45 protein-coding genes (2 of these 45 cut by a window edge) are annotated in these 57,671 nt (G+C 48.1%); 24 read left to right on the plus strand and 21 right to left on the minus strand.

The window, feature by feature from the left end:
- The 4 genes in view from licA to licTE are tightly spaced (at most 57 nt apart) and all read left to right on the plus strand, a layout consistent with a single transcriptional unit that may run on beyond the window.
- Positions 1-2,772, plus strand: the final stretch of a protein-coding gene (gene licA, locus MKZ04_RS19105) for a lichenysin non-ribosomal peptide synthetase LicA (RefSeq protein ID WP_341046729.1). 7,989 nt of this gene lie to the left of the window's left edge; 2,772 of the gene's 10,761 nt are visible here — the last part of the coding sequence; its start codon lies beyond the left edge, outside the window; its stop codon occupies positions 2,770-2,772.
- A 19-nt stretch (positions 2,773-2,791) separates the two neighbouring features.
- Positions 2,792-13,552, plus strand: coding sequence for a lichenysin non-ribosomal peptide synthetase LicB (gene licB / locus MKZ04_RS19110; RefSeq protein ID WP_341046730.1), 10,761 nt, complete (start codon positions 2,792-2,794; stop codon positions 13,550-13,552).
- Positions 13,553-13,609: 57 nt separating this feature from the next.
- The gene (licC, locus tag MKZ04_RS19115; protein WP_341046731.1) at positions 13,610-17,464 is read left to right on the plus strand and encodes a lichenysin non-ribosomal peptide synthetase LicC; all 3,855 of its coding nucleotides are present in this window, start codon (positions 13,610-13,612) and stop codon (positions 17,462-17,464) included.
- Entirely contained in the window at positions 17,461-18,228 is a 768-nt protein-coding gene (gene licTE / locus MKZ04_RS19120) for a lichenysin biosynthesis thioesterase LicTE (protein WP_341046732.1), read from the plus strand. The genes licC and licTE overlap by 4 nt, the downstream gene beginning before the upstream one ends.
- Before the next feature lie 20 nt (positions 18,229-18,248).
- On the opposite strand, the gene MKZ04_RS19125 is transcribed toward licTE, so the two are convergent.
- On the minus strand, positions 18,249-19,160 hold the full coding sequence (locus tag MKZ04_RS19125) for a DMT family transporter (protein ID WP_341046734.1): 912 nt from the start codon (positions 19,158-19,160) through the stop codon (positions 18,249-18,251).
- Between the two features lie 135 nt (positions 19,161-19,295).
- On the opposite strand from MKZ04_RS19125, the gene MKZ04_RS19130 reads away from it, so the two are divergent.
- Positions 19,296-20,645, plus strand: coding sequence for an aminotransferase-like domain-containing protein (locus MKZ04_RS19130; protein ID WP_020450110.1), 1,350 nt, complete (start codon positions 19,296-19,298; stop codon positions 20,643-20,645).
- An 11-nt stretch (positions 20,646-20,656) separates the two neighbouring features.
- Here MKZ04_RS19130 and MKZ04_RS19135 read toward each other — a convergent pair whose 3' ends face one another.
- A complete protein-coding gene (locus MKZ04_RS19135) occupies positions 20,657-21,337 on the minus strand; it encodes a 4'-phosphopantetheinyl transferase family protein (protein ID WP_341047184.1) in 681 nt (226 codons plus the stop codon).
- A 70-nt stretch (positions 21,338-21,407) separates the two neighbouring features.
- On the opposite strand from MKZ04_RS19135, the gene MKZ04_RS19140 reads away from it, so the two are divergent.
- Together MKZ04_RS19140 and MKZ04_RS19145 are read left to right on the plus strand one after the other, a co-directional pair.
- Positions 21,408-22,223 carry an alpha/beta hydrolase gene (locus MKZ04_RS19140; RefSeq protein ID WP_020450112.1) on the plus strand — a complete coding sequence of 272 codons (816 nt, stop codon included), beginning with the start codon at positions 21,408-21,410 and terminating at the stop codon, positions 22,221-22,223.
- A gap of 40 nt (positions 22,224-22,263) precedes the next feature.
- On the plus strand, positions 22,264-23,130 hold the full coding sequence (locus tag MKZ04_RS19145; RefSeq protein WP_341046735.1) for an AraC family transcriptional regulator: 867 nt from the start codon (positions 22,264-22,266) through the stop codon (positions 23,128-23,130).
- A gap of 27 nt (positions 23,131-23,157) precedes the next feature.
- Here MKZ04_RS19145 and MKZ04_RS19150 read toward each other — a convergent pair whose 3' ends face one another.
- Positions 23,158-23,820 carry a YczE/YyaS/YitT family protein gene (locus MKZ04_RS19150; protein ID WP_020450114.1) on the minus strand — a complete coding sequence of 221 codons (663 nt, stop codon included), beginning with the start codon at positions 23,818-23,820 and terminating at the stop codon, positions 23,158-23,160.
- 365 nt (positions 23,821-24,185) lie between these two features.
- Between MKZ04_RS19150 and MKZ04_RS19155 the strand changes: the two genes are divergently transcribed.
- Positions 24,186-24,374: a hypothetical protein gene (locus MKZ04_RS19155; RefSeq protein ID WP_230368328.1), complete on the plus strand. Its 189-nt coding sequence runs from the start codon at positions 24,186-24,188 to the stop codon at positions 24,372-24,374.
- Positions 24,375-24,382: 8 nt separating this feature from the next.
- Here the strand turns inward: MKZ04_RS19155 and MKZ04_RS19160 are convergent, their stop codons facing one another.
- Entirely contained in the window at positions 24,383-24,631 is a 249-nt protein-coding gene (locus tag MKZ04_RS19160) for a hypothetical protein (protein ID WP_020450117.1), read from the minus strand.
- Between the two features lie 237 nt (positions 24,632-24,868).
- Between MKZ04_RS19160 and MKZ04_RS19165 the strand changes: the two genes are divergently transcribed.
- Both MKZ04_RS19165 and MKZ04_RS19170 read left to right on the plus strand, forming a co-directional pair.
- Positions 24,869-26,530: a pyridoxal phosphate-dependent decarboxylase family protein gene (locus MKZ04_RS19165; RefSeq protein ID WP_020450118.1), complete on the plus strand. Its 1,662-nt coding sequence runs from the start codon at positions 24,869-24,871 to the stop codon at positions 26,528-26,530.
- A 14-nt stretch (positions 26,531-26,544) separates the two neighbouring features.
- Entirely contained in the window at positions 26,545-28,269 is a 1,725-nt protein-coding gene (locus tag MKZ04_RS19170) for a methyl-accepting chemotaxis protein (protein WP_020450119.1), read from the plus strand.
- 39 nt (positions 28,270-28,308) lie between these two features.
- On the opposite strand, the gene MKZ04_RS19175 is transcribed toward MKZ04_RS19170, so the two are convergent.
- From MKZ04_RS19175 to MKZ04_RS19190, 4 genes are all read right to left on the minus strand, one after another.
- Positions 28,309-29,052, minus strand: a complete 744-nt coding sequence (locus tag MKZ04_RS19175; protein WP_003178866.1) for an amino acid ABC transporter ATP-binding protein — start codon at positions 29,050-29,052, stop codon at positions 28,309-28,311.
- A gap of 15 nt (positions 29,053-29,067) precedes the next feature.
- Positions 29,068-29,772 carry an amino acid ABC transporter permease gene (locus tag MKZ04_RS19180; RefSeq protein ID WP_341046739.1) on the minus strand — a complete coding sequence of 235 codons (705 nt, stop codon included), beginning with the start codon at positions 29,770-29,772 and terminating at the stop codon, positions 29,068-29,070.
- The gene (tcyA, locus tag MKZ04_RS19185; protein ID WP_020450122.1) at positions 29,759-30,565 is read right to left on the minus strand and encodes a cystine ABC transporter substrate-binding lipoprotein TcyA; all 807 of its coding nucleotides are present in this window, start codon (positions 30,563-30,565) and stop codon (positions 29,759-29,761) included. Before tcyA ends, MKZ04_RS19180 begins: the two co-directional genes overlap by 14 nt.
- Positions 30,566-30,680: 115 nt before the next feature.
- Positions 30,681-32,093 (minus strand): sigma-54 interaction domain-containing protein, encoded by a 1,413-nt coding sequence (locus MKZ04_RS19190; protein ID WP_023855659.1) that lies wholly within the window; start codon positions 32,091-32,093, stop codon positions 30,681-30,683.
- Between the two features lie 243 nt (positions 32,094-32,336).
- On the opposite strand from MKZ04_RS19190, the gene MKZ04_RS19195 reads away from it, so the two are divergent.
- The 3 genes from MKZ04_RS19195 (at position 32,337) to rocF (ending at position 36,042) form a co-directional block, all read left to right on the plus strand.
- Complete coding sequence (locus MKZ04_RS19195; RefSeq protein ID WP_020450124.1) at positions 32,337-33,539, plus strand: ornithine--oxo-acid transaminase; 1,203 nt, start codon at positions 32,337-32,339, stop codon at positions 33,537-33,539.
- Positions 33,540-33,752: 213 nt separating this feature from the next.
- Positions 33,753-35,156: an amino acid permease gene (locus MKZ04_RS19200; RefSeq protein WP_341047185.1), complete on the plus strand. Its 1,404-nt coding sequence runs from the start codon at positions 33,753-33,755 to the stop codon at positions 35,154-35,156.
- On the plus strand, positions 35,149-36,042 hold the full coding sequence (gene rocF, locus MKZ04_RS19205; RefSeq protein ID WP_020450126.1) for an arginase: 894 nt from the start codon (positions 35,149-35,151) through the stop codon (positions 36,040-36,042). Before MKZ04_RS19200 ends, rocF begins: the two co-directional genes overlap by 8 nt.
- Before the next feature lie 48 nt (positions 36,043-36,090).
- Here rocF and MKZ04_RS19210 read toward each other — a convergent pair whose 3' ends face one another.
- Positions 36,091-36,963 carry a LysR family transcriptional regulator gene (locus tag MKZ04_RS19210; RefSeq protein ID WP_026580522.1) on the minus strand — a complete coding sequence of 291 codons (873 nt, stop codon included), beginning with the start codon at positions 36,961-36,963 and terminating at the stop codon, positions 36,091-36,093.
- A gap of 121 nt (positions 36,964-37,084) precedes the next feature.
- Between MKZ04_RS19210 and MKZ04_RS19215 the strand changes: the two genes are divergently transcribed.
- From MKZ04_RS19215 to MKZ04_RS19230, 4 genes are read left to right on the plus strand one after another with little or no spacing between them, the layout of a single operon-like run.
- A complete protein-coding gene (locus tag MKZ04_RS19215; protein WP_020450128.1) occupies positions 37,085-37,654 on the plus strand; it encodes a non-oxidative hydroxyarylic acid decarboxylases subunit B in 570 nt (189 codons plus the stop codon).
- Positions 37,655-37,667: 13 nt separating this feature from the next.
- Positions 37,668-39,089 carry a non-oxidative hydroxyarylic acid decarboxylases subunit C gene (locus MKZ04_RS19220; RefSeq protein ID WP_023855656.1) on the plus strand — a complete coding sequence of 474 codons (1,422 nt, stop codon included), beginning with the start codon at positions 37,668-37,670 and terminating at the stop codon, positions 39,087-39,089.
- Between the two features lie 19 nt (positions 39,090-39,108).
- Complete coding sequence (locus tag MKZ04_RS19225) at positions 39,109-39,336, plus strand: non-oxidative hydroxyarylic acid decarboxylases subunit D (protein ID WP_020450130.1); 228 nt, start codon at positions 39,109-39,111, stop codon at positions 39,334-39,336.
- A 15-nt stretch (positions 39,337-39,351) separates the two neighbouring features.
- Complete coding sequence (locus tag MKZ04_RS19230) at positions 39,352-39,807, plus strand: pyridoxamine 5'-phosphate oxidase family protein (protein ID WP_065643682.1); 456 nt, start codon at positions 39,352-39,354, stop codon at positions 39,805-39,807.
- A gap of 34 nt (positions 39,808-39,841) precedes the next feature.
- On the opposite strand, the gene MKZ04_RS19235 is transcribed toward MKZ04_RS19230, so the two are convergent.
- The 10 genes from MKZ04_RS19235 to MKZ04_RS19280 all read right to left on the minus strand — a co-directional run bounded on the left by MKZ04_RS19235 (position 39,842) and on the right by MKZ04_RS19280 (position 45,643).
- On the minus strand, positions 39,842-40,288 hold the full coding sequence (locus MKZ04_RS19235; RefSeq protein WP_020450132.1) for a hypothetical protein: 447 nt from the start codon (positions 40,286-40,288) through the stop codon (positions 39,842-39,844).
- Between the two features lie 25 nt (positions 40,289-40,313).
- Positions 40,314-40,655, minus strand: a complete 342-nt coding sequence (locus tag MKZ04_RS19240; RefSeq protein ID WP_020450133.1) for a hypothetical protein — start codon at positions 40,653-40,655, stop codon at positions 40,314-40,316.
- 57 nt (positions 40,656-40,712) lie between these two features.
- Positions 40,713-41,159, minus strand: a complete 447-nt coding sequence (locus MKZ04_RS19245; protein ID WP_229129448.1) for a hypothetical protein — start codon at positions 41,157-41,159, stop codon at positions 40,713-40,715.
- A gap of 20 nt (positions 41,160-41,179) precedes the next feature.
- Positions 41,180-41,860: a hypothetical protein gene (locus MKZ04_RS19250; protein WP_020450135.1), complete on the minus strand. Its 681-nt coding sequence runs from the start codon at positions 41,858-41,860 to the stop codon at positions 41,180-41,182.
- A 17-nt stretch (positions 41,861-41,877) separates the two neighbouring features.
- Positions 41,878-42,135 (minus strand): hypothetical protein, encoded by a 258-nt coding sequence (locus tag MKZ04_RS19255; RefSeq protein WP_035337241.1) that lies wholly within the window; start codon positions 42,133-42,135, stop codon positions 41,878-41,880.
- Between the two features lie 395 nt (positions 42,136-42,530).
- A complete protein-coding gene (locus MKZ04_RS19260; RefSeq protein WP_035337240.1) occupies positions 42,531-42,803 on the minus strand; it encodes a DUF4176 domain-containing protein in 273 nt (90 codons plus the stop codon).
- Positions 42,804-42,821: 18 nt separating this feature from the next.
- Positions 42,822-43,496, minus strand: coding sequence for a hypothetical protein (locus tag MKZ04_RS19265; RefSeq protein ID WP_035337238.1), 675 nt, complete (start codon positions 43,494-43,496; stop codon positions 42,822-42,824).
- A gap of 23 nt (positions 43,497-43,519) precedes the next feature.
- Positions 43,520-44,950, minus strand: a complete 1,431-nt coding sequence (locus MKZ04_RS19270) for a T7SS effector LXG polymorphic toxin (RefSeq protein WP_242653410.1) — start codon at positions 44,948-44,950, stop codon at positions 43,520-43,522.
- Between the two features lie 17 nt (positions 44,951-44,967).
- A complete protein-coding gene (locus MKZ04_RS19275) occupies positions 44,968-45,246 on the minus strand; it encodes a YwqI/YxiC family protein (RefSeq protein WP_020450144.1) in 279 nt (92 codons plus the stop codon).
- A gap of 13 nt (positions 45,247-45,259) precedes the next feature.
- Entirely contained in the window at positions 45,260-45,643 is a 384-nt protein-coding gene (locus tag MKZ04_RS19280; RefSeq protein WP_003178893.1) for a YwqH-like family protein, read from the minus strand.
- A 508-nt stretch (positions 45,644-46,151) separates the two neighbouring features.
- On the opposite strand from MKZ04_RS19280, the gene MKZ04_RS19285 reads away from it, so the two are divergent.
- The 6 genes from MKZ04_RS19285 to mmsB all read left to right on the plus strand — a co-directional run bounded on the left by MKZ04_RS19285 (position 46,152) and on the right by mmsB (position 54,057).
- Positions 46,152-47,141 carry a substrate-binding domain-containing protein gene (locus tag MKZ04_RS19285; RefSeq protein WP_341046745.1) on the plus strand — a complete coding sequence of 330 codons (990 nt, stop codon included), beginning with the start codon at positions 46,152-46,154 and terminating at the stop codon, positions 47,139-47,141.
- On the plus strand, positions 47,134-48,897 hold the full coding sequence (locus MKZ04_RS19290) for a cache domain-containing sensor histidine kinase (protein WP_306739113.1): 1,764 nt from the start codon (positions 47,134-47,136) through the stop codon (positions 48,895-48,897). The genes MKZ04_RS19285 and MKZ04_RS19290 overlap by 8 nt, the downstream gene beginning before the upstream one ends.
- The gene (locus MKZ04_RS19295) at positions 48,890-50,092 is read left to right on the plus strand and encodes a response regulator transcription factor (RefSeq protein WP_143261184.1); all 1,203 of its coding nucleotides are present in this window, start codon (positions 48,890-48,892) and stop codon (positions 50,090-50,092) included. Before MKZ04_RS19290 ends, MKZ04_RS19295 begins: the two co-directional genes overlap by 8 nt.
- Before the next feature lie 126 nt (positions 50,093-50,218).
- Positions 50,219-51,298, plus strand: a complete 1,080-nt coding sequence (gene chvE, locus MKZ04_RS19300; RefSeq protein ID WP_025809534.1) for a multiple monosaccharide ABC transporter substrate-binding protein — start codon at positions 50,219-50,221, stop codon at positions 51,296-51,298.
- A 4-nt stretch (positions 51,299-51,302) separates the two neighbouring features.
- Positions 51,303-52,871: a multiple monosaccharide ABC transporter ATP-binding protein gene (gene mmsA / locus MKZ04_RS19305; RefSeq protein WP_326250754.1), complete on the plus strand. Its 1,569-nt coding sequence runs from the start codon at positions 51,303-51,305 to the stop codon at positions 52,869-52,871.
- Positions 52,846-54,057, plus strand: coding sequence for a multiple monosaccharide ABC transporter permease (gene mmsB, locus MKZ04_RS19310; RefSeq protein WP_020450150.1), 1,212 nt, complete (start codon positions 52,846-52,848; stop codon positions 54,055-54,057). Before mmsA ends, mmsB begins: the two co-directional genes overlap by 26 nt.
- Positions 54,058-54,104: 47 nt before the next feature.
- Here the strand turns inward: mmsB and MKZ04_RS19315 are convergent, their stop codons facing one another.
- Both MKZ04_RS19315 and MKZ04_RS19320 read right to left on the minus strand, forming a co-directional pair.
- Positions 54,105-55,373, minus strand: coding sequence for an MFS transporter (locus tag MKZ04_RS19315; RefSeq protein ID WP_341046748.1), 1,269 nt, complete (start codon positions 55,371-55,373; stop codon positions 54,105-54,107).
- Positions 55,374-55,388: 15 nt separating this feature from the next.
- Positions 55,389-56,306, minus strand: coding sequence for a bifunctional helix-turn-helix transcriptional regulator/GNAT family N-acetyltransferase (locus MKZ04_RS19320; protein ID WP_075213073.1), 918 nt, complete (start codon positions 56,304-56,306; stop codon positions 55,389-55,391).
- Positions 56,307-56,578: 272 nt separating this feature from the next.
- Here MKZ04_RS19320 and MKZ04_RS19325 point away from each other — a divergent pair, with 272 nt between their 5' ends.
- Positions 56,579-57,671: the 5' portion of a beta-galactosidase gene (locus tag MKZ04_RS19325; protein ID WP_341046749.1), read on the plus strand. It continues 980 nt past the right edge of the window; 1,093 of the gene's 2,073 nt are visible here — the first part of the coding sequence; its start codon is at positions 56,579-56,581; the stop codon falls past the right edge of the window.

Here is a 57,671-nt window from a genome sequence, read left to right on the forward strand (position 1 = left end):
ATCGATTTAAATGGAGAAGGCTCCATTCTGGACGGCGAGCTTTATCCAGAGGATGACATGAATCCAAACGCGCAAGCTCAGTCTGACAACCTGGCCTACTTGATCTACACATCGGGCACGACCGGCCAGCCGAAAGGCGTCATGGTCGAACATCGGTCGCTCGTGAATTTGTGTTATTGGCATAATGACGCCTTTAAGGTCACCGAACAGGACAAAAGCGCGAAATATGCCGGCTTCGGCTTTGACGCTTCCGTTTGGGAGATGTTCCCGTATTGGATCGCCGGAGCGGAGCTTCACATCATTGATGAAGCGATCCGGATGGATATTACGCGCTTAAATCAATACTTTGAAGAGAACAAAATAACGATCACGTTCCTGCCGACACAGTTGTGCGAACAGTTCATGGAGCTGGATAACCAGTCGCTCCGCGTGCTGCTTACGGGCGGAGACAAGCTGAAACGGATCGCAAAACGCTCCTACACGCTCGTCAACAACTATGGACCGACGGAAAACACGGTCGTCGCGACGAGCACGGCGATTGATCCTGATGAAGGAATGCTTTCAATCGGAAAGCCGATCGCCAATACGCGGGCGTATGTGCTAGGACAAAACAACGAAGTCCAGCCCGTCGGTGTCGCGGGTGAGCTGTGCATCGCCGGCCGCGGGCTTGCGCGCGGCTATCTGAACAAGCCAGAGGAAACGGCGAAGCGTTTTACGGAAGACCCGTTTGTGCCGGGCGAGCGCATGTACCGGACGGGGGACGCGGTCAAATGGCTGGAAGACGGACGGCTTGAGTACATCGGCCGAATCGACCAGCAGGTGAAAATCCGCGGCTTCCGGATCGAACTTTCTGAAATCGAAGTCCAGCTCGCGCGGCTCTCCGAAGTGCAGGAAGCCGTCGTCACCGACATCGAAGACGCCTACGGCAATAAAGCGCTGTGCAGCTATGTCGTTGCGAATGAACAGCTTGATACAGAAAGTCTCGCCTGGAAGCTGGCACAGACGCTCCCGGACTATATGGTACCGTCATTCTGGGTGCAGCTTGATGAGCTTCCGGTTACGGCGAACGGAAAAGTCGACCGAAGGGCGCTGCCTCAGCCTGACGTCGAAGCGCAGACAGCCGAATACAAAGCGCCGCCTACAGAAACGGAACAGCTGTTGGCGGACATTTGGCAGGAGGTTCTCGGTATAGACCGAATCGGGATCACAGACAATTTCTTCGCGCTCGGCGGGGACTCGATCAAAGGAATTCAAATGGCAAGCCGGCTTCAGCAGCACGGATGGAAGCTGGAGATGAAGGACTTGTTTCAGCACCCGACGATCGGAGAGCTGAGTGCTTATGTTCAAGCGGCTGACGATCAGCCGATCGATCAGAACCCTGTCGAAGGCGAAGTCACATTGACGCCGATTCAGCGCTGGTTCTTCGAACGCAAATTTACGAACGAGCATCACTGGAATCAGTCGGTCATGCTTCACGCTTTAACGGGATTCGACCCGGAAACGGCAGGCAAGGCTTTAAGCAAGCTGATCGAACATCATGACGCACTTCGCATGGTTTATCAACGAAATGGAGACGGGATTGTTCAGTACAACAGAGGGCTGGAAGAAACAGCGGTTCGCCCTGAAGTCATCCGCTTCAATGAATCGGGCGCTGAACTTGAAGCTGCCGTGTTGAAGGCATCAAACCGGATTCAAAGCAGTATCGATTTAACCGAAGGCCCGCTTTTGAAAGCGGCGATCTTTAAAACGGATCAAGGCGATCATCTTCTCATAGTTATTCATCATCTCGTTGTGGACGGAATCTCATGGAGAATCCTCCTTGAGGATTTCGCCGCCGGGTACGCCCAGGCTGAAAAAGGGGAGCCGATTATTCTTCAAGACAAGACGCACTCTTTTGCTGAATATGCGGCTCGCCTGGAAGAATATGCAGGGTCAAAAGCTTTCGCAAAAGAAATCGGCTATTGGCAGGAAATCGAACAGGCGGAGACGGCAGCGCTCCCGAAAGACGATGAAGCAGAGGACAAGCGGATGCGCCATACGAAAACGGCTGAGTTTTCCCTCTCAAAAGAAGAAACGGAACAGTTGATGACAAAAGTTCATGAAGCATATAACACGGAAATGAACGACATTTTGCTTACGGCGTTGGGCTTGGCGCTGAAAGAGTGGACGGGGCAGGAAGACTTTATCATCTGCTTAGAGGGACACGGCCGGGAGGACATCATAGACGGCTTGAATATTTCCCGGACGGTCGGCTGGTTTACAAGCCAGTTCCCGGCGCTGATTCAAATGCGCCATTCAGGGGATATCGGCTATCAAATCAAACAGATCAAAGAAGAATTGCGCCACATTCCGAATAAAGGAATCGGCTATGGCATTTATCGTTATTTGACCGAAGAAGGCAAAAAGGCGAAGCCGATCAAGCATGATATCAGCTTCAACTATTTGGGCCAGTTTACAGAGATGGCGGATTCGGGTCTGTTCACGAGATCAACTTTGCCATCCGGCGATCCGCTCAGCCCGGAAACGGAAAAACCGAATGCGCTGGACATCGTCGGCTATATCGAAGACGGCATTTTGACAATGTCAATCGCTTATCATTCACTCGAATATAAAGAAAGCACCGTCGCCGCTGTCGCCGCAAGCTTTAAAACTTATTTGCTGCAATTGATCGATCATTGCTTAGAGCGGGATGGGGGCGAACTGACCCCGAGCGATCTTGGAGATGACGAACTCACGCTTGAAGAATTAGATAAATTGATGGAGATTTTCTAACAAAAAAACGAGGTGCCTTATGGGGAAACAAAAGATTCAAAAGGTGTATCCTTTGACACCGATGCAGGAAGGGATGCTGTACCACGCAATGCTTGATCCGGAATCTTCCTCTTACTTCACACAGTTGGAGCTATTCATAGACGGGGAATTTGATTTGGGGATCTTTGAAAAAAGCGTGAATCAGCTCGTGCGTTCATACGATATTCTCAGAACGGTTTTTGTTCACCAGCAATTGCAAAAACCGCGCCAGGTTGTCCTGGCTGAACGGCAGGCAATAGTGGAATTTGAGGATCTTGCGGACTTGGATGAGGAAAGGCAAACAAACCGCATTGACCGGTATAAACAAGAGGTACAGGCTGCCGGTTTTAATTTGGCGAAAGACATGCTGTTTAAAACGGCGGTCTTTCGGCTTGACCGGAATAAGTACCTTCTCGTCTGGAGCAACCATCATATCGTGATGGACGGCTGGAGCATGGGGATATTAATGAAACGCCTTTTTCAAAACTATGAAGCGTTTCGAGCAAACCGGACGGTTCCGCTTGATCAGGGAAAACCGTATGCGGACTATATTAAATGGCTCGGCCGGCAGGATAAGGGTGAAGCGGCATCCTACTGGGAACACCGCCTTTCGGGTTTAGAAAGTCCGAGCGTCATTCCCGGCGGCAAACCGCGGCCGGATTCAGAATCGTACCGGAACGAGGAGTTTACGTTTGTTTGGGACAAGAATATGGTGGATGCCCTTCAACAGGCGGCAAACCGCTATCATGTCACAGCTCCCAACCTTTTTCAGGCGATTTGGGGAGCGGTTCTTGCCAAATATAACAGAACCGATGATGTCGTGTTCGGCACGGTTGTGTCCGGGCGCCCGTCGGAAATTGACGGAATCGAGCATATGGCAGGGCTGTTCATCAACACGATCCCTGTCCGTTTAAAGGTCGATCAAAACGCATCGTTTGCCGAGCTGTTCAAACAAGCACAGCAGCATGCGATTGACGCGGAGCGGTACGACTATCTACCGCTCTATGAGATTCAAAAGCAATCGGCATTGGACGGCCGCTTGATCAGCCACCTTGTCGCGTTTGAGAACTATCCGCTTGATAAGGAGCTTGAAAACGGAACGATTCATGAGAGGCTCGGCTTTTCCATCAAGGCTGCCGGAGCTTTTGAACAAACGAATTACGACTTTAATTTGATCGTTTATCCGGGAGCTGAGTGGACGATCAAATTGAAATACAACGGTGCGGCTTTTGATGCGGCTTTCATTGAGCAGGCCGCCGGGCATTTAACGAGACTTGCAGAAGAGGCGATTGCAAATCCCGAGTCAAAAGCAGCCAGCGCCGCCATGTTATCAAAACAGGAGCAACAAACGCTGCTCGCTTTTAATCAAACAAAATCCGATTATCCAAGAGAAAAGACGATCCCGGAGCTGTTTGAAGAACAGGTTAAAGCGTCTCCTGACAAAACGGCTGTTGCCGCTGACGGAAGAAGCCTGACTTACCGCAGGCTGAATGAGAAAGCCAATCAGCTCGCGAGAAGACTGAAAGCTAAAGGCTTGATGCACGGAAATGCCGCCGCCATTATGATGGAGCGGTCGCTTGAAGCAGCCGTCAGCATGCTGGCGGTGCTGAAAGCAGGCGGCGTGTACGTGCCGATCGATCCCGGATATCCTGAAGAGCGGATTCGCTTTTTGCTCGAAGACAGCGGGTCAAAGATCGTCCTTACAAAAGACAGTACGCAGATTTCGCTGGAAGGGTATGAGGTGCTCGCCGTAAATGCGATGGATGCAGAAAAAGAAGATGCCGCCAACCTTGAACATGTCAACAAGCCCGAAGATCTTGCCTATTACATTTATACATCCGGATCGACGGGCAGGCCGAAGGGCGTTATGGTCGAACACCGCAATATCGTCCGCCTTGTCAAAAATGCGGGCTGCATCCCGCTGAAGAGCGGCGTGAAGATGGCGCAGACAGGGGCTGTCAGCTTTGATGCCAGTACATTTGAAGTATTCGGCGCACTGCTAAACGGAGGAACCCTTTATCCCGTCCCGAAAGAGACGCTCCTTGATGGAAAAAGGTTCAACATGTTTCTGAAGGAAACCGGAATCACAACAATGTGGCTGACTTCGCCTCTTTTCAATCAGCTTGCTCAACAGGATCCGGGAATGTTTGCAACCTTGAACGATCTGATTATCGGCGGAGATGCCCTTGTTCCGGGAATCGTCAACAGAGTCAAACGCGAATCACCGGAACTGTCGCTTTGGAACGGATACGGGCCCACCGAAAATACGACATTTTCGACCTGTTTTTTGATCGATCAAGCATATGAGAGAACGATCCCGATTGGAAAGCCGATCGGAAATTCAACCGCCTATATCGTTGATGAACACGGCTCGCTTCAGCCGATCGGCGTGCCCGGTGAACTGTGTGTCGGCGGAGACGGGGTGGCGCGCGGCTACTTGAATCAGCCTGAGTTGACAGATGAAAAGTTTGTCGGCGATCCTTTTGCCGAAGGGAAGCTGATGTACCGTACGGGCGACTTGGCAAAATGGCTTCCCGACGGGAATATCGAATTCCTCGGCCGAATTGATCATCAAGTGAAGGTTCGCGGCTTCCGGATCGAATTAGGCGAGGTTGAAGCGGCTTTAGCCCGCCTTGAGGGGATTTCAGAAGCGGCCGCTGTCATTCGGGAAAACAACGCCGGAGAAAACGAGATTTGCGCCTATTACACTGCCGTTGGCACGAGGCCGGCCGCGCAGCTGCGGACAGAGCTGTCCCGGTCGCTTCCGGAGTATATGATTCCGGCCCATTTGATCGAACTCGACAGCATGCCGCTGACAGCCAACGGAAAGGTTGACAAACGTCAGCTTCCGGCTCCTATCGCTGAAGAGACTGCTAGATTCGAAGCGCCAAAAAATGAAACGGAGGAAATTCTGGCGGCAATCTGGGAAGAGATTCTCGGCATCAAGCAGCCGGGAATCGATGACAACTTCTTTTCCATCGGCGGACACTCGCTGAAGGCGATGATGCTGACTGCCAAAATACAAGAGCAGCTCCAAAAAGAGGTGCCGATCAAAGTATTATTTGAAAAACCGACGATCAGAGAGCTGGCCGAATTTCTTCAAGGAGAAACAAAAGAAGAAACCGCTTCGATTACGCCGGCTCCATCCCGTCCGAATTACCCGGTTTCGTCCGCCCAACGGCGCATGTACATCCTCAATCAGCTCGAAGAAGCAAGCACGAGCTACAATGTGCCGGCGGTTCTGCTTTTGGAAGGCGAATTAGATAAGGAGCGTTTGGAAGCCTCGTTTCGGGCTTTGATCGGCCGCCATGAAACATTGCGGACATCGTTCGAATTAATCGATGGAGAAATCGTTCAAAGCATCCATCAAGACGCGGTTTTTCACCTGACGGAATCAGTGGCGGAAGAAGCGGAAGCCGAAGCGGCGATCAGAGAATTTATCCGGCCGTTTGAGCTGAATAAGGCGCCGCTCGTCAGGGCGGAGCTCGTGAAGCTTGAAGAAAAACGCCATCTGCTGATGATCGATATGCACCATATTATTACGGACGGAAGCTCCACCGGCATACTGATTCGCGACCTGGCCGGCTTCTACCACGGAGAAGAGGCGCCTGCCCCTAAGCTACACTATAAAGATTTCGCTGTGTGGCAAAACGGACCGGAGCATCAGGAGAAATTGAAAGAACAAGAACAGTATTGGCTTGACGTTTTTAAAGGCGAGCTGCCTGTTCTCGATCTGCCGTACGATTTTCCACGGCCGTCAAAACGCAGCTTTGAAGGTGACCGTGTCGTCTTCGGAATCGATCAAAAACTGACGGCAGACATTCAAAAGCTGCTTTCTGAAGCTGATGCGACACTTTATATGTTCCTGTTGGCTGCATTTAATATCCTGCTTTCCAAGTATGCGTCACAGGATGATTTGATCGTCGGATCGCCCGTGGCAGGCAGAACCCATCCGGATTTGCACAACATTCCGGGCATGTTTGTCAATACGCTGGCGCTCCGCAATCGTCCTGAAGGAGAAAAAACGTTTAAGCAGTTTTTGCAGGAAGTCAAAGAGACAAGTCTTCAAGGCTTTGCCAAGCAGGATTATCCGCTTGAAGAACTGATTGAAAAACTGCCATTGCCGCGGGATACAAGCCGAAATCCGCTGTTCAGCGTCTTTTTCAACATGCAGAACATGGAGGTCCCGACGCTGAAACTCGGAGATTTGCAGATTTCGTCTTACTCGGTGCGTCACCGCACGGCGAAGTTCGATCTGTCGCTTGAGGCTGTGGAGCATGATGGCGAAATCGGTTTGAGTTTTGACTATGCCGTATCCTTATTTAAAGAAGAAACGATTAGGCGCTGGAGCGGTCACTTCTTAAATGTGATTAAAAAAATCTGCGAAAACCCCGGCATTAAGCTCAGGGACATCGAACTGCTTTCAGTCAAAGAGCGCGCACTTCTGCTCGAAGAAGCGAGGCGCAGCCAGGCGGAGCGCCTTGAGGAGCGGCCGTTTCATGTACAGTTTGAAGAAAAGGCGGACGAAATGCCTGATCAGCCGGCCGTTGTCTGCGGGGAAACGATCCTCACATACCGCGTGCTCGACGAAAAAGCAAATCAGATCGCAAATGTGCTGCGCAGTGAAGGCGTCGGAAAAGACGATGTTGTCGGCATTATGCTGAATCGTTCTGCAGAGGTCGCCGCAGCGATTCTAGGTGTAATGAAATCAGGAGGCGCTTTTTTGCCGATTGATCCGGAAATGCCGACGAGCAGGGTGCAATATATGCTGGAAGACAGCGGAGTCCGCTGGCTCTTAACAGAACCTTCCCATCAAGCGGATCTCGCGGATTGGTATACCGGGAGACTGATAGATGTCAGAAAAGACACGCTGATGGCAAGTAATAAACGGCCGCATCCAACTACGGACGGAGCGAGTTTGGCGTACATCATCTACACATCCGGAACGACTGGCCGGCCGAAAGGTGTTCAGCTCGAACACCGGAATCTGGCAAACTATGTTTCCTGGTTTATCAGTGAGGCGCACCTGTCAGCTTCGGATAAAACGATGCTTTTGTCTTCCTATGCGTTCGATCTCGGATACACGAGCTTTTTCCCGGTGCTGCTTGCCGGAGGAGAGCTGCATATCGTCCCGAAAAAAACGTATACAGAACCGGAGGCATTTACTCATTATATCGGTGAACAAGGGATCACATATATGAAGCTGACGCCGTCGCTTTTCCATACGGTCGTTCAGCCGCAAAGCTTCGCTTTGGCAAAGGGGCTTCAGTCATTGAGACTGATTGTACTAGGGGGAGAAAAAATCAATCCGAAAGATGTGGAGCGGTTCCATTCCCGCTATCCGGACACCAGATTCATCAATCATTACGGTCCGACGGAAACGACGATCGGAGCAATCGCTAAACCGCTCGAGCCGGACATGATCGGACAATTCGCCGAGCGTCCGACGATTGGACGGCCGATTTCGGGCGCCGGAGCACTGGTATTAGACGCCTCCCACCGGCTTGTTCCCGCCGGAGCAGCAGGCGAGCTGTATATAACGGGAAGCGGGCTTGCAAGAGGATATGTGAACAACCGGGAACTCACGGCTGCGAAGTTTGTCGAAAATCCTTACACGCCGGGCACATTCATGTACCGAACAGGGGATCTCGTCCGCCGTCTTCCGAATGGAGAGATTGAATTTTTGGGGCGGACGGATGATCAGGTGAAAATCCGCGGCTACAGAATCGAATTGAAAGAAATCGAAGAAGCCTTTAACGGGCTTGATGATATAGAGCGGGCTATCGTTCTTTCCTTTACGACTGACTCGGGGTTAGACGAATTGTGCGCTTATATTCAAGCGAAACGACAGCTGCCGGTTTCCGAACTGAGAGAGCGTCTTTCCGAGCGGCTGCCGTCGTACATGATCCCGTCATACTTCGTAACGGTGGATAAAATGCCGCTTTCGGCAAACGGAAAAGTGGACCGCCGCGCGCTCCCGGAGCCGCAAGGCCTAAACGGACGAAGCGATTCGTATAGAGCGCCGTCAACCGAAATTGAAAAAGCCCTCTGCGGCATTTGGGAAGAGGTGCTTGGCGTTCAGAAGGTCGGACTTGACGACAATTTCTTCGATCTTGGCGGACATTCATTAAAAGGAATGATGCTGATAGCGGAAATCCAATCCAGGCTCGGAAAAAAAGTACCGTTAAAAACGTTGTTCGATTTTCCGACCGCCGGCTTGCTCGCCCGCAGTATTGAAGTATCCGAAGGACAGTCACAACAAAGCGCGATTCAGCCTGCCGAAAAACGCGACTGGTATCCGGTTTCATCCGCTCAGCAACGGATGTATGCCCTCCACCATTTTGAAAAGAACGGAACGGGCTACAACATGCCGTCTGTTCTCATGATGGAAGGCGTGCTTGATACGGATCGTTTAAGACGGGCGTTCGCCGACTTGGTGAACCGCCATGAATCATTGCGAACCGCATTTATTGAAATCGATGGCCGTACCGTTCAAATTGTGCATGAAAAAGCGGACATTGACTTAAAGGTTATTCATATTCGTGAAGAGGACGCAGAAGCGGAAATCAACCGCTTTATTAGACCGTTTGATCTCAGCACAGCTCCGCTGATCAGAGCCGAGTTGCTTTCCATCAGCTCTACGCGCCATCTGCTTTTGATTGATACACATCATATTATTGCAGACGGCGTTTCCAGAAGCCTTTTCGTCAAAGAAATCGCTCAGCTTTATAAAGACGCTTCGCTCCCTGAGCCGAAGCTGCACTACAAGGATTATGCGGTTTGGCAGCAAGAACCTGACCAGCAAGAAAACATTCGGAAACAGGAAGATTTCTGGCTCCGTCAGTTTAAGGAAAGCGTTCCGGTACTCAGCCTTCCGCTCGACTTTCCGCGTCCTCCTGTCCAAAGCTTTGCCGGTGACCGGGTTCGCTTTAAAGCATCAAAAGACGCCGCCCTTAAAATGCGCCGTTTGACGGCGGAAACGAACACGACGCTGAATATTGTGATGCTCGCCGTTTTTAACCTGTTTTTAAGCCGTCTATCCGGCCAAAACGATATTGTCGTCGGTACAGCGGCAGCGGGCAGAACGAATGCTGATCTGAAAGACATGCCGGGAATGTTCGTCAATTCGTTGGCGCTGAAAAACCATGTGCCTGATCAAGCATCATTCAGCGAGTTTCTGGAAGAGGTCAAAAACAACAGCCTCGCAGCCCTCGACCATCAGGACTATCCGTTTGAAGAGCTGATCGCCAAGCTTGATTTACCGCGCGATATGAGCCGGAATCCGCTGTTCAATGTCATGCTGACAACGGAAGATCCTGATAAAGAGACGCTCGATTTAGACGGTCTGACAATCGAGCCGTACGAGATTTCACATGCAGCTGCCAAGTTCGACCTGACACTTGGGGCTTATGAAAAAGATCATGAAATTGGTCTTCAGTTCGAATATGCAACAGATTTGTTTCAGAAACAAACGATTGAACGCTGGAGCGGATACTTGCTTAACCTGCTCGAAGCGGTTGCCGAAAACCCGGATGCCCGCCTTTCAGAGCTTTCGCTTCTGGATGAAGCGGAAAAACGGCGGATCGTTCAAAATTGGAATGAGACGAAGCTTGATGTGCCGGAGGACAAAACGGTCCATGAGCTGTTCGAAGCGCAAGCCCTCCGCACGCCTGACCATGGGGCAGCGGTGTACAACGGCGTGAAGTGGACGTACAAAGAGCTGAACGCGCGCGCGAACCGTCTGGCTCGGCTGCTGATCGAAAAAGGGGTCCGCCCTGAACAGCGGATCGGGATCATGGTCAAGCCTTCGCTTGAAATGGCCGCCGGCGTGATCGCGATTTTGAAAGCAGGAGCGGCCTATGTGCCGATCGATCCTAGCTATCCGGCCGAGCGGATCGGATACGTGCTGAAAGACAGCGGCGCAGAGCTGCTTTTGACGCAAACAAACTTAGCCGCACCTGAAGAATTCAGCGGTGAAACACTTCTTCTTGATTCGATGCTGAGCGAAGAAATCACAAAAGACGATGAGGTGAACCCGCAGGCAGGTACACAGTCAGACAACCTGGCCTACTTGATCTACACATCGGGCACGACCGGCCAGCCGAAAGGCGTCATGGTCGAACACCGGTCGCTCGTAAACTTGTGTTATTGGCATAATGACGCCTTTAAGGTCACCGAACAGGACAAAAGCGCGAAATATGCCGGCTTCGGCTTTGATGCTTCCGTCTGGGAAATGTTCCCGTACTGGATCGCCGGAGCGGAGCTTCACATCATCGATGAATCGATCCGGATGGATATTACGCGCTTGAATCAATACTTTAAAGAGAACAAAATAACGATCACGTTCCTGCCGACACAGCTGTGCGAACAGTTCATGGAGCTGGACAACCAGTCGCTGCGCGTGCTGCTTACGGGCGGAGACAAGCTGAAACGGATCGCAAAACGCTCCTACACGCTCGTCAACAACTATGGACCGACGGAAAACACGGTCGTCGCGACGAGCACGGCGATTGATCCTGATGAAGGAATGCTTTCAATCGGAAAGCCGATCGCCAATACGCGGGCGTATGTGCTAGGACAAAACAACGAAGTCCAGCCCGTCGGTGTCGCGGGTGAGCTGTGCATCGCCGGCCGCGGGCTTGCGCGCGGCTATCTGAACAAGCCAGAGGAAACGGCGAAGCGTTTTACGGAAGACCCGTTTGTGCCGGGCGAGCGCATGTACCGGACGGGGGACGCGGTCAAATGGCTGGAAGACGGACGGCTTGAGTACATCGGCCGAATCGACCAGCAGGTGAAAATCCGCGGCTTCCGGATCGAACTTTCTGAAATCGAAGTCCAGCTCGCGCGGCTCTCCGAAGTGCAGGAAGCCGTCGTCACCGACATCGAAGACGCCTACGGCAATAAAGCGCTGTGCAGCTATGTCGTTGCGAATGAACAGCTTGATACAGAAAGTCTCGCCTGGAAGCTGGCACAGACGCTCCCGGACTATATGGTACCGTCATTCTGGGTGCAGCTTGATGAGCTTCCGGTTACGGCGAACGGAAAAGTCGACCGAAGGGCGCTGCCTCAGCCTGACGTCGAAGCGCAGACAGCCGAATACAAAGCGCCGCCTACAGAAACGGAACAGCTGTTGGCGGACATTTGGCAGGAGGTTCTCGGTATAGACCGAATCGGGATCACAGACAATTTCTTCGCGCTCGGCGGGGACTCGATCAAAGGAATTCAAATGGCAAGCCGGCTTCAGCAGCACGGATGGAAGCTGGAGATGAAGGACTTGTTTCAGCACCCGACGATCGGAGAGATCAGTTCGTATATTGAATGGGCCGATGCTAAACCGATCAATCAAGGACCTGTCGAAGGGGAAGTCACATTGACGCCGATTCAGCGCTGGTTCTTTGAACGCAAATTTACGAACGAGCATCACTGGAATCAGTCGGTTATGCTTCACGCGCCTTCAGGGTTTGACCCGGAGCTCGTTGAACAGACATTGGCGACATTGACAGAGCATCATGATGCCTTGCGCATGGTGTATCAAAAGAAAAACGGCCGCCTCATTCAGTATAACCGCGGGCCGGGCGACCGTTCGTTCGCCTTTCGAGTGGTTGACCTTCGATATGTCACTGACATTGAAACGGAAATCGCCGCCCAGGCAAACCGTCTTCAGGCAAGCCTTGATCTCGAAAACGGGCCGCTTGTAAAGGCAGAACAGTATCAGACTGCGGAAGGCGACCATTTGCTGATCGTCATTCACCATTTGGTGATCGACGGCGTGTCATGGCGGATTCTGCTGGAAGACTTTGCATCAGGCTATTCGCAAGCCGCACAGCAGCATGACATTGTCTTCCCCGACAAAACCAATTCGTTTAAAGACTGGGCAAAAGAGCTTGAGGCATATGCACAAAGCGAACGCTTTCTTAAAACGGCCGATTATTGGCGCAGACTTGAACAAGAGCGCATTTGCGAGCTGCCGAAAGATCGGGCTGCCGCAGAAAGAAAAGCGGAAAACACTTCTGCAGTTACGTTTGAATTAAGCGAAGCGGAGACGCGTCTGCTGCTGACGAAAGTGCATGAGCCGTATGGAACGGATATCAACGACATCCTGCTTTCCGCCCTCAGCCTGACAATCAGAGAATGGACGAACGACTCCAATATTTGCATCAATATGGAAGGGCACGGCAGAGAGGAAATCATTCCGGGGATGAATATTTCGAGAACGGCGGGATGGTTTACCGCGCAATATCCGGTTGTTTTAAAAAGCGAAGCAGCGGCAGGATTGCCTGAGACCATTAAAAACGTCAAAGAAACCCTTCGGCGCATTCCTGACAAAGGAATCGGCTACGGCATCCTTCGCTACTTAACAGACCGGAAAAAAGCCGGTGCCGATTTCTCGATCAAGCCTGACATCAGCTTTAACTACCTGGGGCAGATCGACAGGGAGGTGCAGACCGATTTCTTCGGACCTTCTTCTTATGATATGGGCAGACAGGTTTCTGAAAGGTCTGAAGCGCTCTATGCGCTGAGCTTCAGCGGCATCATCAGCAAGGAAAAATTCATCTTGTCATGTTCATTCAATACAGAGGAATATGACAGACAGACCGTACAAGGGCTGATGGACAGATTCAAAGCTTCCCTAACGGCATTGATCGACCATTGTACAGCTAAAGAGGAGCGCGAATTTACACCGAGTGATTTTTCTGCCGGCGATCTTGAGATGGAAGAAATGGGCGACCTGTTTGACGTTCTTGAAGAAAACTTGAAATAAACACCGAGGACTTGCCCGCTTGTTAAGCGGGCGAGCCTATGAAAGGGGGATACGATTTTGAGCCAGTTCAAAAAAGAACATGTCCAGGACATATACTATTTGTCGCCGATGCAGGAAGGGATGCTGTTTCATACGCTGCTGCATCCGGGACAAGGCTTTTATATTGAACAAATCAGCATGCAGGTGAAAGGCTCTTTTCAAAAAGATATATTGGAAAAAAGCATGAATGTCATCATCGGCAGGTATGATATATTCCGAACCGTTTTCGTTCATGAAAAAATGAAACGTCCGGTTCAAGTCGTTTTAAAGGAAAGGTCGTTTCAGGCAGAAGAAATTGATCTATCAGGACTTTCTGAAGCAGAACAAAATGAGAGAATCGAAGATTATAAACGAAAAGATAAAGAAAAAGGGTTTAACCTCTCAAAAGACATTCCGATGAGAACCGCGGTTTTTAAAAAGGGACAGGACCGTTACGAATGGGTGTGGAGCTATCATCATATTCTTCTGGACGGATGGTGCTTCGGGATCGTCGTACAGGAACTGTTTGAAGTGTACAACGCGCTCCGCGAAAACAGGCTATACAGCCTCGGGCCCGTCAAACCTTATAAAGACTATATTAAATGGCTCGAAAGTCAGGACAAACAAAGATCGCTGGCTTACTGGGAACATCATTTAGCCGGATTCGAAGGGCAGACGACATTCAGCGAACAGCGGAAAAAACCGGAGCAAGCCGGCAATCAGCCGGGAGAACTGCTGTTTACACTTCCAAAAGAAGATACAGAAGTGTTCACACAGCTTGCAAAAGCGCATCATACCACGTTGAGCACGGCTCTTCAGGCGGTGTGGTCGGTGCTGCTCAGCCGCTATCAGCGATCCCGCGATCTGATCTTCGGTACAGTTGTGTCAGGCCGCCCCGCTGACATTCAAGGTGTCGAGCACATGGTCGGTTTGTTTATCAATGTCGTCCCGAAACGGGTAACCTTTGGCGCGCAAACGACCTTTACAGAGCTGGTCGCTGAATTGCAGAAGCAGGCGCTTGAAGCTGAGCCGCATCAATATATGCCGCTCTATGATATCCAAAGTCATATAGCAGCGCCGAACTTGATCGACCACATTATCGTTTTTGAAAATTATCCGCTGCAAGAAGCCAACAAACAGCACGAAGAAAAAAATCTCGGCTTCACAATGGATGATATCACCGTTTTCGAAAAATCGAATTATGATCTGAATTTGCTTGCTTCACCGGGTGAAGAAATGCTGCTGAAACTCGCATACAACAGGAATGTCTTCGAACCATCTTTCATTTTGCAGCTAAAAGAACAGCTATTGACAGCTATTCGCGAGATCATCAGAAATCCGGAGCAGCCGCTTGACGACATTTGTGTCGTATCCAAAAAGGAAAAAGAGCGCCTTCTCCATGAATTTAACGGTCAAGTCCAACGGAAGCAAACCGGGCTGACGATCCCGCAACGGTTTGAGCAATGTGCTGAAGCGCTCCCGGAACAGCCCGCGGTATCAGCGGCCGGGCGGACGCTGACATATCGGGAATTGAACGAACAGGCGAACAAGGTCGCGCATCTTTTGCGCAAAAAGAACGTCGGCCGCGGCGAACCTGTCGCTCTTTTGTTCCGCCGTTCGCCGGAAATGGTCATCGCGATACTCGCCGTCTTAAAAGCAGGGGGCGCCTATCTGCCGATTGACCCGGAATATCCTGAAGCGCGAATTCAGTATATGCTGGAGGACAGCGGGGCTGTTTGCATGCTGACACAAGAAGAGCTTGCCGGACATGCGGCGTCGCTTTCTTTTCATCAGAATACGATCTTGATCGACGATCCGGCGGTGTCTGCAGAAAGCGGGCGAAACCTTGAAATTGCCGCCGAACCGGACGACCTTGCTTATATCATGTATACGTCAGGCACAACGGGAAAACCGAAAGGCAATCTGACGACCCATGCCAATATTACAAGAGTTGTAAAAGAGACAAACTACATCAGCCTTTCCGAGAAAGACACCTTGCTGTCCCTTTCAAACTATGCGTTTGACGGCTTCACATTTGATGTGTACGGCGCGCTTTTAAACGGAGCAAAGCTGGTAGTGGCCGATCAGGCGACGATTCTCCATATCGGCAAGCTGACAGAAACGATTCAGAAGGAAAACATCACGGTCATGTTTGTGACAACGGCGCTGTTCAACCTCCTGGTCGATGCGGGAACAGAGTGGATGAAAGGGATTCGCAAAGTTCTGTTCGGCGGAGAGCGCTCATCTGTCAGCCATGTCAAGAAAGCATTTGCCGCCATGGGACCGGACAGGATCATTCATGTATACGGGCCGACGGAAACGACCGTCTTCGCGACGTTCTATCCGGTCAACCGCATTGAGGACAGCGCGGTTTCCATTCCGATCGGCAAGCCGATAAACGAAACCAATGCATACATTCTGACGGAAAATAACCGGCTTCAACCGATTGGAGCGGTAGGTGAATTGTGTCTGAGCGGTACAGGGGTATCGCGCGGCTATTTAAACAGGCCGGAACTGACTGCGGAAAAATTCGTGCCGCATCCGTTCAACAGCGGTGAAACGATGTACAGGACAGGGGATCTGGCTCGCTGGCTGCCGGACGGCAATATCGACTTCATCGGCCGGATCGATGATCAAGTGAAAATCCGCGGCCACCGAATTGAGCTCGGTGAAATCGAAGAGGAGCTGATGCGCTGTCAAGGCGTAAAGGAAGCCGTTGTAATCGCCAAGAAAAGAGGGAATGGGGATGCGGCGCTCACCGCCTATGTCGTCCCGGTGCGGGGAGCTGTGGTTTCGAACGAGGAGGTTCGCCGCCAACTGGCTCGGAATCTCCCGGCTTACATGGTGCCGGATGCATATATCATGCTTGAAGAGCTGCCGCTCACCGCAAACGGAAAAGTCAACCGCCGCCTTCTTCCTGAAGCAGATGGCCGGCCGAATCCAACAGAGCACCGTGCACCTCGCAATATGACGGAAGAAAAGCTTGCGATCATTTGGTCTGAGGTTCTCGGTAGACAGCAGATCGGAATAGACGAGAACTTTTTTGAAATCGGGGGACATTCATTGAAAGCTATGGCTGTCACCTCCCGGATGCTGAAAGATCTCGCCATCGATGTTCCGGTGAATGTGTTGTTTGAAATGCCCACAATCGAGCGCCTCGCGGCTTATATCGACCAGGGCGGACATACGGATGACGTGAAAAAAACCGTCTTCAATCAGGAAAGCACCCGCCATTTGTTCGCATTCCCGCCTGTCCTCGGCTATGGCATCGTGTACGGCAAACTGGCCGAACAAATGCCGGAATACAAGATTCATGCGTTTGACTTTATAGAAAGCGATGACCGCGCCGTGCGCTACGCAGAAGCCATCTCCGGCCTTCAGCCTGAAGGGCCGCTGACATTGATCGGCTATTCGGCCGGCTGCGGACTCGCTTTTGAAGTGGCGCAAACACTCGAAAAGAACGGGCGGAAAGTCGAAAAGCTGCTGATGATCGATTCATATATGAAGAACGGTGTCAGCGATTTAGAAGGGCGGTCAATTGAAGCTGATACAGCTGCTCTGATGGAAGCCAACAAGGACAATGAATATATGAAAATCAAGACGGTTGCCGATGGCATCGCCAAAAAGATGGCAGCCTATTATTCTTACTTTGTTAATCTTGTCCATCAAGGAACGGTCAGCTGCGAGATTCACTTGATCAAATCAGAGCACGCGAAACCGCTCCCGGAATGGCTTTCGACGTGGAAAGAAGGAACGGAGTCTTCTTATGATGAATATCAAGGTGTTGGAAGACATGATGAAATGCTCGCGGACGTCTTTGTCAAAACCAATGCAGATTTGATCAGACAGATTTTGGGCGAACGTGCCGCTGTAATCGGGGGGCATGATAAATGAACGAGATTATTAAGCAGTTTGGAGCGCCGGCAGGCGGCACGCAGTTGATCTGTTTCCCGTTTGCCGGGGGATATTCGGCATCATTCAGACCGCTTTATGAACATTTAAAAGCAGATTTTGAAGTACTGGCCATCGAACCGCCTGGACACGGAACAAATCGAATGGCGTTTGTCGACAATTTGGAAGAACTCGTCGATCTGTATATAGCGGCGCTCAAGCCGAGGCTCTCCGCTCCATTCGTACTGTTCGGCCACAGCATGGGCGGGATGGTTGTTTACAGGTTGACGCAAAAGCTTGAACAAGAAGGCATCTTTCCGGCAGCTGCGGTGATTTCAGCGATTCAGCCGCCTCATATTCAGCGGCAAAAAGTGTCTCACAAAAATGATGACGCATTTCTCGACCATCTCATCCAGCTTGGCGGAATACCCCAACAACTGAAAGATAACAGGGAAGTCATGAACTTTTTCCTGCCGTCATTCAGAGCGGACTACAGAGCGCTTGAGACGTTCTGCCATACGGATCATACGCCGCTCATGTCGCCTGTTCATATCCTGAACGGAGATCGCGATGAGAAATGCATGAAGGATGCGCATGGCTGGAAAAAGTGGACGCGTACGATCGATTTCCACTATTTCAAAGGCGGCCATATGTATCTTTTAGCAAAAACGGAACAAGTAGCCGCGAAGATCAAAACGATTGCCGCGGCCAGCCGCAAGGAGGCCCCGCCCGGCAATATAAAGAAAAACGGAAAATCGGTGTGTTGAAACAGCCGATTTTCCGTTTTTTAGTCTTTTTTCAGCCGACTTTCCGGCCTGACCATCGTCGCTCCGATCAGTCCGGCAATAATCATCCCCGTTCCTGCGAAGTGAAACCATTCAAGTGATTCTCCCAGCCATATGATCCCAGCCAAAATCGTCACCAGTGTCGCCAGATGATTAAACATGCTGATTTTCGCAGCTTCTATTTTTGAGAGAGCATAATTTGATAAAAATGATGTCGCAAACGATGACAACACGCCCAAATACAAAACCGAAAGAATAAACACCGGATCAGTGAAGGGAGCAAAAAATCCGCTCAGCGTGCCGTCTGCCATGTGACTGATCCCGGCGATGCCGTTGAAAAAGAGAAATCCCGCACCAGTGGTCACATATGTTAATTCAAGCGAATTGAAGGTGCGTGTCATCTTTCTCGCGAGCACACTGTAGCCCGCCGATGAAAGCGCCGAAAGCAAAATCAGCGCCGCCCCTCTCAAATCGGAGCTACCGGTGCCTGCGCTTTTCATCATAAAGATGCAGGCCACCCCCGCCGCTGACAAGACGGTGAAAAAGAATTGCCGCTTCGTAAACCGTTCATTTAAAAAATAAGCGGCGAATATCATCGTAAAGATCGGGATCGCCGCTTGAATGATTCCGGCTTCAGACGAAGACGTGTAGACGAGCCCAAACACTTGAAAAGCAAAAAACATGACAGGATAAAATAAAGCTAAAGGCAGTACCTTCAGCGCATCTTTCATGCTGATGCCGATCTTTACCCATCCAAGCAGAAGGGGAAAAAGCGCGGCCAAAAAAGCGACCGTAAAGCGATGGGCCAGAATATCGACCGGATTCGCTGCAGTGAGAGCCAATTTGACAAAGAAAAAAGAAAACCCAATGATAAAAGCATAGAGCAAAGCTGCCGCATAAGCAGATTTGTTCAAAGTCGATCATCTCCGTTAAAGTATGCATGCAATACAGATATTTTACCGGCTTCTGTCATCTTATACGGAAGCGAAATCTGATACAATACAAAAAAACGGAATCTGTACCGTTACAGATTGGCGAAGGAGACGAACATGCACAAATATGTAGCGCTGATGAACGAATTGGAGGATATGATCGAAGACAAATCCTTTCAGGAAGGGGACAGGCTGCCGTCCATCCGCGAGCTGTCCGTACGCTTCAAAGTAAGCAAAAGCACGGTCATCAGGGCGTTTAGCGAGCTGGAGAGACAGCACCTCATCTACTCAGTGCCGAAAAGCGGCTATTACGTCGTGAAAAAAACGAATCAGCGACCAAATCCCGGAAAGGCTGTGATCGATTTCTCAGCATCTGCTCCTGATCCTGATGTCTTTCCATACATCGATTTTCAGCATTGCATCAATAAAGCCATTGACACATACAAAAACGATCTGTTTATCTATGGGACGCCGAAAGGTCTTCCGTCATTAATCGAGGCCATACAAAAAGAGCTTGCCAACGGCCAGGTGTTTGCGAAAGAGGAACACATTTTTATTACATCAGGCGTGCAGCAGGCCCTCGCTCTGCTCGCTTCAATGCCTTTTCCCAACCGGAAGCGGAAAATTCTGATCGAACAGCCGAGCTATCATTTACTGATTCAATACCTTGAAGTTCACGGCATACCCGCAATCGGCATCGAGAGAACCGCTGAGGGCATCGATATGGACGAGCTGGAGCAAATTTTCCAAACCGAAGACATCAAATTCTTTTATACGATGCCGAGATTCCACAATCCGCTCGGGACTTCCTATACGGAACGGGAAAAAATGGCCATCGTCAAGCTGGCGGAAAAGTATGACGTCTATATCGCCGAGGATGATTTTTTAGGAGATTTGGAGAATCATAAAAAGGCGGACCCGTTACATTATTATGACGTTTCTTCACACGTCATTTATTTGAAAAGTTTCTCCAAGATTATTTTTCCGGGTCTGCGGGTCGGAGCCGCTGTGCTGCCCGATTCTCTGACAGATGTGTTCAACCGGTACAAACAGCTGCTCGACATTGACAGTTCCATGCTGTCTCAGGCCGCTTTGGAGATCTATTTGAAGAGCGGGATGTTTGAAAAGCATAAGCAAAAGATCCGTTCTTCCTATCAAAAAAGATCATGCCTTCTGCATGATCTGCTAAAAGAATGTGCCGCGTCACTGGGGGATGTGCTTGAATTCCATCCACACGGCCATCCGGCCATCCACACCCACATCGAATTGGACCGGACGATCCCGGCGTCCCGTCTGATCAAAAGCTTACAAAAACGGAACGTCCTGCTCGAACCGGTAAACGCTCATTATATGTCGGCCTTTCCAAAAAGAAATCTATTAAAAATCAATACGTCCAATGTAAAGGAAGACGACATCCGCCGCGGCATCGACCGCTTGCGGCAAGCGGTGGAAACCGCTTATTTTTAGAGCGGAACTTTTTAAAGCGTTGACAGTTCAGCGCAGCTTTTCATCACAATGCGGTCTGGAAATTCAGGTGCGGCGGAACACACCGCCATTTTATAGCCTGGGTCAATTTCATAGGCTTGGATATAGCAAGGCGGATAGCCCGGGGGAGTTTCCACCGAAGCGCGTCCTTGTTCGTTCAGTTTGACGGAGAAGGAATCAAGCGGCAGAGACAGGCCTTTTCCCGCCTGTTTGATAAAGCTTTCTTTCAACGTCCACAAATGATAGAAATACGACAGGCGCTCTGAGTCGTCCTTTTCCATGAGATCATGGTGCTCTGAAGGAGAAAAAAACCGCTCGGCAATGTCGAAATTGATCGGCTTGATTTTTTCGACATCCACTCCGATCGGCTTGGTGCCAGCTCCGCACACGATCCAGTTTCCGGAGTGGGAAATGTTGAAATGAAAGTCGTTCAGACCTTCAGCAGCCGGTTTGCCGTACCTTCCTTCCGTAAAACGGATCTGATCGTTCGGTAAATGAAACGTTTCACTGATGATGTGCCTCGCCAGCACTTCCCCGATCAGCGTCCTGCTGGCATCTTCGGGATATCTGTATCTGCCCACTTTTTTGCGCTTTTCTTCAGAGACCATGGCCATCATTCGGTTAAATTGGCCGGCTTCCGGCAGCTGATCCATATAAACGGCGTAAATCTTCATCAAATGCAACCTCTTCACATGATATTTTTTCTGCTTTCATTTTAGCAAACAGGCAGCAGGAAAGATAGGCATGATACCTGTGCAGAATGGAGTGATGAACATGATAGACGGAACATTGATAAAAGATACATACTTCGGGAGGGAGCTTTTGATCTATCTTCCTCCTTCATACGGAAGCAGTAATAACCGCTATCCCGTCCTATACGTACACGATCTGGGCGATTTGTTCGATCCGGCACACAGCGGCAGTTTGCCCTCAATCGAAAAGCTGTTTTCGAATCAGGAAGTGCCGGAATTGCTGCTGGTCGGAGTGGCTCCGAAAGACAGGGAAAGCGAATACACGCCTTTTCCCAAACCGCATTTGCTGCCGAATAAACGGGCGTACGGCGGGAAGGGCAACGAATATGCCGCTTTTTTGGCCAATCGGCTTAAGCCCTATATCGACAGGCGCTACCGAACAAATCCAAGCCGTGAACATACAGGAATCATCGGAAAGTCGTTCGGCGGATTGATCTCGGTTTACACGGCGTATTTAGCATCTAAGACATTTGGGAAAATCGGATCTTTGTCAGGGTCTTTCTGGTTTGAAGGAATGACCGAGTTTATGAAGAATAACCGCTTTGAAAATGAGCATCTGCGCATTTATATGGATGTTGGAAGCATGGAAGGAGCAGACAGGGATAATCTGCAGAAGGAGATGATACCGAGGACGAAGGAAGCCTTCAGCCTGTTAACCGAAAGCGCCGCCTTCGAAAAAGAACTGAAGTTTGTCATTGATGAAGGAGGCTCACATCGGCTTGAGAGGTTTGCGAAGCGTTTTCCGGAAGCCGTCAAATGGCTGTTCGGCTCCTGTCACAACAACGCACGGAATGACCGGAATTTCTGATTGGCATGAAGTATCGTTGTAAATGAGAGGAGCGGAAACAATGGACATTCTGAATCGTTTGGCTGAAAGCATCGATTATATTGAAAAGCATTTGGATCAGCCGCTGAAACACGAAGAAATCGCCCAAATCGCATACTGTTCGAAATTTCATTATCAGCGGATGTTCTACATGCTGACGGGTGTTACCCTTGCCGATTACATTCGGAAAAGAAGGCTGACAGTCGCCGCGCAGGAGCTGGCTGCTTCACATATAAAAGTGGTTGATGCTGCTTTTAAATACGGCTACAACACACCGGAATCATTTTCAAAGGCATTCAGCCGCCTTCACGGTATCAGCCCTTCACAGGCCCGTGAAAAAGGCAGGACGCTCAGGGCATTTCCGCGTCTATCCTTTCATATTCAAATAAAGGGAGTGGAGGATATGAATTACAAGATTGTTGAAAAAGAACCGTTTCAGGTGATCGGCAAAGCGTTGGAGGTTACGGTGAAGGATGATCAAAACAAAAAGGACATTCCGGCTTTTTGGAACGAATTAAATCACAACGGCTTTACCGATTCTTTAAAGCCGGATATCGGCCCGCTCGGCTTCCTTGGCGTCTGCATGGATTTTAACGATCAAGCCGATACGTTCAATTATGTCATCGGGGTCGAAAAAACAACCGCCGATACGCCTGCCGGCTGTGTCGAAAAATCGATTCCCGCCGCAACTTGGGCCGTATTTGAGGCCATCGGTCCCGTCAATCCGGCTGTTCAAGCCACATGGGAAAGAATCTTCTCAGAATGGTTTCCGGCGACGGGCTATGAACTGGCGAACGCGCCGCAATTTGAAGCCTATCCTGAGGACGGGGATATTATGGCGCAAGACCATATCATCGAAATTTGGATACCGGTGGTAAAACAGAAATAATCTGAACGAGAAAAACGGATGAAACGCTCATCCGTTTTTTTTCAGCGACATATGTACAGGCTTGGCAGCTCTGATGCGCCTTCCTGTCATAGCTGTTTTTAAAAGCTGTTTGGACTGAGGCAAAGAAAACCGCAAAATCAGGCCTGTTAAAATGGCGGTTAAAACAGTGCCGATGCCGATCGGCCCGCCGAGCAGCCAGCCGATCAGTAAAATCGTCAGCTCCATTCCGTTGCGGACCCACTGAACGTTCCAGCCCGTTTTCTCGGAAATCAAAAGCATCAGCGAGTCGCGCGGACCCGCCCCAAGATCTGCCGACACATAAATGCCGACTCCGTAACCGATAAAAATGACGCCGATCACGAATACGACAGTGCTTGAAATATACGTTTCCGGGTCTGGAAGAATATAAGTAAAGAAATCTATAAAAATACCGATTAACAGCATATTAAGCACGGCGCCGATTTTCGGCCATGCTTTTGTAAATAAGGACGTTAAACCTACGATAACCGCCCCGACAATAATCGCCCATTGGCCGACTGTAAGGCCCAAAAGCATATACAACCCGTAGTGAAATGCATCCCAAGGACCGATGCCGAGCACTTTCCCTTCAATCGTAAGAGAAACCCCAAAAGACAAAACAATCAATCCGACAAAATAAAAAAGCCAGCGCAAAACAAGTTCCCGCTTCAATGGATTCCCCTCTTTTCAAAAAAACAATCGATTGTCATTGTATCACATTCTTCAGAACGGATAAATGCGGATTTCGGAATGCGGCTCTTCAATTTACATAATTATGATTATATTCCAATTGATGAAAATGATGTATGATAGCTGTAGAGATACATTTTCCATTGTGGAGGGGAGAAATTCAGAGTCTAATAAGGGTCCTGGACCCTTTTGTTTCTTTCGAGGAAGCATCATCTGCCAGTTCTATTCGACAGAGCCAATGGGCGAACCGAGCGCTTGGGCCGTTCTTGTAGGCTGGCTCTTTGCTGTCATTGCGGTTCAGCAGTTTGCAGGGAAAAAACAGCAGATGTTATGAAAAAAGGAGGGGAATGGCGTTGATTTTTTTAGTAAGGCTGATCTGTCTTTCCGTTTTAGCCTGTCTCGCACTGTTGCTTATATTGAACTATGCACCTTTTCTGGCGATGCCCGTTTGGATTGCTTTGACCATTGCCTTGATCGTCTGTCTGTATCTTGCCTTTAAAGAGGAAACGAAGGAATGGAGAAGACGAAAGCACTAAGCTTTTCTTCAGCGTTTTTTCTTGAATGAAAGAACATTTGCCAAAACGAAATAGATGATGGCCGTCCCGGACACAAACAAAAAAAATTCTTTCCACTCTCTTGCCGTCATGTATACAAAGCGGCAGATCTCGAGATGTTCATCCAAGTAAAAAGCCTGGGTATATGCGCTGACTATCATGCCGGTAAAGACGAATAGGCCGACCATATTGAGCAGCATTCTCATACTGAATGTTTTTTTCTCATTTTCTTGTTTCATTTTAAAGAAATCCTTTCCAATATGAATTTATCATTCTATTGTACGGAAATAGCGCTCAAATGTTTCGAAAACTTCTTAATATATCGTTAAGAAGTTTTTTTATTTAAAAGAAAATGTAAAAGATTAAACAATTTCATGAACTTTTTGAGCGAAGGCCTAAAAATATAGGAATATTATACCGATATGGCAAGTGAAAACTTTTTCCGAAATATTAAAGACAAGGCAGGAGAGAAAATCATGCAGCAACGCAATACACCGGATGTACAGAAATGGTTTCCGAGCGAGGACGGAAATGAAGCGAAAAGACATGAATTCCTATCATTGATTGAACAGCTGATCGAGGGAGTGGACGAGCTGAAAAATCCAGATCAGGTCAACCTTGGCGGCGAGAAGAACCGTGAGGGCTTCTTTTATGAAAAGCTGGTCGCAGAGAGCCGGATTCCGCACGAAGGTGCGCCGATGAAAGAGGTCAACGAAGAGCTGTTGAAGCTGTTGCACGGCCATCCGTATCATACCAAATACTTTTTCACAAACATTCTGCCGATGGCGAGCATCCCGGGGATATTAGGCATGCTTACGGCGTTCATGGTCAATGGGAACAACCTGTGGGATGTGTACGGTCCAGCCGGAGCGGAGGCGGAAGTGAAAGTTACGGCGATGATGTCAAAGCTTGCGGGGTATGATGCCGAAACAAGCGGAGGCTACACGACGTGGGGAGGACAAGGTGCGGTATACAGCGGCCTCAGAATCGCGATTGCCAAAATGGCGCCGTCATCGCTGAAAGAAGGGGTTCCCGGCAATTTCTACGCGTTTTGTTCTGAAGCGGCTCATTACAGCTTGTATAAGTCAATGGAAGCCGCAGGACTCGGGAGCGATCATTTAATTAAAGTCAAAACAAATCTCGACCATTCCATGGATACGGAAGATTTGCGGGCGAAGCTTAGACAAGTCTGCGAAGCCGGGGGGATTCCCGTTTATATCGTAGCTACAACAGGAACGACAGATGCGATCGGCATCGATGATGTGAGCGCTGTCCGCCGTGCGGCTGAAGAAACGGCGAAAAGCTTCGGGCTGCCGGTTCCGCATATCCACGCCGATTCCGCCCTGGGAGGATTTTTTGCCTTTTTTAATGAGTACGATCTGAATGAGAACGCTTTATCCTTCAGTCCCGGTGTTCTCAGCATGATCAAGCCGATTCAGGAAAAAATGAGGCATCTGCACGCAGCCGATTCGCTTTGTTTTGATTTTCAGAAGCTCGGACAGACGCCTTATGTGACGAGCCTGTTTCTTGTGAAAGATCGCAATGACTTAAAACGGATCGATCTGGATCCTGATGAGACGCCGTATGTCGGCCACCGCGGCTATGGGGACTACCATACGGGCTACACGCTGGAATGTTCGCGCATGGCCAGTTCGATCAGTATGTACAGCGCGTTGATGGCATTTGGCTATGAAGGCTATCAAAAGCTGCTCGGACAGTTTCTTGAAGTCAACCTGCATTTTAGGGAACAGCTTTCTCAGCAGATTCCGGAGGCCGATATTGTGAACCCGGACAACTTCGGCATGTCTACGCTGTTTCGCATTTATCCTGAAGGTGCCCCTAGATTTGAAGACGAAATTTCGGGAGCATGCACCATTCAAGAGCTGGAAAGAAACAATGCACTCACTGAAAAACTATTTGAAAAGCTCGGAACAAAAAGGGACAAGATGTTTTTTGGCGATACGAAAAAGCACTTGCTTGTGAAATCCTGTGAAGGGACTGAGATACCGCTTTGCGTCAGCAAATTTTTCGTCATCTCTCCGTATACCATGCCTGAACATGTCCCGGGAATTATCGATTATTTAAAAGAAAATATTGAGGAAGTCTGCCGGGAGCATGGATCTCTCATGACAAATTAAAGGGGATATAGACGATGAAAACGTTGAAGAAAAAGCTAACAGAACACATTTCAGTCAAAATTATGATTGGCGTCGCCTTAGTGCTTTTAATCACGATCGCATCATTTTCAGCTGTGTTTACTTATATCAGCAAAGACTTGTCAGAGCAGCTGAGACAGCAGTTCCAAAACCGTCTTTATACCGATATTCATCTTGCTGAAAACCAAATCAAACGTCTGGACGGGAATCCGCTTGAAATCGATTCTGCGGACAATCCGCTTTACAAGCAGACAAAAATGGCTGTGGACAGCCTGAAAAAGAAAAACAATCTTGAAAATATCTATATCCTTTCCAATGAGGGCGGGAAGGAGCGGATTCTCGTGCTGTCGGATACGTCCGATGATTTCGGCACGGATTACAGTTTTTCTCCTGAAATGAAAGAAGCCTTAACGACAAACAAAGAGACGGTAAGCGACGTGTATGAGGATGAATACGGCATTCACCAGTCGATTTTTCAGCCGCTTGAGAACAGCTCCGGCGAAAAGGTGGGAATTTTGGGGATCGATCTTGATGCTTCCGTGATTCCGGCGACGGCTGCAAAAGCGAAGTGGTATACAATTGCGATCGCAGCATTTGTCTTGCTGCTCGGAATGGCCATGGCCTATTTTCTCGGTTCTTTTATCGCGAAGCCGATCAGGCAGCTGATGAAGGCATCAGAAAAAATTGCCGACGGCGATCTGTCGGCCGACATTTCTGTCAAGAGCCGTGATGAAGCCGGAAAGCTTGCCGAATCGTTCAAGCGGATGAGCGAAAATTTACAACAATTGATTGGACAAATTTCAGCTTCCTCTGAAGAGGTATCCAAGACGAGTCTCCAGCTGAAAAATGTATCGGCTGAATCGAGCGAAAGCGCGGCCCAGGTGGCTGAATCGATGAACAGCATGAGCGAGGGGATCAACGAAGTGGTCTCGTCCGTTTCGGATTGCCACACATCGGCTGCCGAAATCGATCATCAGCTTACACACGTCACAGAAGAAGTGAACGAGATGAAGAACGTTGCCGAAGGCGTCAGCAAGGATTCCAAGACCGGACAGGAGCTTGTCGAAGAAACTTTGCGGCAGACCCAGACGATTAAAAACGTGATGGAAGAGTCCAAACAAGCGGCAGCAGAGATGCAAAACCATACCGAAGAAATTGAAAAAGTCATCGGAATGATTTCCTCTATTGCCGAACAGACGAATTTGCTGGCGCTCAATGCTTCAATTGAAGCCGCCCGGGTCGGTGAAGAAGGCCAGGGCTTTGCTGTTGTAGCGGGAGAAGTCAGAAAGCTTTCTGAACGCTCGGCAGATGCCGCTTTATCCGTTTCCCAGCTTGTGGCGGGCACGCAGGAGAGCAGCCGGCTTGTCATGGAACGCATTCAGGAAGGAAACGCAGCGGTTGACAAAGGGCAAATATTAATCAATGGCACATACGAGAACTTTTCAGGAATTTTTAAAGGGATCTCTCAATTTGCCGAACGGACCGATCAGTTGCTTCAGTCTTTGTTAAAAGTCGAAAAATCGTATCAAAACATTTCGGCTGCGATGGAACAGATTTCCGCCGTTACCGAAGAGCAGGCGGCAGGTTCTGAGGAAGTCGCGGCAGCAGCGGAGCAGCAAAGCGCCGGCATGCAGGAAATCGCATCGGCCATTCAGCAGCTCTCCGCTTTGTCGGAAGAATTGAATCAAGCGGCATCCAAGTTTAAACTGGCCGCAGAATAAAAAAGAACAGCCTGATCCAGAGAGATCAGGCTGTTTTGTTTATACAGGATTCAAAATCCGGTTTAAAAACTGTTTTGTTCGTTCTTCCTTAGGGGCTGAGAAAATTTGTTCAGGCGGACCCTGTTCGACGATGACGCCGCCGTCGATAAAGACGACTTCGTCTGCGACATCCTGCGCGAATTTGATTTCGTGGGTGACGACAACCATCGTCCAGCCCTCATTTGCAAGGTCTTTCATGACTTTCAGCACTTCACCGACCAGCTCGGGATCAAGCGCCGATGTGGGTTCGTCAAAAAGCATCAGTTCTGGCTTGATGGCCAGAGCACGGGCGATCCCGACGCGCTGCTGCTGTCCCCCGGAAAGCTGGAATGGATAAAGGTCCATTTTGTCTTCTAGGCCGACCTTTTGCAGAAGCTGAACGGCTTCCTTTTTGACTTCTTCTTTATTGCGCTTTTGCACTTTTACCGGCCCTTCCATCACATTTTCAAGCACGGTGCGGTGCGGGAACAGGTGATAGGCCTGAAACACCATTCCCGACTTTCTCCGCAGTCGAAGGAGGTCAGCCGGTTTATTTTTCTTGGAAAAATCGATGGTAAAATCGTCAAAAGAAAGAATGCCGCGGTTCGGAATTTCCAAAGCGTTCAGGCAGCGAAGCAGCGTCGTCTTGCCGGAACCGGAAGGCCCTAAGATGGCGATCACTTTTCCTTTTTCGATGTTCAGGTCGATTTTTTTTAAGATCTCGTTTTCGCCGAAGGATTTATTCAGCCCTTTGATCGCAAGCATTGTCTATTTCCCTCCTTACCTGGCCACATACCGGTCCAATCGCCGTTCAATCTGCTGCTGAACAAGCGCGAGAATAAAGCAGATGATCCAATAGATGAATGCGGCTTCCATATAAATGATTAAAATTTGGTCTAGATTGCTGGCCCCGATTTCCTGGGCTTTCCGGAATAATTCAGCAACAAGAATTTGTGACGCAAGCGATGTGTCTTTAACCAAGCTGATGAATGTATTGGATAATGGCGGAATCGACACGCGTACAGCCTGCGGCAGGATGACCCTGGTAAGGGCCGTTTTTTGAGTCATTCCAATCGAATAAGCCGCTTCCCACTGCCCTTTCGGAACGGAAAGGATGGAAGCCCTGATGATTTCCGAAGCATATGCGCCGACATTTAATGAAAAGGCAATGATCGCGCTCGGAAACGGGTCAATCGTGATTTGAAATGCTGGAAACAAGTAAAAAATAATGAATAGCTGAACGAGCAGCGGCGTTCCGCGGATCGCTGAGACATAAATGCCGAAAACCGCTCTTAAAATGCGGGATTTGGACATTCTCGCCAGCGCCGTGATCAATGCGATGATCATACCGAATATAAAAGAGAGAATGGCAAGGGGAATCGAGTAATAGATTCCCCTTAAAAAGATCGGCCAAAATGATTCACGCACAAGATCCCAGGGGATCGCCGCGCCGATGGCCGCCGCTTGTATATTATTTAGAAACATCTTCGCCAAACCATTTCTTCGCTATTTTCGCGAGTGTGCCATCCTCTTTCATGTCTTTCAGCGCGGAGTTGACCTTGTCAACCAGCTCGCCGCTTCCTTTGCGGAAAGCAAAATGCGTAGTTTGCGGCTCGCCTGTTTCAAAAGCGACTTTCAGGTTTTTGTTTCCTGATGTCTTCAAATAGTTCAGCACCGCCAGTTTATCGTTAAAGGTGAGGTCGACACGGCCCTGCTGAATCAACTGAAACGCTTGAGCCATTCCTTCCACGCCTTCGATTTCAGCGCCGGCGTTTTTCGCAAGGTCATTATAGTTGCTTGTCAAAGATTGTGCAGCTTTTTTCCCTTTGACGTCCCCTTCAGCTTTTATATCGTTGTTGTCCGCTTTTGTGACAACGACGGCTTGGGAAGTTGTATATGAATCGGAAAAATCATACTGATTTTCACGGTCTTTTTTCCCGACTTGGTTGGCAACGACGTCAAAACGCTTGGAGTTGAGGCCGGCAAACATGCTGTCCCACTGCGTTTCTTTAAATTCAGCTTTCAGGTTGAGGCGCTTGGCGACTTCCTGCATCACTTCGACATCATAACCTGTTAATTGATCTGTTTTTTTATCGTGGAATGTAAATGGTTCGTACGTTCCTTCAGTACCGACGGTCAAAACGCCTTTATCTTTAATTGAAGACCAGAGGCTGTCGCCTGCTGCGTTTTTATCCTTGGAATTGTCCCCTGACGCGCCGCATGCGGCCATCACGGTGATCAACAGCGTCAGTAATACAGCGAATATTGCTTTCTTCATTTTATTCCCCACTTTTCTGATTGGATTTAGTTGATATGATTGTACTTAACGGTCTTACAAAAGTAAAGCATAAACCTTTTTTAGTATGAGTCAAGAAATTCGTTTTTAGTGATAATCATTCTGATTCCTGATCAAAACGGATCTTCCATTTTTTAAGCCTGTATTGCAGGCTCTGCCTGCTGATCCCCAGAACCCGCGCCGCTTGGGACACATTGTAATTGCATTTTTTAACGGTTTTTTGAATATAATACTTTTCGGCATTCTCGATTTGTTCCTTCAAAGGAGCTGCCGAGACGGAAGGAAGCGGGGCGAACAGATCATAGCCCTGCTGCGGCAGCTGCTTTTTTGCCGCTGGTTTTGTCCTGTATTGCAATGGAAGGTGCGTGAGCTCGAGTTTGTCTTCGTAAGACATCAAATTCATGGCGCCTTCAATTAAATGTTCAAGTTCTCTGACGTTTCCCGGCCAATCATATGAAAGCAGAAACCGCTGCACCTCTTCTTCAAAACCTTTGACCTCCATTTGGAACAATGCGTTGTATTTGTCGATAAAATGCTGGGTGAGCGGCATGATATCTTCCTTTCGATCTTTTAATGGAGGAATGAACAAGGTGACGACACTCAGCCTGTAATACAAATCTTTTCGCAGTCTTTGCCCGCTGACCGCGTCGACTGGATCTTCGTTCATCGTCGCGATGATCCTGACATCGATCGGAGTATCCTTCGAAGCGCCGATCCGCCTGATCGTTTTTTCTTGAATCGCGCGCAAAAGCTTTGCCTGCAAGCTGAAGTCCAAAGAATTGATCTCGTCAAGGAGAAGTGTGCCACCGTCTGCTTGTTCGAAAAGACCCGGGCGATCGACGGCACCCGTGAATGCGCCTTTGGCCGTGCCGAATAAAAGGCCTTCGACGAGGCTTTCCGGGAGGGCTGCGCAGTTTTGTGAGATGAATGGGCCAGTCGACCGCTGGCTTCCGTTATGTATACTTTGGGCGAACAGTTCTTTTCCGGTTCCGGTGTCGCCGACAATGAGAATGGAGGAAGAGGTCCGGGTCGCCCGCTTTGCATGTTCAATGACTTCCTTGAACGCCGGGCTGACGCCGATCAGACTGTCAAACGTATACTTTGTGTTTTCTGTTTTGTTCATATTTTCTCTGATCAGCCGTTCAAGCTTTGTGACATCTTTGGCAATCTCAACCGCTCCTTTCGTATTCCCGTTTTCCATAATGGGAAACGTATGATTGACGGTCGTAATTTCCTGGCCCTTGTTATTGAAGTAGGTCTGCTTGACGTTTTTGTTCGTTTTCCCGTGATGCAGCGCCTGCAGGAGAGTGCTGTCATATTGGCTGGCAAAGGTAAACACGTCCAGCACATTTTTGCCGAGCACATCGTTGACATCCATCCCTTCAATCTGGCTCATTTTTTTGTTATAGACAACAGATGTGCCGTTTTCGTCGACGACATGCAAGCCGATATCGATTTCATCTATAATTCTTTGAAAAATAAGCTTGAGTAAATCATAATTCTTCAGCAAGTGACATCCCCCTTTGTTCGTAACTGTCTCTCCATTGTAAGTGAAGATTTGATAAGGGTGCAAAAAAATATGCATTTATTTTTGCACCTTTGAATAAAGACCGCAAAATTTTTTGCGAATTATACATGCAATGTTCTGAAAATTTGCGGTTTTAAGGATTGGCACGATCCTTGCATATAAAATAGTGTGAAACAAAATACGACATCTGGCATGTATGTCCAAAAATAAGAAGGAGGAATCAGAATGACGGTTCTATCAAAGTCCGAGAAAATTATGAAGCAAACCGCACATTTTGGCGCGAATAACTATCATCCTCTGCCGATCGTGATTTCTGAAGCGGAAGGCGCGTGGGTGAAAGATCCGGAAGGCAACCGATACATGGATATGCTGAGCGCTTATTCCGCAGTGAATCAAGGGCACAGGCATCCGAAAATCATCCAGGCGTTAAAAGATCAGGCCGACAAAATCACCTTGACGTCGAGAGCTTTTCACAATGACCAGCTCGGTCCTTTCTATGAAAAGGTCGCTTCATTAACGGGGAAAGATATGGTTCTGCCGATGAACACCGGAGCGGAAGCGGTTGAGTCCGCGATTAAAGCAGCCCGGCGCTGGGCTTATGATGTAAAAGGCGTTCCGGACAATAAGGCTGAAATTATCGCATGTGTAGGCAATTTTCACGGCCGGACGATGCTGGCTGTGTCGCTTTCATCAGAAGAAGAGTATAAACGTGGTTTCGGGCCGATGCTTCCTGGCATCAAGCTGATTCCATACGGGGATCTGGAGGCGCTGAAACAGGCGATCACACCGAATACGGCCGCTTTCTTAATTGAGCCGATTCAGGGTGAAGCGGGTATTGTCATTCCGCCGGAAGGCTTTTTGAAACAGGCTGCAGAAGTCTGTAAAGAACGCAATGTCTTGTTTATCGCTGACGAAATACAGTCAGGGCTTGCGCGAACAGGCAAAATGTTCGCCTCTGATTGGGAGGATGTCACACCGGACATGTACATTTTAGGAAAAGCGCTCGGAGGCGGCGTGTTCCCAATATCGTGTATTGCTGCAAACAGGGATGTGCTTGGCGTGTTTAATCCCGGCTCACACGGGTCGACTTTCGGAGGGAACCCGCTTGCATGCGCCGTATCGATCGCCGCCCTTGAAGTGTTGGAAGATGAGCGGCTCGCTGAACGGTCGCTGGAGCTCGGGGAATATTTTAAAGAGAAGCTCTCGCAAATCGATAATCCAAAAATCAAAGAAGTGCGCGGCAGAGGGCTGTTCATTGGGGTTGAGCTGACCGAGGCGGCGCGTCCGTATTGCGAGCGTTTGAAAGAAGAAGGCCTGCTCTGCAAAGAAACGCATGAAACGGTGATTCGCTTTGCGCCTCCTCTTGTTATTTCAAATGAGGATTTGGATTGGGCGATTGAAAAGATTACCCGTGTTTTGTCGAAGTAAAGCGGACGGCTGAACAATAAGGGGATTGTTCAGCCCGTTTTTTCGCCGCATGTGCGAAGTTTGTCAAAAATTGAAATATCAGGAAAATGTTCAGAAGATTTAAAAAATAGTCTATATGTCATAGGGGGAGATGACATTAGGGAGAATGGAAACGGAAGGGGTGAAGGCGGTTTGAACCATGAAAACCGTGAACAATATACACTGAAAAGAACGATGAAATCACGCCATTTGTTTATGATCTCGCTTGGCGGCGTCATCGGAACCGGCTTTTTTCTTGGAACAGGATATACGATCAATGAAGCCGGGCCGATCGGCGCGATTCTTTCTTATTTAGCGGGCGGAATGATCATGTATTTTACGATGCTTTGCCTCGGGGAGCTCGCAGTGGCAATGCCGGTTTCAGGCTCTTTTCAGACGTACGCGACAAAATTTATCGGGCCTGCCACAGGATTTGCCGTCGGCTGGATCTACTGGCTCGGCTGGTCGGTTACGGTTGCTTTGGAATTTCTGTCGGCGGGGCAGCTGATGAAAAGGTGGTTTCCCGATGTCAGCGTCTGGATATGGTGTTTGATTTTCGGTCTGCTGCTTTTTTCGCTTAACGCGCTATCGGCGAAAGCCTTCGGGGAATCGGAATTTTGGCTGTCCGGCATTAAAATTATCGTTATCCTTCTGTTTATTATCCTCGGCGGAGGGGCGATGTTCGGATTTATCGATATGAAAGACGGACAGGCTGCACCGTTCTTTTCCAATCTGATTGGAGACGGAATTTTTCCAAACGGATTCGGCGCGATCTTTATCACGATGATCACCGTCAACTTTGCCTTTCAAGGGACAGAGCTGATCGGGATCGCGGCGGGGGAAAGCGAAAATCCGGAAAAAACGGTGCCCCGCTCCATCAAACAGACGGTCTGGCGGACACTCGTGTTTTTCGGCCTGTCCGTATTTGTCCTGGCGGGGTTGATTCCATGGGAAAAAGCGGGGGTTGTTGAAAGCCCGTTCGTTGTCGTATTTGAACAAATTGGCATTCCGTATGCCGCCGATCTGATGAACTTTGTTATTTTAATTGCTTTATTATCGGTGGCGAATTCGGGTTTGTACGCATCGACGAGGATGCTTTACTCCCTTGCGAAAGAAGGAATGGCCGCTCAGGCTTTAAGCCGGGTCAATAAAAGAGGGATCCCGATGAATGCGCTGTGGATCACGCTCGGTTTTGCGGGTTTGTCCCTCGTCTCAAGCGTAGTTGCCGCGGAAACGCTCTACATCTGGCTTCTGTCTCTAGCCGGTTTAAGCGCACAAGTCGGCTGGATCACGATTACGGTATCACAGCTGCTATTTCGCAGAAGATATGTTAAAGAAGGCGGTAAGGTTGAAGACTTGAAATTTAAAACGCCTCTTTACCCTTATTTGCCGCTGACGGGATTTATTTTAAACAGCGCCGTCCTTGTGAGCCTTGCCTTTGATTCAGAGCAGAGGATGGCATTGTACTGCGGGATTTTGTTCATGTCGGCCTGCTACTTTGTTTATCACGTATTTGTGAAAAAACGCCAGGGTCTTGAGCGACAAGAAGCATTGATCTATCAAAACAAAACAAACGATGAGGTGGTTATTGATGAATAAGCAAGTTTCTCTGATTGGAATGCCGATGGACTTGGGACAGGCGCGGCGCGGTGTGGATATGGGACCGAGCGCGATTCGCTACGCTCATATCGTGGAACGTCTGACCGAGCTTGGCTATGATATCGATGATCTGGGCGATGTGCCGATCAATCGCGATCAGCCAAAAGGAGACGAAGGGCTGAAAAATTTAGTTTCCGTACTCGAAGGAAACCGCAAGCTGGCTGATATCGTCGACAATGTCATCGAGCAGCGCCGCTTCCCGCTCGTGTTGGGCGGAGACCACAGCATAGCCATCGGGACATTGGCGGGGGTAGCCAAGCATTATCAACAACTCGGCGTGATTTGGTATGACGCACACGGCGACTTAAATACGCTGGAGACATCGCCGTCAGGCAACATCCACGGTATGCCGCTGGCGGTAAGTCTCGGTGTCGGCCACGAAAAGCTGGTCAACCTTCACGGCTATACGCCGAAAGTCAAGCCGGAGCATGTCGTCATCATTGGTGCGCGCTCGCTTGATGAAGGAGAGCGCAAATATATCCGTGAAACCGGCATGAAAGTCTACACCATGCACGAAATCGACAGGCTTGGCATGACGAAGGTGATAGAGGAAACGATCGAGTATCTGTCAGCAAATTGCGACGGCATTCATCTGAGCCTCGATCTGGACGGTCTTGATCCGAGCGACGCTCCGGGAGTCGGCACCCCTGTCGTCGGAGGCATCAGCTACAGGGAAAGCCATTTGGCGATGGAAATGCTTTATGACGCAGATATCATTACTTCTGCCGAGTTTGTTGAAGTCAACCCGATACTTGATCATAAAAATAAAACCGGTGAGGCGGCCGTCGAACTGATCGAATCGCTGTTAGGGAAGAAGCTGCTATAACCAATGAAAAGGAGAAGGCATCGGCATGATGCCTTTTCTTTTTTGTTATCAAAATAAAGCCAAAAACTCTCTTACGGGCTTCGGCAGAAAACTGCCGGCCCGCCAAACGACAGATGGCTGCAGAATAAACGGATTGTCTTGAATCTCCAATGTCTGAACATGACGCGCAAAATGCGCCGGCAGCATGGACAGCGGCAGAATCGTTGCTCCGAATCCCGAGGTGACAAGGCTGAGGAGCGTTGTAGAATCATGGCACTCACAGACGACCCTCGGCTCAAGGTCCAATGAGTGAAAGTGATGGACGACCTCATCATAAATCCCTTTTCCGTGCGACGGTCTGAGCAGAATCAGCGGCAGACCGGCAATTTCTTTCATTCCGGCTTCCCCTTTTAAGCCATACGACTGATTCCCCGGAAGAACGAGCTTGCATGGGACCTCCGGCAGGCTCTTTGCTTCGATATTTTTGCTGTGGAAAGGCGTTGTCGTGACCGCCGCATCGATCTGCCGGTTTTCCAAGAGCCCGCTCAGCCGTGAAGGCTCACCTTCCCAAATGTTAAACATTAAATTCGGGTACATTTCCCTGATCTTCGAGACTTTTGAGAGCAATAGAGCCGCACAGTAAATCGTTGAACCGACGGCAAGGGTTCCGTTGACTTCTTCACGCAGCTCCCGAACCTCCAAGATGGAATCCTCAAGCTTGTGCAGGATTTCTTTTGCTCTTTTCAAAAACACTTCTCCTTCATAGGTCAGCGTCAGGTTTTTCTTTTTGTTCCGGTCAAATAAAACGACTCCGAGCTCCTCTTCCATCTGCTTCAACTGTCTGGAGAGGGGCGGTTGGGCGATATGAAGCCGTTTCGCCGCCGTTGTAATCTTTCCTTCCTGTGCGATCGTAACAAAGTACTTTAACTGGCGAATATCCATTTTCTCGGCACTCCTTTTTATACCTTTAAAGTATTATATATAGATTTAACAGATATTTTCAATATGGTAAATAGAGGCGTATCATTTTAACTGAAGCACCAAGAGGGAAAGGGGGGCGCATATGAACATCATCGTCGGAATTACGGGCGCGACCGGCGCGATATTTGGCGTGCGGATGCTGGAGTGGCTGAAGAAAACCGACGCAGAGACACACCTAGTCATCTCTCCGTGGGCAGCGGCAACGATTCTGCACGAAACGGGATATACGATGAAAGACGTAGAAAAGCTCGCATCTTTTACGTATTCCCACAAAGACCAGGCGGCCCGCATTTCAAGCGGTTCCTTTCAAACGGACGGAATGATTGTCGCACCGTGCAGCATGAAGACGTTGGCGGGCATTCGCACCGGTATGGCGGATAACCTGTTGACCCGTTCGGCGGACGTCATGCTGAAGGAACGGAAAAAGCTTGTGCTGTTAACAAGGGAGACGCCGCTGAACCAGATTCATCTTGAAAACATGCTTGAGCTGACAAAAATGGGCGCGGTGATCCTGCCGCCGATGCCGGCTTTTTATAATCATCCCCAAAATCTGACCGAAATGGTCGACCATATCGTATTCCGGACGCTGGACCAATTTGGAATCCATCTGTCTGAAGCGAAGCGCTGGGAAGGAATGAAACAGAAGAAATAAGGAGGATAACAGAATGGCTTATCAAGATTTTAGAGATTTTTTAAACACGCTGAAAAAAGAAGGACAGCTTCTTGAAGTTCAGGAAGAGGTGAAGCCGGAACCCGATTTGGGTGCCGCTGCACGCGCCGCCAATAACCTCGGAGACAAATCACCCGCTCTTTTATTCAACAACATTTACGGCTATAACAATGCCCAAATCGCCCTGAATGTCATCGGCTCCTGGCCGAACCACGCATTAATGCTCGGCCTTCCGAAAGACACGCCGGTCAAAGAACAGTTCTTTGAATTCGCACGCCGCTATGATCAATTTCCTGTAAAAGTGCAAAGAGAGGAGACAGCGCCGTTTCACGAAAACGACATCACAGAAGACATCAACCTGTTTGACATTTTGCCGCTCTTCCGCATCAATCAGGGCGACGGCGGCTTTTATTTAGACAAGGCATGCGTCATTTCCAGAGATGTCGAGGATCCGGAACACTTCGGCAAACAAAACGTCGGCATGTACAGACTGCAGGTAAAAGGAAAAGACCGTCTCGGCATTCAGCCCGTCCCGCAGCATGATATTGCAATCCACCTGCGTCAGGCTGAAGAGCGCGGCGAAAACCTGCCTGTCACGATTGCGCTCGGCTGCGAACCGGTCATTGCAACGGCGGCATCCACACCGCTCTTATACGATCAATCAGAATACGAAATGGCAGGGGCCTTGCAAGGTGAACCTTATAAAATCGTCAAATCAAAACTGTCTAACTTAGATATCCCATGGGGCGCGGAAGTGGTTCTCGAAGGTGAGATCCTGGCGGGCGAACGCGAGTATGAAGGCCCGTTCGGCGAGTTTACCGGCCACTATTCAGGCGGAAGAAGCATGCCGATCATCAAAATCAAGCGCGTCTGCCACCGCAACAACCCGATTTTTGAACACCTCTATTTAGGCATGCCTTGGACTGAGGTTGACTACATGGTCGGCATTAATACATGTGTGCCGCTTTACCAGCAGCTAAAAGAGGCCTATCCGAATGAAATTGTCGCGGTAAACGCGATGTATACACACGGCTTGATCGCCATTGTCTCAACGAAAAGCCGCTACGGCGGATTCGCCAAAGCTGTCGGTATGCGCGCGCTGACGACGCCGCACGGCCTCGGCTACTGCAAAATGGTGATCCTCGTTGACGAAGACGTCGATCCGTTTAATCTCCCGCAAGTGATGTGGGCCATTTCAACGAAAATGCATCCAAAACACGATGCAGTCATTATCCCGGATTTATCCGTTCTGGCGCTTGACCCGGGTTCTGAACCGGCGGGAATCACCCACAAAATGATCTTGGACGCGACAACACCTGTGGCCCCGGAAACAAGAGGACACTATTCACAACCGCTCGATTCCCCTATAGGAACGAAAGAGTGGGAAGCGAAACTAATGAATCTGCTAAATCAATAAAAGAGGAGAGTGTTTCATCATGCATACATGTCCGCGCTGCGAATTAAAAAAAGCGGAAACCGTCAGCAAGTCACCCGTTGAAGGAGCCTGGGAAGTTTATCAATGTCAGCACTGCTTTTTCACTTGGAGATCATCGGAGCCGGAGACGATCACAAATCCTGAAAAATACAATCCGGCCTTTAAAATCGACCCTTCTGAAGTCGAAACAGCCGTACAAGTGCCAGCGGTTCCAGATCGGAAAATCTAAAGGGAGGCATCCGGCATGGCTCAGCTATCAAACGAATTATTTCAGCTGTTAAACGGAGAGAAACTCGCCGGAAAGCGGCGCGAAGCGATGATGCTCCAGACCGTCACAGAAGAAGGCTGGCCGCACACAGCGATGATCAGCGCCGGCGAAATCCTCGCCTTGAACAAAACCGACATCCGCCTGGCTCTCTGGCAAGGCACAACGACAACCTCGAACATCGCGAGAACAGGCCGGGCGCTCTTCGTCACTTGCTGGAAAGGCAAAGCACATTATGTGCGGCTGTCTTTAAAAAAACTGCCCGAATTAAAAGACGCCAAACACCCGAGAGCGCGCTTCGCCGGCACCGTCGAAGCGGCCCGGGAAGATATCGCAAAATACGCCGATATCATCTCCGGCGTTCAGATTGAGCTGAAGGATGAAGCGGCGGTTTTGCGGCGGTGGGAAGAGACGCTGGAGGAGCTGAGGAACTGAAGAAAAGGACCATGGCGAACCATGGTCCTTTCAATTATTTCTGCAGCATCTTATTCGTCACTTTATAAGCCAAGGTACAGCCAATTGTAATGAAAATAATCGCGATCGAAAGGATCACGAGCTTTTCAGCAACGGTATATATCGACATGGGAATAATAACAGCGCAGACGGAAAACACGCCGCCAAAATAAACAAACAGGATCAGCGGCTTTTTGTATTTTTTCCAAATCACTTGATTAATCCCGTTTCTTTCGGGGTCTGCCGGATGTTTGCGGTCTTCATCTTTCATCAGTTTATTTAGCAACACATAAATGAGAAATGCGAATAAAGTTGCCGAGAAAATATTAAAACAGAGGATAAACAGCTTTTCTCCCAGACTCATCACCGGATTCAGAACAGAGCTGAGAACGGAGCCGCAAACGAAAAACAGGTAGACGGATAAGATAGCTTTGTTTCTTGGTTTTTGTAGAAATTTAGACATTCGGATCTCTCCAATCGTAAATGATTTAAACGCTGAAAATGAGATGGATCAGAAAAGAAAAAATATAAAAGATGATGATGCTTAAAATGCCTCTGCCCAGAAGATAGAGGGCGAAATACAGTTTTCTCAGGAACCAGTTGTATTTTAATAGCCGATTGTAAACAAAGTAACCGGTGCCGACAAGAAGAAAAACGAATGTATTTGTGATTTTATGGGACCATTTTTCAGGTTTTAAAAAGATCATTTTTTCATATTCAATGATCATGTGACTCGCAATGATTAAAAAACCCAAACTGTAAGCGAAATGAGCGGCCAACATACCGGCGATGAAATATTCGGTATATTCAACAAAAGTTTCTGGTGACATCATTACTCCTTTATGAATGGCGGACTCCAGCGTTTTTTTTCTGCTAAAAAAAGCTTCTCATTCTTCGTCAGGCATTCTTTCCAAACAAGACCGGTTCAGCATTTGATTCGCCGCTTGATAAACAGTAAAAAAGCCGCCAGATATCACGGCAAACAAAATTGCAAACACGCCGGATTTCCAAGCGAGTGAGAGTTCGGGCATGAAAAACACGGATGTTCCCACAATCAGGATGCCGACGAAGTAGAAAGAGAGCGTGAACGGTTTTCTGTATTTCTTCCAAAAGATTTTCGCGACGATGTTGCATCGGGGCGCGCTTTGATCTTTCTTCGGCTTATTTATGAACACATAAGTGATGAAGGCGAATAAAGAAATTGAAACGAACATAAAGCCGATGACGGCAAGCTTTTCCTTCCAGTTCATTGAAGGTTTGACAAGGCCGGTCAAAATAATGATTGCTGCAAGTAGAGAATAAACTGAGAGAATGATTTTATTTCTGCCTTTCAAACATGACCTCTCCTTGTGCCTTAAATCCTATGCTGTCTGATGATATCTTGATTCGCTTTGATGAAGAAGTATTTGTGGATGAATTTGACCCCCATCATAGAAAATAAACAAGCCATAAGCAGATAGACGGTACTCATCAACAAATAAACGGCAGACTCGGAAACTCGCAAAACGGCATGACTTATTACAAAACCGCCTGCCGGAACAGCTGCCAGGAGCATCCTTGTCGGAGCTGCTGTCTCCCTTTTGCCTTTTTTAGAATCAGGGAAAACAACCAAATAATACCGAATGATGAGGAAAATAACGGCGGCATAAATGAATAATGACAGACTGATCAGCGGTACATGAAAACCGATAGCAGAAACCATCATTTTTTGCGCTGTGATCAACTGGCAATATGACGTACCGCTGAATGATACGCCCATAAAGCGAACATATTGAAGGTGATGATGATATCCGGTCATGCTTTTGGTATTCATGATGATCATCCATATATTGATCAGGATAGCAACAGGAACAGCGGCGAATGTGAAAAAATCTACTTTGTTCACCAGCACAGGTAATATGCTTAAAATATCCAGCATCAACACGATAAAACACGCCATTCCCCATTTCGTTTCCCGGCTGATGGGAGCTGTCAAATGAGACTGAATATTGGTAGGTAAATCTTTGTATGCAACTGTTTCTTTTAATTTCAGCAAAACTTACTTTCCTCCGCTTATCCCTCTGAATTTTTATAATTCTGCATGTATTTTTTCAGCCAGACTTTTTTTCTGTAGATATGTAATAGGAGTGGAGGAACGAAAAAAAATAAGCTGATAACCGAAACAAATAAGGGAATTTCTGAAGGTGCTTTTGCTCCTACCGCCCATATCGTCATGATGACTAAAAAGATACCCCCTACAGGAAATAAAATAGAGAAGATGATCATTGCTTCGTTTATTTTTTTATATAGAAAATTTTTTTCGTTTTTCATAAAAAGCTCCCTTTCTTAGCACCTTGGAAACTATTAATGTCCAGGTAATTACAAGCAAAGGTCTACGCTTGTTGCTAACCACGTTCAGATTTCTTTCTTATTTTTATTAATGGGAAAAGCGATAAGGTAGTATCGAACCTTTCATAAAATTACAATCACTACCCTAATAAAGATGAATAAGATTATAACCAAGCAAAACGTAAACGAGTTCTGGGGATAATCTCAAAGATATACTCGAGCGAATCTTGATTTAGCATCTTTTTCACTTGCCTTTTCTTTCATTTCGGTAGAATTGAACACTCATATCCACGATAAGCGATGCTCATATAAAATTATTTTCAAATGCATACAACGATCCAAAAAGAAAGCGTCCCATGTATGAGACGCTTCCGTTTCTAATCGATGGCTGCTTCTTTTAAAACATGTTGAAATTCTCGTTCCTCTTCATCCTCATAACCTTCGAAAATCACTTTTTCAATGTCTGAATGGTTAAAAGCAAAAGTGTATTCTTGATTAATGTAGCCCTCGGGGTAAAAAACGCCGATATAGTCAAACATTTTCGGATCTTCGCTCACGACGATCTGTTTTCTTCCGTAAATCATTAATTTTTTTGTTCCGCCTTCTAGTAAGACGATTGAGCCAGAAGGCAGAAGCTTATTTTCAAGCATCGAAGAAGTTCTCCTTTCTTATTTTCCATTAAATATATGTTGATTGGCTTTAATGAAAAGGTATTGGTGAATGAATTTGACCCCCATATAAGAAAAAAAGCATGCTAAAAATAAATAAATATAACTCATAAACAAATTAACAATTGAATCTGAAAAGTGAAACATGAACTGTGCAATGATGTAGCCTAATCCCGGTCCTATTGTTAATAAATAGGTTCCCCATGAAGCGCTTCTTTTCTCTTTTTTGCTGCGTTTTGGTAAAACAATTACGTAGTATCGGATAAACCCAAGTGTAACAATGAAATAAGTAAGTAATGAAGCAATCATAAAAATAGGATTATACCCTAACACAGAATAAACATACTTTAGAGAGAGTATAAAATAACAAATCGAAGAAACAACTCCAGTTCCTCCTTTGTATAAACCAAAGTAAGTAGGACTGATCTTATCGAGTTTTGTAAACATCAAAATGATTGTCCATAAGTTGATAAATATCATAAAAGGTAATGCTATTATTGTGAACGTTTTTTCGCCATTTACAAAGAGAGGAATACCGCAAATTAAATCTAAAAGCACAACAATACAAAATAACATTGACCACTTATCTTGGGACGATGCTTCATCTGCAATTAAATGGCGTTTGATATCTCTAGGCAATTTTTTAAATGTCGTATCTGTATCCAATCTTAACAAGACGGTTTACCTCCCATGTGAAATTACTTAAACCACCCTGCAACTGTTTTTAATCCCGATTCTACAGAGTCTTTTGCCATATCCGTAATGCTTTTTTTGTCTTTTCCCCATTTTACGCCGCCTAGAAGTTCTGATACACCAATTGTCACAACCAGAGCTGCAGCTGCGCCGACTATCACAGGGGCCCCGACCGTTCCGATTACAAACGCGCTTGCAACAGCGCCAACTCCAATTGTTGCAGCACCTAATCCCACGTCTACTGCAGCATCCCCAACTATTTTTTCAGTGGAGACATTAGGGTCGTTTACATTATTCACTAAATCTTCTCCAGTGGTGATGGCTACGCCTGCCCAACCCAACTTGCTTTTCATTGCACCTTTAACTGCAGAAGAAGCCCTTGTATACTCAGCGATTTTCGGGTTGTTCCCCACTTTTAACTGTGATTTAGTCCAAGTTTCCGGGTAATTTTTTCCTTTGATTCCTATCGCTTGACCGTTCTGTACCTTGTATCCGCTTATCTTCCTGCCGCTATTGGTTTCTATGCCTTTTTCAATTTTAACCCCATCTTTAACAACATACTTCACATTCTTCCCAAAATCCGTCGCAGCAGTAGTCGTCCCATACAAACTTCCTGCACTAGCTACAGGATACGTCCAATCGATCTCAAATGGAAGGTCTTCTTTTGTGGTGTCATCGATTTTGCTTTTTTCGTCTTTTTCGCTAAACCGTCCAAGCATCTTCTCCATCGGCGTTTCGCCGGGGTTTTGCAGGTCGCTTTGCAGGCCGCCGGAAGCTTGACTGATTGTTGAGTCATTTTGCGGATTTAAAATTGAACCGCTTTTATATTCCGAGATTTCAATCTTCGGCCCCGTATACATCCTCTCCAGCTGCTGGATGTATTGCTTCATTGTGTCGAGGTCATCCCTCGCCGCTTTTAGCGCATTTGTCTGTTCGCGGTCAAAGGTATGAAGCTTTTCAAGCGTCTCGCTGATTTGTCTTTGGGCTTTTTTGGCGTTTTCGTTGACGGCTGAATCGTCGAGATCGGGCAGGTCGACGATGTTTTTGACCGTTAGAATAGTCATATTGGCTTTTGACGTCAATCTGCCTGTCAGCGATTCGGCTTGACTGACGCCGTCATGGAGTTCGTTTTCAAGAAAGGTTTGCGAGATAAAGCCGTTTTGGTTCGGTTCAAGGGAATGAAGTGCGCTTTTCGTCTTTTCTAAAAGTCCTTTATAGTCGGAAATAAAAGATTCATAAAAAAGAAGAAAAGTGGTGTGGCACTCTTCATAGAACGAGCGGATCGCTTCACCGCCCGCGCCTTTTAAGGCGTCGTCAAGGGAGGTGAGACCTTTGACGCTTTGTTTGACTTTTGAAATCTCGTCAGTCTGGTTTTTTAATTCGGTCAGCGTTTTGTCTAGGCCGGTTTGAAAAGCCTGAACATCTAGAGTTTTCAATGCGTAGTCCCTTCCTTCTACTTGGCTTTGATCGATGACGACAGCTTTTTGTCGGCGTCTTTTATAGCGTTGACAGCCTGTTCGGTTTGCGCAATCTGTTTAGCGAGAGCCGAAGCGTATGCTTTTGTCAGGCTTTTCAAATCTTTGTTCATGCTTTCGATTTTTTTGACGACGTCAAGGTTGTTTTTGCCGCTGATATCTGTCGGCACGTTCGGTTTTACAGCTTGGGCTGAATGCTTCAGCTTCGAGAGCGCCTGTTTGACTTCGCCTGTTTTGACTTTGATTTCTTGACCCATCGTAATCACTCCTTTAGCGGCGGGCTTCTCTTTCTTCTTTTTCCAGCTTTTCAATTTTCGTTTTTAATGAGCTGATATCCTTACCTAGTGAATCAATGTCATCATTTAAGGAAGAGATTTTCTCTTTTAATTGTTTAAACACTTCATTTAACTGTTTTCCGCAAATATCATTGTAGGCCGTTTTCATATCGCTTCTGACATTTTTAAAAGAATCAGCAAGGCTGCCCTGCCATGTTGTCGGCGACAGTTCGGGCTTTTTGATGCTGTCTTTTGAATCGTCAAATTCCTTTTTATCTGCTTCTAATTCAGTTTGGCAATTTTTCAGTTGTTCGAGCTGTTGTTTTTTGATGAGAAGTGTACCTTGCAGCCCGTATAAAACTGTTTTTTCCCAGATCATGTTACTGCCACCTCCCGGAAAATTTGATTCAAATGACCTGTTGGGATCCGTTCATTAAAGGACCTTATTAATGTTACAACATGGTATAAATGAGTTGAATAGGAAAAATGTACCGTGATTAAAGGATCGAATCAAGCGGTGGAGCAGGAGATTCCTTATTATGACTGCGATTTTGCACATTTCTCCATTTTCTTTCAAGGACAAAAGTCGTGGTTCCTAGGGCTGTGTTTTTTGTGATATTTATTTTTTGTTTCACAAACTTTAAGGTAATTTTAAGAAAGAGGCGATCTTGTCGAACACTGAACAAGGTTTTTCGGGCAAAATGTCAAATAGATTAGATATTTCATATAAACAAGGGGGGAAATTGTCTGTTTGTGATGAAAAAGGGGACGGGCGAAATTTCTGTCAGGATGCCTCAGCTGGATTCTAAGAAAAATATGCGGCCAAATATATACTTCATGATAGATTGTAAACGCTGTCTTGTCCTCTGACCAACAGGGGGATGAAGATGAAGATGCTGTTAGTTGTTTATGCCGTGATGCTTTGTTTGTTTTTTCTGTATGTCTACGACTACTCCCGGGGCGATAAAACCGGATCTACAGAAGCAAGCAAAAGGCCGGCGGCCGGAAGTCTGTCCGAAAAATATGTGATGGTCACGTTTCAATCGGGAATCGAATATTGGAAGAGCGGCCTGAAAGGCTTTGAGGATGCCGCGCAGCTTTTCAACGTCACTGTCGAGTATCGGGGGGCGGCCCATTATGATGTCCATGAGCAGACGACCGTCCTCGAGCAGGTCATTGCAAAAAAGCCGGCGGGGATCGCACTTTCGGCAATAGATCCCAAAGCTTTAAACCCTGTCATTGACAAGGCGCATGAGCAGGGTATTCCGCTCGTTTTATTCGATTCAGACGCCCCGCTCAGCAAAGCCTCTACATATGTCGGCACAAATAATATGGAAGCGGGTGCTGAGGCCGCAAGGCGAATGGCCGAGTTTTTAGATGGAAAGGGAGAAACCGCAATCATTACCCAGCCGCGGCAGTACAATCACCAGGAAAGGACGAAGGGCTTTGAACAAACGATCAAGCAAAAATACCCGAACATGAAGGTCGCCGCGGTTTTGGACGGAAAAGGGGATGAGCTGACGTCGAAAAAAGAAGCAGCGAAGATTCTGGAAAAAAATCCGTCCATCAAAGGAATTTTCACGACAGAAGCCAATGGAGCGAACGGTGTGGCCCGGGCTGTGAAGGCGGCGGGACTTGAAAGGGAAGTATGTATTATCGGCTTTGATAAAGACAAGAAAACGCTGGACGGCATCAAAAGCGGATCGATTTCCGCGACAATGGGTCAGGATACATGGCAAATGGGCTATTGGTCGCTGCACATGCTGTTTTTCTCAAATCACCATTTGAAGCATGAACGCCCGCTTCCGGCAGCGATCGATACTGGCATTACGATCATAACGAAAGAAAATGTGGCAGCCTATTATGCGAATGATTAAACGTTTGATCAACAATGCGCCGATCCGTCATAAGCTGATCAGCCTTCTCTTACTAATCAGCATGCTGCCGACGATCGGCCTCGGTATTTTATCGGGATGGGCCGTTGAAAATATTATTGAAAAACAGGTGATCGACCAAACACTGCAGCTGATCGGCGAAGTGAACAAGACGGCTGAAGTATATGTCAGCCACATGCAAAACCTGACATATTTAATATCAATGAATGAAGAAATGGAAGCATTTTTTAATCATGAAAAGGAGGATGGAGAGGCGGATTATAAGCGAAGGACGTTTTTGCAGGGCCTAACTTCTTTATATTCCGAAGCCGCGGGCATTCTCGTCGTCAATGATAAGGGTGAGATGATCAGCAATGAGATGTATGAACGGACGCCGACAGATTTGACAAAAGAACCGTGGTATCTGGCGGCTGTAGCTAATGAAGGGATTTTCAAGATGATCGGAAAGCCTGTCAACCGGAATATCAGAAGCCATGTGCACTACAGAGAAGACGAGGTCGTTTCTGCCGTCAGAGCTGTTATCGATCCTGAGACACAGCGTGTGAAAGGTGTTTTGCTCATCGATTTGAAGCTGCGCGTCCTCGCAGAAGCGACAAAAAATATCCGCTTGGGGAAAACGGGTTATTTGATGATCATGGATGAAAATGGCGGCAATATTTATGCACCGGAGACCTCAAAGCTGTTTCTGCCGAAAAAGTGGTTCAGTCAAGATCGGTCCGGATATTTTTCGAAGCGGATCAAGGGAGAGGAATATCAATTCATTTATGAGACGTCTTCCTTTACGAACTGGACAACGGTCGGCGTTTTTAAAGCGGGTGAACCCGTATTCGAAGTGAAGGAAATCCACTTGTATGTGCTTTTGTTTTTACTGACGGCGGCGTTTCTCGGAATGTCTGCTTCCTATTATTTGTCCCATTCCATGTCGCGGCCGATTTTGAAGCTGAATGCTGTCATGAAAACGGCGGAAAGCGGGAATTTTTCAACATTTTATCAGGAGGAAAGGGAAGATGAAATCGGGCTTTTGGGAAAAAGCTTCAATCGCCTGATGATGAGAATCAGGGAGCTGATGTCGGTCACCGAAAGACAAGAGCGCCAAAAAAGAGAAGCCGAATTAAGGGCGCTGCAGGCGCAGATCAACCCTCATTTTCTCTACAACACGCTGGATACAATCAATTGGATGGCGAGGAAGAAAGGAGCGGTAGAGGTCAGCGGTCTCGTGCAGGCTTTATCCAAGCTGTTCCGCATCTCCTTGAGCAAAGGGAAAGATATCATTCCGCTGTCTGATGAATTTGCACATGTTGAAAACTATTTGAAAATCCAAAAAGCGCGATACCGCGATAAATTAAACTACTCAATCGAAATGGCCGGACTTTGTGACGACCGCCTGATATTAAAGCTCGTGCTTCAGCCGATTGTCGAAAATGCGATTTATCACGGAATTAAAGAAAAAAAGGGGCCGGGTCATATTACGATCAAAGGCATGGAGGAAGACGGCTCGCTGATTATCAAAATCGAGGATGACGGAGCCGGAATGGATGAAGAGACGCTAAAGCAAATAACCGATCAATTCAAACACAGGGATGATACAGCGGGCTACGGCATGATCAACGTCCATGAACGGATCGCCCTTACATTTGGCGAGCCGTACGGTTTAACGGTTCAAAGCCGAAAAGGAGCCGGAACCGCCGTCACAATACGGCTCCCAATCTTAACAAAAGGGGGAACAAGCCTTGAGTGAATGTTGGCGCGTACTGATTGCCGATGATGAACCGTGGATTCGGGAAGGAATACGGGATGCCGTCTCTTGGGAGCGCTATCAAATGTCGGTGTCGGCTGAAGCGGAGAATGGCGAGGAGGCATTTGAGTTCGCTCTCAAACACGGCATCGACTTATTGATTGTCGACTTGAATATGCCGATCGTCAACGGAATCACGCTGATGAAAAAGCTCCGCGGCGCCCTGCCGCAGTGCCGCTTTGTCATCGTGACGGGCTACGATCAGTTTGCATACGCGCAAGAAGCAATCCGGCTGAATGTCGATGATTATTTGTTAAAGCCGGTCGATCCCGCTCATCTGGAACAAGTGCTCGAAAAGATCAGCTTGTCGCTGGCAGCTGAAAAAAAGAAGCTCAGCGAGCAAAAGCTTGCCGAGCAGCATATTCAACAAAACCTCGGCCTTCTGAAAGAGCATGTTTTCAGAAGCTGGATCGAAGGCCGGGCAGTGGAAGAAGGCGTTTACCGGCAGCTCGAATGCCTCCGTCTGCCGGCCCGCTATCCTGAGACGCTCGGTGTCATCGCGGCCGGGCATGTATGGAACAAGCCGTCTGAAGCCGACAGTCTGAAAGAAAAAGTAGAACGCTTCTTTGCCGCTGAACGGGATAAGGCTGTTTTTTTCGACGGAGACCGCCTGATCGTCGCCTGCCTGTGGCGCTCTGTTACAGAAGCTGAACAGCAGGCGCTTGCAGAGATGATCGAAGCTGAAATGCAGGCAAGCGCCGCTGTCTGCTTCGCCAAGCTTGCTGAAAACGGCCGCTCAGCTGCGCAATGCTATCAGCATTGCAGACAGCAAGTCTCGAAAGCATTTAATATCTCGCCGGTTGTCACGAGGGCCAAAGAATATATGCAAAAGCATTTCACTGAAAGGGAGTTTTCTTTAAAACAGACGGCAGATGCGCTTCAAGTTTCGTCCGTCTATTTGAGCAGGATCATGAAGAAGGAGCTCGGCATGACATTTGTTCAGCTTTTGACCGAGATGCGCATAGATCAAGCGGTTCACCTGTTAGAGACAACCCCTCTTTCGATTCACGATATTGCCGAACAAACGGGGTATGATACACAGCACTATTTCAGCACGGTATTTAAAAAAACGATGGGAGTATCCCCCAATCAGTACCGACGCATGTCGGGAATTGAACGAACAGGGAGAAAATTGTAATGTAAGCGCTTTAAAAAAGTCTGATTTTTATAAAAATAGTTAATTAATTCAAAAGACGGACCTTCGAAAGACATGGTACAGTTGGCATGATTCATGATGGGAGAAATCAAAAGGGGGATACCAAGCATGAAAAAATGCTGGCTGTTGATCACTGCAATGCTTTTCTGTCTTATTGTTTCCGCCTGTTCGGGGAATCAGGCGAGCGGAGGTGGAGACAAAGGCTACGTCGGAATCTCAATGCCGACAAAGTCATCGGAACGCTGGGTGTATGACGGGAAATATATGGTGAAAGAGTTTGAAAAACTCGGGTATAAAACGGATCTGCAGTATGCGGAAGATGTCGTTGAAAACCAAGTCTCACAAATCGAAAATATGATTACAAAAGGCGTCAATGTCCTCGTCATTGCTTCGATTGACGGGGAAGCGCTGACCGACGTCCTTGAAAAAGCAAATAAGCAGGATATTAAAGTCATTTCCTATGACCGGCTGCTTATGAACAGCAAACATGTCGACTATTATGCGACATTTGACAATCATAAAGTCGGAGAACTCCAAGGGAAATATATTGAAGAAAAGCTTGGCTTAAAAGACAAAAAAGGGCCGTTCAACATCGAATTGTTCGCAGGATCGCCCGACGACAACAACGCGCATTTCTTTTTTGACGGCGCCATGTCTGTTTTGAAGCCTTATATCGATTCGGGCAAATTAAAGGTATTGAGCGGCCAGACTTCATTTGAGCAAGGTGCGACGCTCAGGTGGGACGGCGCAACCGCACAATCCCGGATGGACAATTTGCTGAGCGCGCATTATACAAAGGCGAAGCTTGATGCGGTGCTTTCACCGTATGACGGGATCAGCATCGGAATCATTTCATCCTTAAAAGGTGCGGGCTACGGATCGGACAAGAAGCCGCTGCCGGTTATTACGGGACAGGATGCGGAGCTTGCTTCCGTGAACTCGATCATTAAAGGAGAGCAGACCTCAACCATTTTCAAAGATACGAGAGAGCTGGCGAAAAAAGCCGTTGAGATGGCGACATCCGTCTTAAAAGGCGAAAAAGCGGAAGTCAATGACACAAAGACGTATGACAACGGAGAGAAGGTCGTTCCGTCCTACCTGCTTGAGCCGGTCGTCGTCGATAAAGAGAACTATAAAAAAGTGCTCGTTGACGGCGGTTACTATAAAGAATCGGAATTAGGGAAGTGATCCGATGTCTGATTGCATTTTGGAGATGAGAGGCATCACGAAGGAGTTTCCCGGCGTCAAAGCGCTCGACAATGTCCACCTCCGCGTTAAAGCGGGCGAAATCCATGCCCTCTGCGGTGAAAACGGGGCGGGCAAGTCGACTTTGATGAAGGTGCTGAGCGGTGTATATCCGTACGGTACGTATACGGGCGACATTTTGTATAAAGGGGAAGTATGCCAATTCAAAAATATTAAGCAAAGCGAGGAAGCGGGGATCGTCATCATCCACCAGGAGCTGGCGCTCGTCCCCCAGCTTTCCATTGCGGAAAACCTTTTTTTGGGCAATGAACAGGCGAGCCGCGGCGTCATCAATTGGCGAAAAACAAAGCTGGAAACGCTCGAGTTAATGAAAAAAGTCGGGCTTCATGAATCTCCGGATACACTTGTTTCCCAAATCGGCGTCGGAAAGCAGCAGCTTGTTGAAATCGCCAAAGCGCTGGCAAAAAAGGTGCAGCTCTTGATTTTGGATGAACCGACTGCGGCTTTAAATGAAGCGGACAGCGAGAATCTGCTGCGGCTCTTACTCGAACTGAAAAAACAGGGGATCTCTTCAATTATGATTTCCCATAAATTAAATGAGGTTACGAACGTCGCAGATTCGATTACCGTGCTCCGAGACGGACAGACGATCGAAACGCTTGATGTGCAAAGCGGGCAATTGACCGAAAACCGGATCATCAGAGGCATGGTCGGCAGGGAGCTGCAAAACCGCTATCCTGCCAGAAGCGCCAAGATCGGGGACGTCATCTTTGAAGTGAAGGATTGGACAGTTCATCATCCTCTTCAACAGGACCGCAAAGTGGTAAACACGGCGGCCCTTTCCGTCAAAAGAGGCGAGATCGCAGGAATTGCCGGCTTGATGGGCTCCGGAAGGACGGAGCTGGCGATGAGCATCTTTGGAAGATCATACGGAAAAAACATCTCCGGCACAATCGAAAAAGACGGGCGGGAGCTTTACATCCGCCACCCTGAAGAAGCCATTAAAAACGGCATCGTCTATGTGACGGAGGACCGGAAAGGAAACGGTCTGATTCTGGATGACAGCATTAAAGAAAACATTACGCTGTCCAAACTGGAGAAGGTGTCGAGACGATTGGTGATGGACGAGCGCCGCGAAAAACATGAAGCGGAGGATTTTCGCAGGAAATTGAACATCAAGACGCCCGACATCGGCCAGCGGACCGGAAATTTAAGCGGAGGCAACCAGCAGAAGGTCATGCTGAGCAAGTGGATTTTTGCGGAGCCTGACATTTTAATTTTGGATGAACCGACGCGCGGCATCGATGTCGGCGCCAAATACGAAATCTATGGCGTCATCAATCAGCTTGCCGAAGCAGGTAAAGCGGTTATTATGATTTCTTCGGAGCTTCCCGAGCTGCTGGGAATGTGCGACAGAATCTATACGATGTGTGAAGGGGAAATCACCGCTGAATTTTCCAAAGAAGAAGCTGATCAGGAGAAGCTGATGAAATATATGACCATCCGCATGAAGAGAGGGGGAGAGGCGTATGCAGACACCGGTGCAAACGGATAAAGACCGCGCTCAGCCCGGTTACTTTCAGCTGTTTCGCGACATGTATAAGCAGAACATCCGGAAATACAGCATGGTCATTGCGCTCGTGTTTATTATGCTGCTGTTTCAAATACTGACAGACGGAATTTTGCTGAGGCCGCTGAACATTACGAACCTGATTTTGCAAAACAGCTACATTCTCATTTTAGCCATCGGGATGATGCTCGTCATCATTACGGGACACATTGATTTATCAGTCGGTTCAGTCGCCGCTTTTGTCGGCGCCGTCTCCGCGATGATGATCATCGAAAACGATATGCCGCTGTTTGCGGCGGTCGTTCTGTCGTTGCTTCTGGGAGCGGCAATCGGCGCCTGGCAGGGATTTTGGATCGCTTATGTCAAGATTCCGGCCTTCATCGTGACGCTGGCGGGAATGCTATTGTTCAGAGGACTCACGATGATCGTGCTTGAGGGGAAATCGATCGCTCCATTTCCCGTGTCCTTTCAAAAAATGGCGTCCGGCTTTATCCCGGACTGGCTGAACGGAGGCGCGCTCCATATGACGACGATTGTCGCCGGAGCGGGAGTGTCGATTCTTTATCTCGTGTATCAGCTTCAGCAGAGAAACATGCAGAAGAAATTCCAATTTGACTTGCAGGGAAAAGGTCTGTTTGCAGTTAAGGTGTTTTTTATCATCGCCATTATCAACCTTTTTACCTACATTCTCGCGACGTACGAAGGCATACCTCTCATTTTGATCACATTGTTCATCTTAATCGCCGGGTATACATTCGTTATGAAAAAAACCGTCATCGGGCGGAGAATCTACGCAATCGGCGGGAATGAAAAAGCAGCCGAGCTTTCAGGAATCAAAACAAAACGGCTTACCTTTATGGTTTTTGTCAATATGGGCGTCTTAGCTGCTCTTTCCGGATTGATTTTTGCCGCCCGTTTAAACGCGGCCACTCCGAAAGCAGGAAACCTGTTTGAACTTGACGCCATTGCGGCCTGCTTCATCGGCGGTGCTTCAGCTTACGGCGGAATCGGCACGATCGGCGGGGCCATCATCGGCGGCCTTGTCATGGGGGTCATGAACAACGGCATGTCGCTGCTCGGTCTGGGCATCGACTGGCAGCAAGCAATTAAAGGCCTCGTCCTTCTGATTGCCGTTGCATTTGATATTTACAATAAGAATAAAACTTCTTAATTGATAAAGAAAAACCTGTTTTTGAACATCAAAAACAGGTTTTTTCATTATTGCTGGACTGAACGTCCTTCCTGATTCAGTGTGGGGTTTATTTTTTTAGGTTCCGGCAGCAGGATGTTCAAAATGCTTGCTGCCGCCAAAATAACGATTGAAAGGTAGAAAGACAGGTTATAGTTGCCTGTTTGGCTGTACCAGACGCCCGGCAAATAAGCGCCGAGCGCCGAACCGAGCTGGTGGCTGAGGAACAGCCAGCCGAGAATGAACCCGACGGAGTACTGCCTGAAATACTGGGTTGCGAGCATTTGCGTCGGGGCGACGGTCGCAAAGTCGACCAAACCGAACAAAACCGCGAAGCAAAGCAGGAGGACCGAGTTGTGGCTCGACAACAAAATGACAAGCGACAGCGCCCTTACGGCATATAAAAAGCACAAAATTTTTCGGCTGCTCCAGCGGTCAGCGACGACGCCGGAAATCAAAATTCCGATGATGTTAAACCCGGCCAGCAGGCTGACAGCGGCGCTTGTTACTTCGGTCGAAAACCCGTGGTCATGCGAAAAAGGGATAAGATGGGTATCCATTAACCCCGTCGTTGTAAATCCGCAAATGAAAAACGGCAAGACGAGGAACCAAAACGTTCTTTTGAGAAAAACGGCTTTGTATGGAATCATTTTAGGCTGGGCGTCCGGCTCTTCTTTTATCTCGCCGCCCTGAGTGCCGCCGATCGGCTGTACATTCTTTTCCGAAGGATGATTCCGCAATAACAAGATGACGATCGGAAATACGATAACAGCTAAAAACAATCCGAGAACGATGACGGTCACTTGCCAGTTAAACCAGTGGATCAACATGAGCGATCCAGGGACAAGCAGCATCTGCCCCGCGCCGAATCCCGCTTCCATAATGCCGAATGCAAGCCCCCGCTTCTCATTGAACCAGTTGGTCACGATCACGGTCGATGCGACATTCGACGCACCGCCGACGCCGAGAGAAACGATGATGCCGTACAAAATAAACAGCTGCCACGGAGAAGTCACGAGATATGTAAAAAAGATGCTCAAGCCGACCAGAAGCGTGCTGAGAGATAAAATGATCCGCGGTCCGAACCGATCGACAAGCCTCCCGATTACCGGCTGGGATACGCCGTAGACAATGAAGCTCAGCATGGAAATAAGCGAAATCGTGCCCCTGTCCATTGAAAATTCCTCTTCCCAAGGCTGAATAAAGGCCCCGAAAGAAAGGCGCACTCCTTGGACGGCCAAAAGCGTCAAAAACGTCACAAAAACGATAATCCAGGCGTAGTGTATTTTCCGTTTCATAGATCCTCCATTTCGTCAGCCTAACTCGGCATCCCAGCGTTCTTCCCGGAGCCGCTGTCCCCATAATAAAGTCTCGTCTTTCACTTCCGTCAGTCTGAATCCGAATTTTTCATACAAAGGCCGCGCTTCAGCCATCGTACTTACCGTCCATAGAAAAATCCGCTCAAATTGATTGTCTTTACAATAATCGATGAGATGCTTCAAAAGGCGCGTGCCGACTCCCTGATGCCGAAAAGCGGCATCGACCAGAAACCATCTGAGCTGTACGGTTTTGCCGGGATGTTTGACGAGCCCGACGCATCCCGCAAACCTTCCGGCGCTCTCTGCGATCCAGATGTTTTCGATATCGGCATCAAATGTTTCGTGAAGGTAATCCAAAAATGAATCGTCCCAGCTGTGTGTCTCCGCATAAAACGCACGTTGTTTTTCGATCATTAGTTTGATATCGTCCGATATATAGTAATCTCTTATGGAAACGTCCGATTTTTCGGGCGGCAGGTGTTCTGACAATATGGATTCAATTGTATTCATCGCCTCCGTCAGCTTTTCCTGATGGGGGCCGTCGATATGCTTCAGCATGTATTCGATTTGCTGATTGGCTTTTGCCTCCAGCTTCTTATAAATGGATTCGCCGAAGCTTGTTAAATAGATATAGTGGTTGCGGCTGTCCTCCTCGCTTCTCTTTTTATAGACCATATTTTCCTTTTCGAACCGCTTCAGGATCCGGCTGACATAGCCCCGGTCCAGGCCGAGCGTATCTTGAATCAGCTTGGCTGTACAATCGGCCGTATTGTGAATTTCGAATAATATCCGGGTTTCCGTCAATGAAAAAGGGCTGTCATAAATATGTTCATTCAGAAAACCGAGCACATTCGTGTAGAATCGATTGAACTTTCTGAATTTTAATGTGATAGAATGATTGATTTCTGTCATCTCAAATCCTCTCTTTCTATAAATCGTTGCTTTAATCAATTATAATAAAATAGTTGATTTAGTCAAGTGTATGGAAATAAAGTTAAAAATGTTAATGATAGATTATATTTTACAAATAAAGAAAGATAAATTCAATCGTACAGGAAAATTCATCCACCAGGCAGGAAAGAGGGAAGAAAACAGAGTATATAATCTAACAACCTGTTTTTGTAAGCGTTTAATGTCTGTCTCCGCGTCATATGAAAACGAGGAAGAGAGGATGAAACTTTACGATGGTCAAACCGTATCCCCCGATCAGCCGGAAAGTTCCCCGACTATTGCATGGAGCCGATTACAACCCTGATCAATGGCTTAAATATCCGGACGTTTTAAAAGAAGATATCCGCCTGATGAAGCTGTCCCGCTGCAATGTGATGTCTGTCGGCATTTTCTCCTGGGTTTCGCTCGAGCCTGAAGAAGGAAGGTTTACATTTAATTGGCTCGATCAGGTTCTTGATACTTTCAAGGAAAACGGAATTTATGCGTTCTTGGCTACACCGAGCGGTGCCAGACCGGCTTGGATGTCCAAAAAGTATCCCGAGGTGCTGAGAACGGAGCGCAACCGGATCAGAAACCTTCACGGAAAGCGGCACAATCATTGCTATACGTCGCCTGTCTACCGCAGGAAAACGGCGATTATAAACGGAAGGCTTGCGGAGCGCTATGCGCATCACCCGGCTGTCATCGGTTGGCATATCTCCAATGAATACGGCGGAGAGTGTCATTGTGAACTTTGCCAAGATAAGTTCAGAGAGTGGCTGCTCGCGAAATATAAAACGCTGGACCGCCTTAACCATGCATGGTGGACATCGTTTTGGAGCCACACCTATACAGATTGGGACGAGATCGAGTCGCCGGCTCCGCACGGCGAGGATGCTGTTCACGGTTTGAATTTGGACTGGAAGCGTTTTGTCACGGATCAGACGGTTGATTTTTGCCGGCATGAAATTGCCCATGTCCGTTCTTTTAACCCCGACCTGCCCGTGACGACGAATTTTATGGGAACATACGCGGGATTGAATTATTGGAAGTTCGCCGACTTGCTTGATGTCATCTCGTGGGATTCTTATCCGGCATGGCACAACAGCCGGCAGGAAGACAGCCGGCTTGGAGCCGATATTGCTTTTGTTCATGATATCAATCGGTCTCTTAAAGGAGGTCGGCCGTTCATGCTGATGGAAAGTACGCCGAGCATGACGAACTGGCAGGACGTCAGCAAGCTGAAGCGCCCCGGTATGCACGAATTGTCATCATTACAGGCAGTCGCTCACGGATCGGACACTGTTCAGTATTTTCAATGGCGGAAAAGCCGCGGCTCAAGCGAAA

The sequence above is a fragment of the Bacillus sp. FSL W7-1354 genome, from assembly GCF_038002405.1.
GTDB classification, from domain to species: domain Bacteria; phylum Bacillota; class Bacilli; order Bacillales; family Bacillaceae; genus Bacillus; species Bacillus paralicheniformis.

What these genes read in the sequence shown, in the direction of transcription:
- MKZ04_RS19255 (WP_035337241.1), bottom strand. Translation starts at nt 42,135, where the DNA reads ATGAAAAACGAAAAAAATTTTCTATATAAAAAAATAAACGAAGCAATG.
- MKZ04_RS19230 (WP_065643682.1), top strand. Translation starts at nt 39,352, where the DNA reads ATGGCTCAGCTATCAAACGAATTATTTCAGCTGTTAAACGGAGAGAAA.
- licB (WP_341046730.1), top strand. Translation starts at nt 2,792, where the DNA reads ATGGGGAAACAAAAGATTCAAAAGGTGTATCCTTTGACACCGATGCAG.
- MKZ04_RS19315 (WP_341046748.1), bottom strand. Translation starts at nt 55,373, where the DNA reads ATGAAACGGAAAATACACTACGCCTGGATTATCGTTTTTGTGACGTTT.
- mmsB (WP_020450150.1), top strand. Translation starts at nt 52,846, where the DNA reads ATGCAGACACCGGTGCAAACGGATAAAGACCGCGCTCAGCCCGGTTAC.
- MKZ04_RS19200 (WP_341047185.1), top strand. Translation starts at nt 33,753, where the DNA reads ATGAAATCACGCCATTTGTTTATGATCTCGCTTGGCGGCGTCATCGGA.
- MKZ04_RS19280 (WP_003178893.1), bottom strand. Translation starts at nt 45,643, where the DNA reads ATGATCTGGGAAAAAACAGTTTTATACGGGCTGCAAGGTACACTTCTC.
- MKZ04_RS19155 (WP_230368328.1), top strand. Translation starts at nt 24,186, where the DNA reads ATGGCGTTGATTTTTTTAGTAAGGCTGATCTGTCTTTCCGTTTTAGCC.
- MKZ04_RS19145 (WP_341046735.1), top strand. Translation starts at nt 22,264, where the DNA reads ATGGACATTCTGAATCGTTTGGCTGAAAGCATCGATTATATTGAAAAG.
- MKZ04_RS19240 (WP_020450133.1), bottom strand. Translation starts at nt 40,655, where the DNA reads ATGTCACCAGAAACTTTTGTTGAATATACCGAATATTTCATCGCCGGT.
- MKZ04_RS19135 (WP_341047184.1), bottom strand. Translation starts at nt 21,337, where the DNA reads ATGAAGATTTACGCCGTTTATATGGATCAGCTGCCGGAAGCCGGCCAA.
- rocF (WP_020450126.1), top strand. Translation starts at nt 35,149, where the DNA reads ATGAATAAGCAAGTTTCTCTGATTGGAATGCCGATGGACTTGGGACAG.
- MKZ04_RS19210 (WP_026580522.1), bottom strand. Translation starts at nt 36,963, where the DNA reads ATGGATATTCGCCAGTTAAAGTACTTTGTTACGATCGCACAGGAAGGA.
- MKZ04_RS19160 (WP_020450117.1), bottom strand. Translation starts at nt 24,631, where the DNA reads ATGAAACAAGAAAATGAGAAAAAAACATTCAGTATGAGAATGCTGCTC.
- MKZ04_RS19220 (WP_023855656.1), top strand. Translation starts at nt 37,668, where the DNA reads ATGGCTTATCAAGATTTTAGAGATTTTTTAAACACGCTGAAAAAAGAA.
- MKZ04_RS19140 (WP_020450112.1), top strand. Translation starts at nt 21,408, where the DNA reads ATGATACCTGTGCAGAATGGAGTGATGAACATGATAGACGGAACATTG.
- chvE (WP_025809534.1), top strand. Translation starts at nt 50,219, where the DNA reads ATGAAAAAATGCTGGCTGTTGATCACTGCAATGCTTTTCTGTCTTATT.
- MKZ04_RS19180 (WP_341046739.1), bottom strand. Translation starts at nt 29,772, where the DNA reads ATGTTTCTAAATAATATACAAGCGGCGGCCATCGGCGCGGCGATCCCC.
- MKZ04_RS19275 (WP_020450144.1), bottom strand. Translation starts at nt 45,246, where the DNA reads ATGGGTCAAGAAATCAAAGTCAAAACAGGCGAAGTCAAACAGGCGCTC.
- MKZ04_RS19260 (WP_035337240.1), bottom strand. Translation starts at nt 42,803, where the DNA reads ATGCTTGAAAATAAGCTTCTGCCTTCTGGCTCAATCGTCTTACTAGAA.
- MKZ04_RS19165 (WP_020450118.1), top strand. Translation starts at nt 24,869, where the DNA reads ATGCAGCAACGCAATACACCGGATGTACAGAAATGGTTTCCGAGCGAG.
- MKZ04_RS19285 (WP_341046745.1), top strand. Translation starts at nt 46,152, where the DNA reads ATGAAGATGCTGTTAGTTGTTTATGCCGTGATGCTTTGTTTGTTTTTT.
- MKZ04_RS19320 (WP_075213073.1), bottom strand. Translation starts at nt 56,306, where the DNA reads ATGACAGAAATCAATCATTCTATCACATTAAAATTCAGAAAGTTCAAT.
- MKZ04_RS19170 (WP_020450119.1), top strand. Translation starts at nt 26,545, where the DNA reads ATGAAAACGTTGAAGAAAAAGCTAACAGAACACATTTCAGTCAAAATT.
- licTE (WP_341046732.1), top strand. Translation starts at nt 17,461, where the DNA reads ATGAACGAGATTATTAAGCAGTTTGGAGCGCCGGCAGGCGGCACGCAG.
- MKZ04_RS19195 (WP_020450124.1), top strand. Translation starts at nt 32,337, where the DNA reads ATGACGGTTCTATCAAAGTCCGAGAAAATTATGAAGCAAACCGCACAT.
- MKZ04_RS19130 (WP_020450110.1), top strand. Translation starts at nt 19,296, where the DNA reads ATGCACAAATATGTAGCGCTGATGAACGAATTGGAGGATATGATCGAA.
- MKZ04_RS19215 (WP_020450128.1), top strand. Translation starts at nt 37,085, where the DNA reads ATGAACATCATCGTCGGAATTACGGGCGCGACCGGCGCGATATTTGGC.
- tcyA (WP_020450122.1), bottom strand. Translation starts at nt 30,565, where the DNA reads ATGAAGAAAGCAATATTCGCTGTATTACTGACGCTGTTGATCACCGTG.
- MKZ04_RS19225 (WP_020450130.1), top strand. Translation starts at nt 39,109, where the DNA reads ATGCATACATGTCCGCGCTGCGAATTAAAAAAAGCGGAAACCGTCAGC.
- MKZ04_RS19290 (WP_306739113.1), top strand. Translation starts at nt 47,134, where the DNA reads ATGATTAAACGTTTGATCAACAATGCGCCGATCCGTCATAAGCTGATC.
- MKZ04_RS19175 (WP_003178866.1), bottom strand. Translation starts at nt 29,052, where the DNA reads ATGCTTGCGATCAAAGGGCTGAATAAATCCTTCGGCGAAAACGAGATC.
- mmsA (WP_326250754.1), top strand. Translation starts at nt 51,303, where the DNA reads ATGTCTGATTGCATTTTGGAGATGAGAGGCATCACGAAGGAGTTTCCC.
- MKZ04_RS19235 (WP_020450132.1), bottom strand. Translation starts at nt 40,288, where the DNA reads ATGTCTAAATTTCTACAAAAACCAAGAAACAAAGCTATCTTATCCGTC.